49 protein-coding genes, 1 rRNA gene and 2 pseudogenes (1 of these 52 cut by a window edge) are annotated in these 56,596 nt (G+C 74.1%); 13 read left to right on the top strand and 39 right to left on the bottom strand.

What is annotated here, in order from left to right:
* The 3 genes and pseudogenes from ACFY0O_RS33470 to ACFY0O_RS33460 form a co-directional block, all read right to left on the bottom strand.
* Nucleotides 1-194, bottom strand: the 5' end (the start) of a protein-coding gene (locus ACFY0O_RS33470) for a S1 family peptidase (protein ID WP_388953845.1). The gene continues 691 nt to the left of window position 1, outside the view; only the first 194 of its 885 coding nucleotides appear in the window; the start codon lies at nt 192-194; the stop codon falls past the left edge of the window.
* Nucleotides 195-356: 162 nt separating this feature from the next.
* Nucleotides 357-1,048 (bottom strand): annotated as a pseudogene (locus tag ACFY0O_RS33465) (DUF1684 domain-containing protein).
* A gap of 121 nt (nt 1,049-1,169) precedes the next feature.
* The gene (locus ACFY0O_RS33460; protein WP_388953843.1) at nt 1,170-2,522 is read right to left on the bottom strand and encodes a DUF5685 family protein; all 1,353 of its coding nucleotides are present in this window, start codon (nt 2,520-2,522) and stop codon (nt 1,170-1,172) included.
* Nucleotides 2,523-2,807: 285 nt separating this feature from the next.
* On the opposite strand from ACFY0O_RS33460, the gene ACFY0O_RS33455 reads away from it, so the two are divergent.
* A complete protein-coding gene (locus tag ACFY0O_RS33455) occupies nt 2,808-3,266 on the top strand; it encodes a cell division protein SepF (protein ID WP_358895075.1) in 459 nt (152 codons plus the stop codon).
* Nucleotides 3,267-3,289: 23 nt separating this feature from the next.
* Here ACFY0O_RS33455 and ACFY0O_RS33450 read toward each other — a convergent pair whose 3' ends face one another.
* Both ACFY0O_RS33450 and ACFY0O_RS33445 read right to left on the bottom strand, forming a co-directional pair.
* Nucleotides 3,290-4,483, bottom strand: coding sequence for an acyl-CoA dehydrogenase family protein (locus ACFY0O_RS33450; protein ID WP_388953840.1), 1,194 nt, complete (start codon nt 4,481-4,483; stop codon nt 3,290-3,292).
* A 100-nt stretch (nt 4,484-4,583) separates the two neighbouring features.
* A complete protein-coding gene (locus ACFY0O_RS33445) occupies nt 4,584-6,299 on the bottom strand; it encodes an MFS transporter (protein WP_388953837.1) in 1,716 nt (571 codons plus the stop codon).
* A 296-nt stretch (nt 6,300-6,595) separates the two neighbouring features.
* On the opposite strand from ACFY0O_RS33445, the gene ACFY0O_RS33440 reads away from it, so the two are divergent.
* Together ACFY0O_RS33440 and ACFY0O_RS33435 are read left to right on the top strand one after the other, a co-directional pair.
* On the top strand, nt 6,596-7,732 hold the full coding sequence (locus tag ACFY0O_RS33440; protein ID WP_388954013.1) for a hypothetical protein: 1,137 nt from the start codon (nt 6,596-6,598) through the stop codon (nt 7,730-7,732).
* 263 nt (nt 7,733-7,995) lie between these two features.
* A complete protein-coding gene (locus ACFY0O_RS33435) occupies nt 7,996-9,036 on the top strand; it encodes a phosphatase PAP2 family protein (protein WP_388953834.1) in 1,041 nt (346 codons plus the stop codon).
* 137 nt (nt 9,037-9,173) lie between these two features.
* Here ACFY0O_RS33435 and ACFY0O_RS33430 read toward each other — a convergent pair whose 3' ends face one another.
* Entirely contained in the window at nt 9,174-10,223 is a 1,050-nt protein-coding gene (locus ACFY0O_RS33430; RefSeq protein ID WP_388953831.1) for a helix-turn-helix transcriptional regulator, read from the bottom strand.
* A gap of 232 nt (nt 10,224-10,455) precedes the next feature.
* Nucleotides 10,456-11,268, bottom strand: coding sequence for a transglycosylase family protein (locus ACFY0O_RS33425; RefSeq protein ID WP_388953829.1), 813 nt, complete (start codon nt 11,266-11,268; stop codon nt 10,456-10,458).
* Between the two features lie 293 nt (nt 11,269-11,561).
* On the opposite strand from ACFY0O_RS33425, the gene ACFY0O_RS33420 reads away from it, so the two are divergent.
* The gene (locus ACFY0O_RS33420) at nt 11,562-12,374 is read left to right on the top strand and encodes a hypothetical protein (RefSeq protein ID WP_358895081.1); all 813 of its coding nucleotides are present in this window, start codon (nt 11,562-11,564) and stop codon (nt 12,372-12,374) included.
* A 170-nt stretch (nt 12,375-12,544) separates the two neighbouring features.
* A complete protein-coding gene (locus tag ACFY0O_RS33415) occupies nt 12,545-13,012 on the top strand; it encodes a hypothetical protein (protein ID WP_388953826.1) in 468 nt (155 codons plus the stop codon).
* Between the two features lie 22 nt (nt 13,013-13,034).
* Here ACFY0O_RS33415 and der read toward each other — a convergent pair whose 3' ends face one another.
* The 5 genes from der to ACFY0O_RS33390 form a co-directional block, all read right to left on the bottom strand.
* The gene (gene der, locus ACFY0O_RS33410; protein ID WP_388953825.1) at nt 13,035-14,498 is read right to left on the bottom strand and encodes a ribosome biogenesis GTPase Der; all 1,464 of its coding nucleotides are present in this window, start codon (nt 14,496-14,498) and stop codon (nt 13,035-13,037) included.
* 78 nt (nt 14,499-14,576) lie between these two features.
* Entirely contained in the window at nt 14,577-15,260 is a 684-nt protein-coding gene (locus ACFY0O_RS33405; protein ID WP_388953822.1) for a lysophospholipid acyltransferase family protein, read from the bottom strand.
* Entirely contained in the window at nt 15,221-15,922 is a 702-nt protein-coding gene (cmk, locus tag ACFY0O_RS33400) for a (d)CMP kinase (protein WP_388953820.1), read from the bottom strand. The genes ACFY0O_RS33405 and cmk overlap by 40 nt, the downstream gene beginning before the upstream one ends.
* A 160-nt stretch (nt 15,923-16,082) precedes the next feature.
* On the bottom strand, nt 16,083-17,171 hold the full coding sequence (locus ACFY0O_RS33395; protein WP_388953818.1) for a prephenate dehydrogenase: 1,089 nt from the start codon (nt 17,169-17,171) through the stop codon (nt 16,083-16,085).
* Nucleotides 17,172-17,300: 129 nt separating this feature from the next.
* The gene (locus tag ACFY0O_RS33390) at nt 17,301-17,759 is read right to left on the bottom strand and encodes a YidB family protein (RefSeq protein ID WP_388953816.1); all 459 of its coding nucleotides are present in this window, start codon (nt 17,757-17,759) and stop codon (nt 17,301-17,303) included.
* A gap of 109 nt (nt 17,760-17,868) precedes the next feature.
* On the opposite strand from ACFY0O_RS33390, the gene ACFY0O_RS33385 reads away from it, so the two are divergent.
* The 3 genes from ACFY0O_RS33385 (at nt 17,869) to ACFY0O_RS33375 (ending at nt 19,486) form a co-directional block, all read left to right on the top strand.
* The gene (locus tag ACFY0O_RS33385) at nt 17,869-18,210 is read left to right on the top strand and encodes a DUF952 domain-containing protein (RefSeq protein WP_358895087.1); all 342 of its coding nucleotides are present in this window, start codon (nt 17,869-17,871) and stop codon (nt 18,208-18,210) included.
* Nucleotides 18,211-18,296: 86 nt separating this feature from the next.
* Entirely contained in the window at nt 18,297-18,776 is a 480-nt protein-coding gene (locus tag ACFY0O_RS33380) for a Rieske (2Fe-2S) protein (RefSeq protein ID WP_388953813.1), read from the top strand.
* A 29-nt stretch (nt 18,777-18,805) separates the two neighbouring features.
* Complete coding sequence (locus tag ACFY0O_RS33375; protein ID WP_388953811.1) at nt 18,806-19,486, top strand: DNA polymerase beta superfamily protein; 681 nt, start codon at nt 18,806-18,808, stop codon at nt 19,484-19,486.
* 5 nt (nt 19,487-19,491) lie between these two features.
* Here ACFY0O_RS33375 and ACFY0O_RS33370 read toward each other — a convergent pair whose 3' ends face one another.
* From ACFY0O_RS33370 to ACFY0O_RS33310, 13 genes are all read right to left on the bottom strand, one after another.
* Nucleotides 19,492-20,508: an ADP-ribosylglycohydrolase family protein gene (locus ACFY0O_RS33370; RefSeq protein WP_388953810.1), complete on the bottom strand. Its 1,017-nt coding sequence runs from the start codon at nt 20,506-20,508 to the stop codon at nt 19,492-19,494.
* Nucleotides 20,505-21,377: an NUDIX domain-containing protein gene (locus tag ACFY0O_RS33365; RefSeq protein ID WP_388953808.1), complete on the bottom strand. Its 873-nt coding sequence runs from the start codon at nt 21,375-21,377 to the stop codon at nt 20,505-20,507. The genes ACFY0O_RS33370 and ACFY0O_RS33365 overlap by 4 nt, the downstream gene beginning before the upstream one ends.
* The gene (locus ACFY0O_RS33360) at nt 21,374-22,462 is read right to left on the bottom strand and encodes an AAA family ATPase (RefSeq protein WP_388953805.1); all 1,089 of its coding nucleotides are present in this window, start codon (nt 22,460-22,462) and stop codon (nt 21,374-21,376) included. The genes ACFY0O_RS33365 and ACFY0O_RS33360 overlap by 4 nt, the downstream gene beginning before the upstream one ends.
* Nucleotides 22,459-23,073, bottom strand: a complete 615-nt coding sequence (gene pnuC, locus ACFY0O_RS33355) for a nicotinamide riboside transporter PnuC (protein WP_388953803.1) — start codon at nt 23,071-23,073, stop codon at nt 22,459-22,461. The genes ACFY0O_RS33360 and pnuC overlap by 4 nt, the downstream gene beginning before the upstream one ends.
* A gap of 136 nt (nt 23,074-23,209) precedes the next feature.
* Nucleotides 23,210-24,499, bottom strand: a complete 1,290-nt coding sequence (locus ACFY0O_RS33350; RefSeq protein WP_388953800.1) for a pseudouridine synthase — start codon at nt 24,497-24,499, stop codon at nt 23,210-23,212.
* Nucleotides 24,499-25,122 (bottom strand): SMC-Scp complex subunit ScpB, encoded by a 624-nt coding sequence (gene scpB / locus ACFY0O_RS33345; RefSeq protein WP_388953798.1) that lies wholly within the window; start codon nt 25,120-25,122, stop codon nt 24,499-24,501. Before scpB ends, ACFY0O_RS33350 begins: the two co-directional genes overlap by 1 nt.
* Complete coding sequence (locus ACFY0O_RS33340) at nt 25,122-26,081, bottom strand: segregation and condensation protein A (RefSeq protein WP_388953796.1); 960 nt, start codon at nt 26,079-26,081, stop codon at nt 25,122-25,124. The genes scpB and ACFY0O_RS33340 overlap by 1 nt, the downstream gene beginning before the upstream one ends.
* Before the next feature lie 191 nt (nt 26,082-26,272).
* Nucleotides 26,273-26,764 carry a hypothetical protein gene (locus ACFY0O_RS33335; protein ID WP_388953794.1) on the bottom strand — a complete coding sequence of 164 codons (492 nt, stop codon included), beginning with the start codon at nt 26,762-26,764 and terminating at the stop codon, nt 26,273-26,275.
* A complete protein-coding gene (locus tag ACFY0O_RS33330) occupies nt 26,749-27,786 on the bottom strand; it encodes a ParA family protein (RefSeq protein WP_237292736.1) in 1,038 nt (345 codons plus the stop codon). Before ACFY0O_RS33330 ends, ACFY0O_RS33335 begins: the two co-directional genes overlap by 16 nt.
* 449 nt (nt 27,787-28,235) lie before the next feature.
* Complete coding sequence (gene ald, locus ACFY0O_RS33325; RefSeq protein WP_358895098.1) at nt 28,236-29,351, bottom strand: alanine dehydrogenase; 1,116 nt, start codon at nt 29,349-29,351, stop codon at nt 28,236-28,238.
* A gap of 152 nt (nt 29,352-29,503) precedes the next feature.
* Entirely contained in the window at nt 29,504-31,555 is a 2,052-nt protein-coding gene (locus ACFY0O_RS33320; RefSeq protein ID WP_388953791.1) for a tetratricopeptide repeat protein, read from the bottom strand.
* Between the two features lie 106 nt (nt 31,556-31,661).
* Entirely contained in the window at nt 31,662-32,309 is a 648-nt protein-coding gene (locus ACFY0O_RS33315) for an NUDIX domain-containing protein (protein WP_388953789.1), read from the bottom strand.
* Nucleotides 32,310-32,382: 73 nt separating this feature from the next.
* Complete coding sequence (locus ACFY0O_RS33310) at nt 32,383-34,017, bottom strand: CTP synthase (protein WP_358895100.1); 1,635 nt, start codon at nt 34,015-34,017, stop codon at nt 32,383-32,385.
* Between the two features lie 427 nt (nt 34,018-34,444).
* On the opposite strand from ACFY0O_RS33310, the gene ACFY0O_RS33305 reads away from it, so the two are divergent.
* Together ACFY0O_RS33305 and ACFY0O_RS33300 are read left to right on the top strand one after the other, a co-directional pair.
* Nucleotides 34,445-36,298, top strand: a complete 1,854-nt coding sequence (locus ACFY0O_RS33305) for a glycoside hydrolase family 15 protein (RefSeq protein ID WP_358895101.1) — start codon at nt 34,445-34,447, stop codon at nt 36,296-36,298.
* Between the two features lie 73 nt (nt 36,299-36,371).
* Nucleotides 36,372-37,754 carry an FAD-binding protein gene (locus tag ACFY0O_RS33300; protein ID WP_388953786.1) on the top strand — a complete coding sequence of 461 codons (1,383 nt, stop codon included), beginning with the start codon at nt 36,372-36,374 and terminating at the stop codon, nt 37,752-37,754.
* 14 nt (nt 37,755-37,768) lie between these two features.
* Here the strand turns inward: ACFY0O_RS33300 and ACFY0O_RS33295 are convergent, their stop codons facing one another.
* Both ACFY0O_RS33295 and ACFY0O_RS33290 read right to left on the bottom strand, forming a co-directional pair.
* Complete coding sequence (locus ACFY0O_RS33295) at nt 37,769-39,394, bottom strand: flavin monoamine oxidase family protein (RefSeq protein ID WP_388953785.1); 1,626 nt, start codon at nt 39,392-39,394, stop codon at nt 37,769-37,771.
* An 11-nt stretch (nt 39,395-39,405) separates the two neighbouring features.
* On the bottom strand, nt 39,406-40,965 hold the full coding sequence (locus ACFY0O_RS33290) for an APC family permease (RefSeq protein WP_388953783.1): 1,560 nt from the start codon (nt 40,963-40,965) through the stop codon (nt 39,406-39,408).
* A 221-nt stretch (nt 40,966-41,186) separates the two neighbouring features.
* On the opposite strand from ACFY0O_RS33290, the gene ACFY0O_RS33285 reads away from it, so the two are divergent.
* Nucleotides 41,187-42,812 (top strand): PucR family transcriptional regulator, encoded by a 1,626-nt coding sequence (locus ACFY0O_RS33285; protein ID WP_358895105.1) that lies wholly within the window; start codon nt 41,187-41,189, stop codon nt 42,810-42,812.
* A gap of 86 nt (nt 42,813-42,898) precedes the next feature.
* On the opposite strand, the gene ACFY0O_RS33280 is transcribed toward ACFY0O_RS33285, so the two are convergent.
* The 5 genes from ACFY0O_RS33280 to ACFY0O_RS33260 all read right to left on the bottom strand — a co-directional run bounded on the left by ACFY0O_RS33280 (nt 42,899) and on the right by ACFY0O_RS33260 (nt 48,044).
* The gene (locus ACFY0O_RS33280; protein ID WP_388953780.1) at nt 42,899-44,011 is read right to left on the bottom strand and encodes a glycosyltransferase family 4 protein; all 1,113 of its coding nucleotides are present in this window, start codon (nt 44,009-44,011) and stop codon (nt 42,899-42,901) included.
* A 147-nt stretch (nt 44,012-44,158) separates the two neighbouring features.
* Complete coding sequence (gene recN, locus ACFY0O_RS33275) at nt 44,159-45,877, bottom strand: DNA repair protein RecN (protein ID WP_388954011.1); 1,719 nt, start codon at nt 45,875-45,877, stop codon at nt 44,159-44,161.
* Between the two features lie 106 nt (nt 45,878-45,983).
* A complete protein-coding gene (locus ACFY0O_RS33270; protein ID WP_388953777.1) occupies nt 45,984-46,952 on the bottom strand; it encodes an NAD kinase in 969 nt (322 codons plus the stop codon).
* A complete protein-coding gene (locus ACFY0O_RS33265) occupies nt 46,949-47,764 on the bottom strand; it encodes a TlyA family RNA methyltransferase (protein ID WP_388953775.1) in 816 nt (271 codons plus the stop codon). The genes ACFY0O_RS33270 and ACFY0O_RS33265 overlap by 4 nt, the downstream gene beginning before the upstream one ends.
* A 7-nt stretch (nt 47,765-47,771) precedes the next feature.
* Nucleotides 47,772-48,044 carry a hypothetical protein gene (locus ACFY0O_RS33260; RefSeq protein WP_358895109.1) on the bottom strand — a complete coding sequence of 91 codons (273 nt, stop codon included), beginning with the start codon at nt 48,042-48,044 and terminating at the stop codon, nt 47,772-47,774.
* 64 nt (nt 48,045-48,108) lie between these two features.
* On the opposite strand from ACFY0O_RS33260, the gene ACFY0O_RS33255 reads away from it, so the two are divergent.
* A complete protein-coding gene (locus ACFY0O_RS33255; RefSeq protein WP_358895110.1) occupies nt 48,109-48,456 on the top strand; it encodes an SCP2 sterol-binding domain-containing protein in 348 nt (115 codons plus the stop codon).
* A 106-nt stretch (nt 48,457-48,562) separates the two neighbouring features.
* Here ACFY0O_RS33255 and ACFY0O_RS33250 read toward each other — a convergent pair whose 3' ends face one another.
* The 4 genes from ACFY0O_RS33250 to ACFY0O_RS33235 form a co-directional block, all read right to left on the bottom strand.
* A complete protein-coding gene (locus tag ACFY0O_RS33250) occupies nt 48,563-49,450 on the bottom strand; it encodes an ABC transporter ATP-binding protein (RefSeq protein ID WP_388953772.1) in 888 nt (295 codons plus the stop codon).
* Nucleotides 49,447-50,508 carry a FecCD family ABC transporter permease gene (locus ACFY0O_RS33245; RefSeq protein WP_388953770.1) on the bottom strand — a complete coding sequence of 354 codons (1,062 nt, stop codon included), beginning with the start codon at nt 50,506-50,508 and terminating at the stop codon, nt 49,447-49,449. Before ACFY0O_RS33245 ends, ACFY0O_RS33250 begins: the two co-directional genes overlap by 4 nt.
* Nucleotides 50,505-51,464, bottom strand: coding sequence for a FecCD family ABC transporter permease (locus ACFY0O_RS33240; RefSeq protein ID WP_388954008.1), 960 nt, complete (start codon nt 51,462-51,464; stop codon nt 50,505-50,507). Before ACFY0O_RS33240 ends, ACFY0O_RS33245 begins: the two co-directional genes overlap by 4 nt.
* A gap of 160 nt (nt 51,465-51,624) precedes the next feature.
* Nucleotides 51,625-52,668 (bottom strand): HAD hydrolase-like protein, encoded by a 1,044-nt coding sequence (locus ACFY0O_RS33235; RefSeq protein WP_388953768.1) that lies wholly within the window; start codon nt 52,666-52,668, stop codon nt 51,625-51,627.
* 143 nt (nt 52,669-52,811) lie between these two features.
* Here ACFY0O_RS33235 and ACFY0O_RS33230 point away from each other — a divergent pair, with 143 nt between their 5' ends.
* The gene (locus ACFY0O_RS33230; protein WP_388953766.1) at nt 52,812-54,083 is read left to right on the top strand and encodes a DUF1015 family protein; all 1,272 of its coding nucleotides are present in this window, start codon (nt 52,812-52,814) and stop codon (nt 54,081-54,083) included.
* 55 nt (nt 54,084-54,138) lie between these two features.
* Here ACFY0O_RS33230 and ACFY0O_RS33225 read toward each other — a convergent pair whose 3' ends face one another.
* The 3 genes and pseudogenes from ACFY0O_RS33225 to rrf all read right to left on the bottom strand — a co-directional run.
* A complete protein-coding gene (locus tag ACFY0O_RS33225) occupies nt 54,139-54,993 on the bottom strand; it encodes a hypothetical protein (RefSeq protein WP_388954006.1) in 855 nt (284 codons plus the stop codon).
* Nucleotides 54,994-55,503: 510 nt separating this feature from the next.
* Nucleotides 55,504-56,349 (bottom strand): annotated as a pseudogene (locus tag ACFY0O_RS33220) (tetratricopeptide repeat protein); the annotation flags it as partial.
* Between the two features lie 156 nt (nt 56,350-56,505).
* Nucleotides 56,506-56,596, bottom strand: a 5S ribosomal RNA gene (rrf, locus tag ACFY0O_RS33215); the annotation flags it as partial.

Raw genomic sequence — 56,596 nt, 5'->3', positions numbered from 1 at the left:
GGGTCGGTGTGCCAGGCGGTGCCGGCGACGTCGGCGCGCAGCACGGAGGCTCCGGCGGCGGCGAGCCGGGCGGCGCTGAAGCCGGAGTCGGCGGGGTCGGCGCTGGCGGCGGTGGGGGCGGCGATCGCGGCGGCGGCGGCGAGACCGGTGGCCACGGCGAGCAGCCGGAGTCGGGCGGTGCTGTTGGTCCTCACTTCACGTCCTCCCGGAGGGGGTCTGGGGCCCGGCGGGTCGTGGGGGTGCCTGAGCCCTTGAGCGGCGGGGGGAGGGCGCGGCGGGCGCGCGGCCGTCGGCCGAACGTTTCGCCGTGCCCCTGACAAGTCCGCCGGATGACGCTGAACGGGAGTGTCCTGGCGTCAGTTACCGGCGGCAAGGGCGCCTTTCAGCCGTCGCTCTCCTGCGGCGACCGCGAACGGCAGGGGGTTCCCGGGGGGCGGGAACGGGCAGACGAAGTGGTCGGCGAAGGCGCAGGGCGGCAGCAGGGCCCGGTTGAGGTCGACGGTGACGCCCCCGTCCGGATCCGGGGTGCCGGGCCGCAGGAAGCGGAACCGGTAGCTGGTGGCGTCGGCGAAGACGGCCCAGAGGCTGCCGTCGTCCCCGTCGGCGGCCGCCTGGAGGCGATGCGCGGCGCCGGCGTGCTCGAAGACCAGCTCGCCGCCGAGGCCGAGCCCGCGGGCGCGCCCGTCGGTATCACCACCAGGCGGAGGCCGCCCGCGGCCAGGCGGGAGGCGGCCGGCCGGCCCGCGTCGGCGGTGAGCGGCGCCTCGCCTTCGAGGGGCCGGCCGTCGGGCTCCAGGCCGTCCTCGGGGACGGCGCTCACCACCACGGCGCCGGCGGTGGCGCGCCGGCGTCCCGGAACGGCCGGAATTCGACCTTCCAGGTCCTCCGGCACCGACTCGGAGAGCCTGGGGGTCGCCCCGGACGAAGCCTGGGGGAGGGTGCCGGTCAGTGCGCGGGGGCCGTCGGAGACGGAAACGGTGGCCTCGCGCTGCTCGTGCCACCGCCGCCAGGCCGCCGCCGCCTCGTCGCTCGCGTCGTCGTCGCTCATGCCGCTCATGCCGCTCAGCCCTTCCCGGCGGACCGGGGCGGGAATCCCCCCGTACGCCGTACGGGCCTGCGCGAAGCGGGAACTGACGCACGCTCAGCTGGCCCCCGGGCTCCTCGGGACCTCAGCTGCAGCCGCAGTCGCAGCCGTCGCAGCAGCAGCCGTCACAGTTGCAGCAGTCACAGCCGTCGCAGCCGCACCCGTCACAGTTGCAGCAGTCGCAGTCGCAGTCGTCGCACCAGGCGTCCCGCTTCTTGCGGGACCAGGGGCCCTCGTAGTCCGTGCAGCAGATCTGGCAGGTGCAGAACAGCCCGATGGCCACCGCGCAGCCGTGCAGCAGTCCCCGGCGCGGCTTCTGCGGAGGCAGCCCGCCGCCGTGGCCGCCACCGCCGCCGGGACCGCCCGGGCCCATCGGGGGCGGCAGGCCCGGCCCGCCGGGGGCGTGCTGCGGCGCGCCGCCGCCGTAGGGGTTCTGGCCGTACGGGACGCCGCCCTGGCCGTACGGGTTCTGCCCGTACCCGCCCTGGCCGTACGGGTCGTGGCCCTGCGGCGGGTAGCCCTGCGGGGGCTGCCCGTAGCCCTGCCCGGCGGAGTTCGCCGCGGCGCGGCCGTGCCCGCAGGAGGTGGTGCCGAAGGCCCGGTCCACCGAGGTGCGCAGCTCGTGCACCAGCAGCCGGTGGGCGAGCCCCGCGTCGGCGAACTCCACCTCGCGCAGGGCCAGCTTGATCCCGTGCAGCGCGTCGTCGCACAGCCGGCGGGCCTCGGCGCGGGAGGTCCCGGTCGCGGTGAGCGGGTTCCAGGCGCCCGCGGCGGCGTCGGCGCCCTGGTCCTCTACGGCGTCCAGCAGGTGCGCGAGCCGCCCGAAGTAGCGGCCCGCCTCGGCCAGCGGCGCGGCGTTGCCTGGCCGTCCCGCCAGGACCGCGGTATGCGCGAACGCCGCCGCGGTGGCGGTCTCCGTCGGCTCGGTGACCACCAGCACGGGCGTGCCGGGGCCGGCCAGGGCCTCGATACCGCCCTGCCGGTCCACGGCGTCGACGAGCACGGCCGTGTCGAAGCCGAGCGCGGCCCCGGTCCGGGCGCCGGCCCGGTCCCAGCCCCGGGCCACCCGGCGGGCGGCGGCGGCCATCGGGGCGCGGGCCAACAGGCCGTCCCGGTCGGCCACGTGGTCGCGCACCTTCGCGGAGGCGAGCACCAGCGACACGGCGGCCGCGAGCCGGGCCCCCTCCCCGTTGGCGACCGGGGCGGTGCGCATGCCGCGCAGCGGGCAGGGACCCGCGGTGCGCCGCGCGCCGGGCAGCGGACCGGACTGAGCCTCCGTCAGAACGGAGACCAGCAGCCCGTCGTAGTTCGTGACGATCCGGGCGAACTGGCCGTGGTCACCCCGAAGTGCCAGGCACAGCCCGCAGAGATGGGCCATCCACTCCGTCTTGAACCGCTCGCCGAGCCGGTGCGTACAAGGTCTGACGATGCCGAACAAACCGCTTCCCCCGTGTGTCATCCGCGTGCTTCCGGGGCATCGTATCCAGCCAACTCGTTCACCCGTACGCCCCAGCGCCTCACCCGGACGGCAGGGGCGGTCGTATTTTCACTCAGTCAGCAGCGGCAGTGGCGCGGAACCTCGCCGGTGCAACGGATGTTCTGCACCAGTCCCGTCACGAAACCCCTGCGCGGCGGCTATCCGCTTGGCGCGTTGTCAGCATGATGGACGACCATAGGGGCAGCGGAGCAGAAGACAGACTGGCCACGGTGAAAGGAGGCGTCCATGGGTTCGGTACGCAAGGCGAGCGCCTGGTTGGGTCTCGTGGAGGACAACGACGACGAGCGGTACTACGACGACGACTACGCGGAGGCGGTGGACGGCCGCCAGGGCTCGGTCTCCGGGCCCGGCGACCAGTGGGTCACCGACCCCCGGGTGCGCGTGGCCTCGGAGTCCGCGGTCGAGCAGGGCCGGCGGATCGCGACGGTGACCCCGGACGGGTTCCGCGACGCGCGCGGCATCGGCGAGCTCTTCCGCGAGGGCGTCCCGGTGATCGTCAACCTCTCCTCCATGGACCCGACCGACGCCAAGCGCGTCGTCGACTTCGCGGCGGGCCTGACGTTCGGGCTGCGCGGCTCGATCGAGCGGGTGGCGACCAGGGTCTTCCTCCTGACCCCGGCCGACACCCAGATCGTCAGCGGTGAGGCGGGCGGCCGCTCCCGCGACTTCTTCAACCAGAGCTGAGCAAGGCCGCCGCCGGCACCGGCCTACCGGAAGGCGTCGAGCCCGGTGAGCGCCTTGCCCAGCACCAACTGGTGCATCTCCACGGTGCCCTCGTAGGTGAGCACCGACTCCAGGTTGGTGGCGTGCCGCATGACGGGGTACTCCAGGGAGATCCCGTTGGCCCCGAGGACCGTCCGCGCGGTACGGCAGATGTCGATGGCCTCGCGGACGTTGTTGAGCTTGCCGAAGCTGATCTGCTCCGGCAGCAGGGTCCCCGCGTCCATGCGCCGGCCCAGGTGGTGGGCGAGCAGGATGCCCTTGTGGAGTTCCAGCGCCATGTCGGCCAGCTTGGCCTGGGTGAGCTGGAAGCCGCCGATCGGCCGGCCGAACTGCTCCCGCGTCCGCGCGTAGTCGAGCGCGGCCTCGAAACTGGCGCGCGCCGCGCCCATGGACCCCCAGACGATCCCGTACCGCGCGTGGCTGAGGCAGCCCAGCGGCCCCTTGAGCCCGGCCACCCCCGGCAGCACCGCGTCCGCGGGCAGCCGTACGTCGTCCATCACCAGCTCGCTGGTCACCGAGGCGCGCAGCGACCACTTGTGCTTGATCTCCGGGGCGGAGAAGCCCGGCGTGTCGGTGGGGACGGCGAAGCCGCGGATCCCCTCGTCCGTCTGCGCCCAGACGACGGCGACCGCGGCCACCGAGCCGTTGGTGATCCACATCTTGCGCCCGTTGAGGATCCAGTCGGAGCCCTCCCGCTTGGCGTGGGTGCGCATCGCCGCCGGGTCGGAGCCGACGTCGGGCTCGGTCAGCCCGAAGCAGCCGATCAGCTCGCCGGCCGCCATGCCCGGGAGCCAGCGCTGCTTCTGCTCCTCGGAGCCGTACTTCCAGATCGCGTACATGGCGAGGGAGCCCTGGACGGACACCAGGGAGCGGATCCCGGAGTCGGCGGCCTCCAGCTCCAGGCAGGCCAGGCCGTACTGCACGGCGCTCGCGCCCGCGCAGCCGTAGCCGGTCAGGGACATGCCGAGGGCGCCGATGGAGCCGAGCTCGCGGGCCAGCTCGCGGATGCCGGGCAGTTCCCCGTCCTCGTACCACTGGGCGATGTGCGGCAGGACCCGGTCGGCGGCCCAGGTGCGGACGGTGTCGCGGACGGCGAGGTCCTCGGGGCTGAGGAGTTCGTCGAGCCCGAGCGGATCGGTGGGGACGAACGGGTTCTTCGGCGCGGACGACGCGGACAAGAGGGGCCTCCCGGCAGGCGCGTGGAGCGAAACCTAGCGGTGCAAGTTTGTCGCCGCTCCCGCCCCGGGTCCACCCCCGGGCCGGGTCAGGGTGGGCTGGTCAGGCGGGGTGGCGGCCCACCGCCGGGTCACGGTCGGGCTTCGCCGGCCCGGGGATGCGGGGTCCCGGGGCCGCGGCGGCCTCGGCCTTGGGCTGCGCGGGCAGCCGGGCTCCGGCGTCGGCCCCGCCCCCGGCAGGGGCCCCGCAGCCGGCCGGATCGGCGTTGTCCATGGTGCGCGGCAGCTTGAGCGCCATCACCGCGCCCACCAGCAGCAGGCCCGCGCTGACCACCAGGGTCACGTGCAGCCCGTGCACGAAGGAGTGCCGGGCGGCCTCCGCCAGGGAGCGCCCCGCCGGACCGCCGAGGTGGGCGGCGATCTGGTAGGCCTCGCCGAGGGAGTTCGCGGCCCCCGCCGCATCCCGGGCCGGCACCCCGGGCACGCCGAGCAGGCCGGGCCGGTAGGCGGCGTTCATCACGCTGCCGAGCAGGGCGATGCCCATGCCCGCGCCGAGCTGGTAGGAGGTCTCGCCTATGGAGGCGGCGCCCCCGGCGGCCTCCACCGGGGCCTCGCTCAGCATGGACTCGTACGCCGCGAAAAGGGTGGTCTGCAGGCCGAAGCCCAGCAGGACGAACCCCGCGGTCAGCAGGGCGGGCCGGTCGTGCTGGCCCATCAGCGTCAGCAGCAGCACGGCGCCGGCGGTCAGCACGAAGCCCAGCGAGACCATCGCGCGCGGGCCGACCCGCTGGAGGGTGTACGAGCCTGTGGCCCCCGCGGCCATGGCGGCGAACGTCAGCGGCAGCAGCCGCAGGCCGGTCTCCAGCGGGCTCAGGTCCAGCACCAGCTGGAGGTACTGGACGGCGATCAGCTCCAGGCCGACCAGGGCCAGCATGGCGAGCACGATGCAGCCCACCGAGGTGGAGAAGGCGGCCCGGGAGAACATCCGCATGTCGATCAGCGGGTGCTCGCGCCGCTTCTGGCGGCGTACGAAGAGGACGAGCAGCACCGCGCCGAGGACCAGCGGCACCAGTGCCTTCAGGTCGGTGAGGTGGCGCTCGGCGCCGATCCGCTTGACCCCGAGGACCACGCCGAGCACACCGCCGGCGGCCGTCAGCGCGCCCAGCACGTCCCAGGGTCCGTCGGCCGCCCCCCGGGACTCGGGCAGCAGCCAGCGGCCCAGCGGCAGGATCAGCGCCATGAGCGGGATGTTGATGAGGAAGACGGAGCCCCACCAGAAGTGCTGGACGAGGAACCCGCCGAGGACCGGTCCGCTGGCGGCGCCGATCGCGGCGACGGCGGTCCAGATGCCGATGGCCAGGGCCCGCTCGCGCCGGTCGGGGAAGACCTGGCGCAGGATCGACAGCGTGGCGGGCATGATCATCGCCCCGCCGACGCCGAGCAGGGCGCGGGCGGCGATCAGCACCTGGGCGTCACCGGCGAGGGCGGCGATGGCGGAGGCCGCGCCGAAGAGGGTGTAGCCGAGGAGCAGGATCCGGCGGCGGCCGACCCGGTCGCCGAGGGTGCCGAAGAGGATCAGCAGCGCGGCGCACACCAGCGGATAGGCGTCGACGATCCACAGCAGCTCCTGGGAGCCGGGGCGCAGGTCCTCGGTGACGGCGGGGACGGCGACGTGCAGGATCGTCGCGTCGAGCGCGACGAGCACCAGGCTGACGCAGAGGACCGCGAGGACGACCCAGCGGTTGGCGCCGCCGGAGGCCTCGGTGATCCGCTGCCGCAGGGAGGGCTTCCTGTCGCCGGCCGTGTTCGTCCCCGACATCCATGTACCTCCCAGGTGATCCCCTCGCACTCGGCGGACCAGCGTCGTGTGGCGCCGCGGGGTGGTGTCCTGCGCGGCGTCCTACGGGGTCCGGCATCGACACGCGAGTGAAGGGTCAGCGTACGCGAGTTCGTGTGACCGGCACGTGGTCAAGCTCTCATCCCGGCGGCGGCCCCGTTGTGGTGTGCACCACTCACGCCGCCCCTCCTCCCCGCTGCGTACCCGCCCGGTCACGGGCCGTGGTTCTGGTTCCGGGCCCGGCGGCCGGTCCGTCGATACTCGTGTCCGTGACAACTGTGCCCGCCTCCGACGCTCCCCCCAAGGACCCCGGCCCCGGCCCGCGCCGGGCCGCGCCCGCGCTCGCCGCGTTCGCCGCGGTCCGGCTGCTCGCGCTGGCCGTGCTCGCGGTGTGGTCCGCCGCGGCCGGCAGCAGCCCGCACACGCTGCTGTCGGCGCGCTGGGACTCCCTCTGGTACGCGCGGATCGCCGCCCAGGGGTACGGGTACGAGGTGGTCCTGCCGAACGGGGCCGTCCATTCCAACCTGGCGTTCTTCCCGCTGCTGCCCTGGCTGGAGCGGCTGGTGGCGACGCCCACCGGGCTCTCGTACGGGTCGGCGGGGCTGGTGGTCTCGGCGGTGGCGGGGCTCGCCGCGGCCTGGGGGATCTTCGCCGTCGCCGATCTGCTCCACGGGCGGCGGGCCGGTGTGCTGGCGGTGGCGCTGTGGGCGGCGCTGCCGGTGGGGATCGTCCAGTCGATGGCGTACAGCGAGTCGCTGTTCACCGCCCTGGCCGCCTGGGCCCTGTACGCGGCGCTGCGCGGGCGCTGGCTCGCGGCGGGCCTGCTCGCGGCGGGGGCGGGGCTGACCCGCCCGGTCGGGGCGGCGGTGGCCGCGGCGGTGTGGGTGGCGGTCTTCCTGGCGTGCCGGCGCGGGGAGCGCTCGTGGCGGATGGCGGCCGGGGTGCTGCTGGCCCCGGCGGGGGCGGCGGCGTACGCGCTGTGGGTGGGGGCCCGGACCGGCGGGGGGCTGACGGGCTACCTGGACGTCCAGGCGGGCTGGGGCAACGGCTTCGACGGGGGCTGGGCCTTCGCCCGGTTCATCGGGGCACGGCTGGCCTCGTCCGCATTCCTCGCCGGGGTGGGCCTGATCGCGGGGGTGCTGCTGGTGCTGTGGCTGTACGGGCTGTGCGTGCGCCGCCGGCTGCCGGCCGCGCTGCTCGTCTACTGCGGGATCGTGGTGGCGCTGGCGCTGTGCGCCTCGGGCTACTTCGGCTCCAAGCCCCGGCTGCTGCTGCCGGCGTTCCCGCTGGTGCTGCCGCCGGCGCTGGCGCTGGCCCGCCGGTCCGGCCGTCGGGCGGCGGTGGTCGTCGGGGGGCTGGCCCTGGTCTCGGCGGTCTACGGGGCGTTCTGGCTGAACGGCTCGGGCCCGCCGTGAGCCCGGCCCGCGGCCGCCCATGATCACGGAATGGGTCATTCCAATCCATGATTCCGCAAAGGAATTGAGCTGCGGCGATAAACCCCCCGTAAGCGCGCGGACAATTGGCGGGGCGGCACTCCGGGAGTGGAATCCGGGGAGTTCCAACCGGGGGCGGAATAACGGCAATTAAGTCCCGCGTGAGACGCACTCCACATCACATGGTCATCACAAAGCGCGCGATTCGCGCGGGCCGCGCTTCGACGCGCGGTAACGTCGATTGAGTGCGTACCGACCAATTGCTGTCCCGTCTGGAGCCGGTGTTCGCCCGGCTGGACAGGGAACCAGAGCGACCGGCTCATCTGCAGACCCCGCAGATGAGCCGGCACCGCGTCGTGCTCCTCTGCGCGACCCTCGCCTTCTACCTGGCGACCGTCGTGGCCGTGCTCACGACCTCCTGGCTCGTCCGCCTGGACTGGCAGATCATGTTCTTCCGGCCGTACGAGCAGTGGCCGCAGATCCACGCCTTCCTCGACTACCTGGTCGTCCTCGGCCAGCGCGGACCCACGGCGGTGATGGTCGCGGCCTGGCTCGGCTGGCGCTCCTGGCGCCAGCACACCCTCCGCCCGCTGATCGCCCTCGGCGTGGCCCTGCTGCTGCTGAACATCACCGTGGGCTCCGTGAAGCTGGGCCTCGGCCGGCTCGGCCCGCACTACGCCACCCAGATCGGCTCCGCCGAGCTCTTCGCGGGCGGCGATATATTCCCTTCCGGCCACACCGCCAACGCCGTCGTGACCTGGGGGATCCTGGCCTACCTGGCCTCCACCACGGTCACCCGCCGGGTGCTGTCCATCCTCTCCGGCGTCCTGTCGCTCAGCGTCGGCGCCACCACGGTCTACCTCGGCACCCACTGGGTGAGCGACGTTCTGCTCGGCTGGACCGCGGGCCTGCTGATCATGCTGGCGCTGCCCTGGTTCGAGCCGCTCATCGCCCGTTCGGAGGCCTACGTCTTCGAGGTGCGCGAGCAGTGGCGCCGCCGGCTGGAGGAGGGCCGGCTCTCCGAGCCCGTCGCCGCCGCGCTCACCCCGCTGCTGTCGGCGGGCGGCAAGTGGCGGCCCCGGCCGCCCGAGGCCGCGCCCGTCCCCGCCGCGCAGGCGCCCGCCGGGCACTCCCCCGCGCTGCGGCCCGGCGCGCACGCCCACCCGGTGTCCCGGCCGCACCTGATCCGCTCCGAGCGCACCCCGGTCACCCCGGCCGGAAGCCGCCGCCCGGCGCACACCGAGCGGGCCGCCGCCCGCAGCGCCCGCCCCGCCACCGGCGGCTGACGCACCCCGCGGGACGGTACGCACACCCCCACCCCGCACCCCGACGGCGGGCCGGTTCCACGAACCGGCCCGCCGTTCATATGTCCGGCTCGTCAGCCGCGCGCCCGGAGGTTCCTCCGTACCGGGTCACGCTTGTGTCACGGGTTGTCGACGGCGGCGGCCGCCCCCTCGGCGAATCCGCCGACGGAATTCAAATCCCCGCGGCCGGAATTCCCGTGCTCTCCCGCGCCTTCCAGCGCCCGGGTGAGAAGGTCCCGCAGAGCGGCGATCCGGCCGGTCAGCTCGGGGGGCTCCACGACCTCGAACTCGCAGCCGAGCATCATGACGTGAATCACCAGAACGTCGAGGTTCACCGCTCCCGTCCGCAGCAGACAGCTCTCCGCGTCGAGCGGCTCCAGCACCCCGTCGGCGGGCCCCACGACCCCCGCCGCCGCCTCGGCCGGCACCCGCAGCCGCACCACCGCCCGGACGGCGTACGCCCGTTGGGAGACCCCCTCGGAGACGTACGCCGCGAGGTCCTCGGCGGGGGCCGGGCGCGGGGTGAACCGCGGGCCGTGCGGGGGGCGGGGCTCGATCCGGTCGGCGCGGAAGGTCCGCCAGTCCTCGCGGTCGAGGTCCCAGGCGACGAGGTACCAGCGCCGCTCGGTGCACACGAGCCGGTGCGGCTCGACGCTGCGGCGGCTCACGGTCCCGGCGTGGTCCCGGTACCCGAAGCGCAGCCGCTCGCCGTCCCGGCAGACGGCGGCGAGCTCGGTGAGGACCGCGGGGTCCACGGTGTCGCGGCCGGGCCCGCGGAGCATCGGGACGGTGAACTCGTTGAGCGCGGAGACCCGTCCGCGCAGCCGGCCCGGCAACACCTGCTCCAGCTTGGCGAGGGCCCGCACCGAGGCCTCCCCGATCCCCTCGACCCCGTTCCCCGCGGCCGTCCGCAGGCCGACGGCGACCGCGACGGCCTCGTCGTCGTCGAGCAGCAGCGGGGGCAACTGCGCCCCCGCCCCCAGCTGGTACCCGCCGCCGGTGCCGGGGCTGGCGTTCACGGGGTACCCGAGCTCCCGCAACCGGTCGACGTCACGCCGCACGGTGCGGGGCGTGACCCCGAGCCGCTCGGCGAGGTCGGCGCCGGTCCACTCGCGGTGGGCCTGGAGGAGGGAGAGCAGCCGGAGCAGCCGCGCGGAGGTCTCTAGCACCGCCCCAGTGTGCCTGGGGTTCCTCACGGCCCGGACGTCGGCTGCGGACCGTCGCCGCTGCGCCCCTGGGGCTCCGCCCCAGACCCCGCGCCTCAAACGCCGGCGAGGCTGAAATCAGCCCCGCCGGCGCTTGAGGCGAGAACGGTTGAAGTGGGGGTCCCCCCGGACGGAGTCCGGGGGAGGGTGGGGGACGGCCCCGCGCAGCGGCCGCCCGCCACAGCCGGCCCAGGCGTCACGGCACCCGAACCGGCGCCGCCGAGGGCGACACCGCCAGGCCCGCCGGGGCGGCCTGAGTCGCCGGGGCGGCAGGGGCCGAGGCCCCCGGAGCCGGCGGGGTCGGGCCCGCGGGGGCCGGGGTCGGGACGACCGGAGCCGGGGCCGGGACGGTCGGGGCCGGGGTCGGGGCCGGGACGGGCGGGGTCGGGGGCGGGGTCGGGGGTGGGAGGGTGAGGAGGAGGCCGGGTTTCAGGGTGGCGGGGTTCGGGCCGATCAGCGGGCGGTTCGCCTCGTAGAGGGCCCGCCAGCCCCCCGCCACCCGCCACCGCCGCGCGACCCCGTCCAACGTGTCCCCGCCCCGCACCACATGCATCCGCCCCGCCAACCCGTACCGCTTCGCGCACACCGGCCACGCGTCCCACCCCTGCGTCCCCAGCACCTCCTCCGCGACCCGGATCTGCTGCTCCCGCGTCGCCAGGTCCGCCCGCGCCGCGTACACCAGCCCCCCGTACTCCACCCACGTCGGATGCCAGAACTGCAGCCCCCCGTAGAAGCCGTTGCCCGTGTTCACCGCCCAGCGCCCGCTGCTCTCGCAGTCCGCGACGCAGTCCCACGGCCACTCCCCGCCCGGCCCGCAGTCCCCCGGCCCGCTCCCGATCACCCCCGGCGAACCGGGGTGCGCGGCCCCCGCCGGCCCGGGAGCCGGCGGGGGCGGCGCCGCGACCGCCCCGGCACCCCACGGGAGTACGAGCACCAGCGCGGCGCAGACCGCGAGCGCGGCCCGCCGGGAACGGACCCGGGAACGGGCCCGGAGGCAGACGTCGGGCATCGCGCCACGCTACGCAGCCCCCCGCTCCCGTCCGCCCCGCCACGCGGCGCGCCCCCGCGCCCCACCCGGACGGCCGACCGCCGACCCACCCCCCAAACGACCAGCCCCGGCCACCAACTGCGCACAAGCAGGCAACAGTTGCAAGGAAAACGAAGCCGCCCCCCGCCGCTTCACTCCTTCGGGTGGCCGGTTCGATTCCGTTCCCTCAAACGGCGTGACCCCCACCGAGCCTCGGCCGTTGTGCCCGGCGAGCCGGGAACCCCCCGGCCCCCGCACGAATGAGGAGCCCCCCCGTGCCGCGCATGCTCGACGTCAGTCTTGAGGTACGTGCCGAGATCGGTGACGAAGAAGCCGACAGGCTGCTCACGGGCGACGACGCCCCGGGCAGTTACGACTGCACCTCCTGCCGCACCCCCGGCGACCCCGAGACCGACCCGACGAGCACCGTGCTGTTCGTGGGCGAGGAGACGGCCGTCCTCGCCTTCGCCCACGCCGGCTGCATCCCCTCCCAGGTCGTCACGGTCTCCGAGGCCGAGCTCCAGGGCGCGGTCCGCAGCATCACCGGCGACAGCCCCGCCCCCGAGGCGGCCCCCGCCGGCGAGGTCCCGCAGAGCGTCCCCGGCGGCCAGGCCGTCCTCGGCATCACCAGCGGCCTGATCCTGATCAACGGCGAGCTGCACCCCGCGCTCGTCGTCGAGCCGACCGCCCCGATCGCGCGCCCCGGCACCACCGGCCCCGGCGACGACTTCCTGCCGCTCCTCATCGAGCAGGGCTTCATCCCCGTCACCGACACCAACCAGGTGCCCTCCGCCCTCGAAGGCTGGTCCGTCCTCCTCGCCGGCGGCCAGCTGCACGCCGTGCTCCAGCCCGGCGCGGGCGGCGGCCCCCAGGCCTCCTGGTGGCAGGCGCACCAGGCGCTGTCCGTCACCGACGGCTGGCGGGCCGCGGTCAACAAGACCCAGCGGGTCCTGGTGTACGCCGCCCCCGTCGGCTCCATCGGCCAGCAGCCGCGCGAGGACCTGCTCCGCGACGCCCTGGACAAGGCCGCGAGCAACGGCAAGCTCGTCGCGGCCTCCATGCCCCTCGCGGGCGCCGCGGGCGCCTGAGCCCGGAGCGAAGCCTTCCCTCCCCGCCGGAACGGCCGTCCGTCCTCCCCACGAAGGAGGCCGGGCGGCATGCGCCGGGGGTGTGCGGTCCGTCCCGCGCACCCCCGGCGATCTGCGTTTTACGCCCCGTCACCCCGCATCCGCAGCGCCCCGGTTTCGTTGGCTGATACGTGCACGCATACGACCCCTCCCGCGCCCCGTCCCATCCGAGCAGCGTCCCCCCGATGCGCCCCGCCCTGGACCGGGACCCCGCTCCGGCCGACTCGCACACCCCGATCTTCGACGCCCTGTACTCCGAGTACCGGAGGTCCTTCCGGGCCCTGCCGGGTGACCGGACCGGCGAGGAGGACCTCGGCTTCACCGCGTTCTCGTACGGGTCCTCGTACGGCTCGTACGGATCGTCCTCCTACGGCTCGTCCTCGTACGGCGGCTCCTACGCCGCCGGGTGGAACGGTTCCGCATGGCAGCGCTCCGACCCCTGGCAGCCCGCGTACCCGCCCGCGCCGGTCGTCCCGCAGCCCCTGTACGCCCACGCCGGGGCCGCACCGGGCTCCGGATACGGCGACGGGCGGCAGCACCACACCGGGATGCAGCACATCCCGGCGGCCCTGCCGCCCGCTCCGCGCCGGGGCTACTGACCCCGGCGCGCCACCGCGACCGCTACTTCTTCTTCTTGTACTGGGCGCCGCGCTTCTCGCGCACCCGCACCGAGATGTGGATCGGCGTCCCCTCGAAGCCGAACTCCTCGCGCAGACGGCGCTCGATGAAGCGCCGGTAGCCGTGCTCCAGGAAGCCGGAGGCGAAGAGGACGAACCGCGGCGGCTTGCTCCCCGCCTGGGTGCCGAACAGGATGCGGGGCTGCTTGCCGCCGCGGATCGGGTGCGGGTGGGCCGCGACGACCTCGCCGAGGAAGGCGTTCAGCCGGCCGGTCGGGACGCGCGTCTCCCAGCCCGCGAGGGCCGTCTCGATCGCCGGGACCAGCTTCTCCATGTGACGGCCGGTCAGCGCGGAGACGTTGACGCGCGGGGCCCAGGAGACCTGCTGCATCTCGGTCTCGATCTCGCGCTCGAGGTAGTAGCGGCGCTCCTCGTCCAGCTCGTCCCACTTGTTGTAGGCGATCACGATCGCGCGGCCGGCCTCGACGGCCATGGTGATGATGCGCTGGTCCTGGACGCTGATGGACTCGGTGGTGTCGATCAGGATGACCGCCACCTCCGCCTTCTCGACGGCGGCGGCCGTGCGCAGCGAGGCGTAGTAGTCGGCGCCCTGCTGGAGGTGGACCTTCTTGCGGATGCCGGCCGTGTCGACGAACTTCCAGGTGACCCCGCCGAGCTCGATCAGCTCGTCGACCGGGTCGCGGGTGGTGCCGGCCAGCTCGTTGACGACGACGCGGTCCTCGCGGGCCACCTTGTTCAGCAGCGAGGACTTGCCGACGTTCGGGCGGCCGATCAGGGCGATGCGGCGCGGGCCGCCGATCGGGGCGCCGCCGAAGGTCTGCTCGGGGGCCTCCGGCAGGACCTCCAGGACGGCGTCGAGCATGTCGCCCGTGCCGCGGCCGTGCAGCGAGGAGACCGGGTAGGGCTGGCCCAGGCCCAGGGACCACAGGTAGGCCGCGTCGGCCTCGCCGCTCTGGCCGTCGACCTTGTTGGCGCACAGCACGACGGGCTTGCCGGCCCGGCGCAGCAGCTTGACGACGGCCTCGTCGCTGTCGGTGGCGCCGACCTTGGCGTCCACGACGAAGACGACCGCGTCGGCGGTCTCGATGGCGTACTCGGCCTGGGCGGCGACGGAGGCGTCGATGCCGAGGACGTCCTGCTCCCAGCCGCCGGTGTCGACCACCTTGAAGCGGCGGCCCGCCCACTCGGCCTCGTAGGTCACGCGGTCGCGGGTGACGCCCGGCTTGTCCTCGACGACCGCCTCGCGGCGGCCGATGATGCGGTTGACCAGGGTCGACTTGCCGACGTTCGGGCGGCCGACGACGGCGAGGACCGGGAGCGGGCCGTGTCCGGCCTCCCCGATCGCGTCCTCGACGTCCTCAAGGTCGAAACCTTCCTCCGCGGCGAGCTCCATGAACTCCGCGTACTCGGCGTCGCCAAGTGCTCCGTGGTCGTGCTGGTCGTTCATGAAGTCCGTTCCTCGTCGTTCGTGGTGGTCGGTGGTGTCGTCCGCGCGGCGGGCACCACTACTGGGTTCAAGTCTCGCTCAGCGCCCGGTGAGGCGCTTGGCGTCGGCCAGGTGGGCGGTCAGCCGGTCCTGGATGCGCACGGTGGCCGCGTCCAGCGCGGTCCGCGTACGGCGGCCCGCGCCGTCCCCGGCCTCGAAGGCGGAGCCGAAGACGATGTCGACACGGCTGCGCAGCGGCGGCAGGCCCTTGACGAGCCGGCCCTCGGCGTCGGTGCTGCCGAGGACGGCGACCGGCACGATCGGGGCGCCGCTGCGGACCGCGAAGTAGGTGAGGCCGGCGCGCAGGGACGCGAAGTCCCCGTCGCCGCGGGTGCCCTCGGGGAATATCCCCAGGGCGCCGCCGTTGCCGAGGACCTCCAGGGCGCGGGTGACCGCGGTCCGGTCGGTGCCGGAGCGGTCCACCTTCACCTGCCCGATCCCTTCCAGGAAGGGACCGAGGGGCCCGACGAACGCCTCCTTCTTGATCAGGAAGTGCAGCGGCCGGGGGGCGGTCCCCATGACCAGGGGTCCGTCGATGTTGTGGGAGTGGTTCACGGCCAGGATCACGGGGCCGGTGGCGGGTACCTTCCAGGCACCCAGCACACGCGGCTTCCAGAGCCCGTACATGAGCCCGATTCCGATGCGTCTGCCGACCGCCGCACCCTTGGGGGAGGGCGTATCGCTCACGTGCCCCGCCGCTCTTCCACCAGGGTCACGACGCACTCGATGACCTGGTCGAGGGTGAGCTCGGTGGTGTCGACCTCGACGGCGTCGCCGGCCTTGGCCAGCGGGGAGGTCTTGCGGCCGGAGTCGGCGGCGTCCCGCTTGATCAGGGCTTCCTTGGTGGCGGCCAGGTCGGTGGCCTCCTTGCCGCGCAGTTCGCCGCTGCGGCGGGCGGCGCGGGCCTCGGCGGAGGCGGTCAGGAAGACCTTGAGGTCGGCGTCGGGCAGGACGGTGGTGCCGATGTCCCGGCCCTCGACCACGATCCCGTCGGCCTCCGCCGCCGCCTCGGCGGCGATGGAGCGCTGGAGCTCGGTGATCAGGGTGCGCACCTCGGGGACGGCGCTGACGGCGCTGACCTTGGAGGTGACCTCCTGGGTGCGGATGGGGCCGGAGGCGTCCTGGCCGTCCACGGTGATGGTGGGCGCGGAGGGGTCCGTGCCGGAGACGATGGCCGGCTTGCCGGCCGCGAGGGCGATCGCCTGCGGGTCGTCGGTGTCGACGCCGTTGGTGATCATCCACCAGGTGATGGCCCGGTACTGGGCACCGGTGTCCAGGTAGCGCAGCCCGAGCTTGGCGGCCACGGCCTTGGAGGTGCTGGACTTGCCCGTGCCGGAGGGACCGTCGATGGCGACGATCACGGCGGACGGAGCTGCGGATTCCACGGGGCGGGCACCTTCCTGGTTGCGCGTACGTGTCCGGGCGCGCCAAGAGCGCCCCTCACCAGGTTACCGGGCCCCGGAACCCCCCTGTCCCGGCCCCACGGCCGGGCCGGCCCGCGACGGCCCCGCCCCCGGCCCCGCCGGCAGCGGGCCCGCGCCGGGACTACTGCTGCCGCAGCGCCCAGCCCCGTTCCCGCAGCTCGGCGGTCAGGGCCCCGACGGCCCGCGGTTCCACCATGAGCTGGACCAGACCGGCCTGCTGGCCCGTGGCGTGCTCGATCCGCACGTCCTCGATGTTGACCCCGGCCCGGCCGGCGTCGGCGAAGATCCGGGCCAGCTCGCCGGGCTTGTCGCTGATGAACACCCCGACCGTCTCGTAGGCCATGGGGGCCGCGCCGTGCTTGCCGGGGACGCGGACGCGGCCGGCGTTGCCGCGCTTGAGGACGTCCTCGATGCCGGCGGCCCCGCCCCGGCGCTTGGCCTCGTCGGCGGACTGCAGGCCGCGCAGCGCCTCCACCGTCTCCTCCAGGTCGGCGGCGATGCCGGCCAGGACGTCGGCTACGGGGCCGGGGTTGGCGGAGAGGATCTCCACCCACATCCGGGGGTCGGAGGCGGCGATCCGGGTCACGTCGCGGATGCCCTGCCCGCACAGCCGCACCGCCGTCTCGTCCGCCTCCTCCAGGCGGGCGGCGACCATGCTGGAGACCAGCTGCGGGGTGTGCGAGACCAGGGCGACCGCCCGGTCGTGGGCGTCGGCGTCCATCACGACGGGCACGGCCCGGCACAGGGCGACGAGCTCCAGCGCGAGGTTCAGCACCTCGTGGTCGGTGTCCCGGGTCGGGGTCAGCACCCAGGGGCGGCCCTCGAACAGGTCGGCGGTCGCGGCCAGCGGGCCGGAGCGCTCCTTGCCGGCCATGGGGTGGGTGCCGATGTAGGCGGAGGTGTCGGTGCCCAGGGCGGCGAGCTCGCGGCGCGGCCCGCCCTTGACGCTGGCCACGTCCACGTAGGCGCGGGCCAGTCCGCGTCCGATGGCGTCGGCCAGGGCCGCGGCCACGTGGGCGGGCGGCACGGCGACGATGGCGAGGTCGACCTGGCCCTCGGGGGCGTCGTCGGTGCCGGCGCCCAGGGCGGCGGCGGTACGGGCCTGCGCGGGGTCGTGGTCGACGAGGTGGACGGAGATCCCGCGGGCCGTCAGGGCGAGCGCCGCCGAGGTGCCGATCAGTCCGGTTCCGATGACGACGGCGGTTCTCACGGGGCGCTCCAAGGGGATCACGTAACGACGGGCCGGGCCTGACTCAGGGTAGCCACTCGGTACCCCGGAAGGGCCCGGCGGTCCGCCCTGTGGACGGGGCCGGGCCCTGGTGGCCGCTCTCGACGCGGGTCAGAGGTTCTGCTGCCGGATGATGTCCTCCAGCGATCCCGAGGGCACCTGCCCGTTCGGGGTCAGCTGGTCGACCACCTGGGGGAGCTGCTGGGCGATCTGGTCGGCCGCCTCCTCGGGGCTGACCCCCGCCTGCTGGGCCACCTCCCGGAGGGCGTCGTCCGGGAGGGCCCTGGCGACCTGCTCCCCGCTGACGGGCTGGTTGTCGCCGGTGCCGATCCAGGACCGGGCCTGGTCGGCGAGGCCGGCCTTGCCGAGCATGTCCAGCAGGCCGCCGAGGGGGTTGTCCGCGCCGCCCGCCCGGCCGCCGCCGGCTCCGCCGCCGCCCAGGAGCGCTCCCATCAGGGAGCCGAGGATGTTGCCGCCTCCGCCTCCGCCGGCGCCCGCCGCGCCGCCGCTGCCGCCCTGGCCGCCGCCGAGGAGTCCGCCGAGCAGGGAGCCGAGGTCGTTACCCGCCATGGTCCTGTGCCTTTCGAGGGGGTTTCGGGACACGGACAATGTCACCCGGATCATCCCGTACCGCCACCTGGCGCACGGGTGTCGGCGCCGGTGCGGTAGAACCACCGGCATGATCTTCCACATCGTCCCGCTCGCCGACTGGAGCGCCGCTCCGGAGCTCCCGTACGCCCCCGCCTCGCTCGCCGCCGAGGGGTTCGTCCACTGTTCGGCGGACCGGCCGACCGTCCTCGCCATCGCGGGGTCCCACTACCGGGAGGTGCCGGGCCCGCTGCTCGCCGTGGAGCTCGACGAGGCGGCCCTGGCGGCGGAGGTCCGCCGGACCGGCCCCGAGGACCCGTATCCGCACGTCCACGGGCCGTTGAACCGGGAGGCCGTGGTGCGCGTGTGGGAGGTCGTACGCACGCCCGGCGGCGGTGCGGCGGAGCTGGCCCCCTGGCACCCGGGCGGGTGAACCGGAGTGGCGGGCTTCAATCGGAGCCCGGCACGCGCCAGGATGCTCCTCGCCAACCCCTGCCACCGACGAATCACGGAGCTCCCATGACCGAGTCACAGACCGCCCGGCGCACGGTACTCGCGGCCGGGGCGGCTGCCCTGGCGGGCGGCACGCTCGCCGCCTGCGGCGGCGGCGACAAGAAGCCCGCCACCGAGCCGGCGGGCCCGTCGGCCCCGTCCGCCGCCGCCTCCGCACCGGCCTCGTCCCCGATGGCGTCCGCCCCGCCCCAGGCGGCGAAGCCCCTCGGGGACTCCTCGAAGGTGCCGGTGGGCGGCGGCACGGTCCTCAAGGAGGCGAAGCTGGTGGTGACCCAGCCGACGGCCGGGTCCTTCCGGTGCTTCTCGGCGGTCTGCACCCACCAGGGCTGCCTGGTGGACAAGGTCGCGGACGGCACCATCGACTGCCCCTGCCACGGCAGCAAGTTCCAGATCGCGGACGGTGCGGTGGCCCACGGCCCGGCGACCCGCCCGCTGGCGGAGCAGCAGATCAAGGTGGCCCCCAACGGCGAAATCTCGCTCGCCTAGCCCCGCTCCGCCCGCCTACCCTCCCCCGCATGGACGACCTCACCCTGGTCCGGGACCACACGATCTACGCCTGCGTGACGGGCTCCCGCGCCTTCGGGCTGGCCACGGAGGCGAGCGACACCGACCGGCGCGGTGTCTTCCTCGCCCCCACGCCCCTCTACTGGCGGTTCGACAAGCCCCCCACGCACGTGGAGGGGCCGCGGGAGGAGGAGTTCTCCTGGGAACTGGAGCGCTTCTGCGAGCTCGCGCTGCGCGCCAACCCGAACGTCCTGGAGTGCCTGCACTCGCCCCTGGTGGACCGGATCACCCCGGTGGGAGAGGAACTCGTCTCCCTGCGGGACGCCTTCCTCTCCCGCCGGGCCCACGCCACCTTCACCCGCTACGCGGCCGGCCAGCACCGCAAACTCGTCGCGGACGTCCGCCTCCACGGCGCCCCCCGCTGGAAGCACGCCATGCACCTGCTGCGCCTGCTCCTGTCCTGCCGCGACCTGCTGCGCACGGGCCGCCTGGACGTCGACGCCACCCCGTACCGCGACCGCCTCCTGGCGGTGAAGCGGGGCGAGCTGACCTGGGAGGAGGTCGACACCTGGATGACCCACCTGACCCAGGAGGCCGAAACCGCCCTCACCACCACCCCCCTCCCACCCGACCCGGACCTCCCCCGCGTCGCGGACTTCCTCCACCGCACCCGCCGTGCGTCGGCCCTTTAGGCCGTTCACGCGTCCCAGAGGGTGCCGAAGGTCAGGAGTTCCTCGCGGTACTCGATGCCGCCCTCCCAGTCGCGGGGCCAGGCGGCCGCGCCGAGGTGGGCGCCCGCGAAGGCGCCGGCCAGGCAGGCGAGGGAGTCGGAGTCGCCCGCCGTGCAGGCCGCGCGGCGCAGGGCCAGGAGGGGTTCGTCCGGGAAGAGCAGGAAGCAGTGCAGGGCCGTGGCCAGGGCCTCCTCGGCGATCCAGCCCTCACCGGTGGCCAGGCAGGGGTCGGTCTCCGGGGAGGGAGTGCGCAGGGCCGCCGTGAGCCGGTCGAGGGCGGCCAGGCACTCGTCCCAGCCGCGGGCGATGAAGGACTCCGGGGAGGCGTCGGAGGCGGTGCGCATCCAGAGGTCGCCGAGCCAGCGCTCGTGGTAGCGGGTGCGGTTCTCCAGGGCGTACGAGCGCAGCCGCCCGACCAGGCCCGTCACCTCGGTGCCCTGTGCCAGGAGGTACACGGCGCGGGCGGTCAGGTCGGAGGCGGCCAGCGCGGTGGGGTGGCCGTGGGTGAGGGCCGACTGGAGCTGGGCGGCGCCGGCGCGCTCCTCGTCCGTCCAGCCGGGGACCAGGCCGACGGGTGCCACGCGCATGTTGGCACCGCAGCCCTTGGAGCCGGTCTGGGAGGCGTCGCGCCAGTCCCGCGCCGGGTCGTCCAGCAGGCGGCAGGCCACCATGCAGGTGCGGCCGGGGGCGCGGTTGTTCTCCGGGGAGTGGTACCAGTCGACGAACTCCTCGCGGACCGGCCGGGCCAGCCGCAGTGGGCCGACGCGGCCGCGCTCGGCGGCCGTCCGTATCCCGCGGGCCAGGGCCAGGGTCATCTGGGTGTCGTCGGTGACGATCGCCGGGCGGGGCAGCGGCATCCGCCGCCACGGGCCGGTCTTGGCCAGGATGGACGGGACGTCGTTGAACTCGGTCGGGAAGCCGAGGGCGTCGCCCAGGGCCAGGCCGATGAGGGCGCCGGTCGCGGCGCGCTTGGGGGCGGTCACGGGGTCGGTCCTTCCGTGGGTCGCAGCAGGGGCGGGTGGAGGGTGGTCGCCGGTCCGGCCCGGTAGAGGGCGGCCGGTTTGCCGCGGCCGCCGGTGAGCCGGGCGGCCCCGGGCACGGCTTGGACGAAGCCGGGGGTGGCCAGGACCTTGCGGCGGAAGTTGGGGCGGTCCAGGGCGGTGCCCCAGACGGTCTCGTAGACGGCCTGGAGTTCCCCGAGGGTGAACTCGGGCGGGCAGAAGGCGGTCGCGAGGCAGGTGTACTCCAGCTTCGCGCCCACCCGCCGGCGGGCGTCCCCGAGGATCCGGGCGTGGTCGAAGGCGAGCCCGGCGGCCTCCCCGACCGGCACCCAGCGCGCCCGGTCGGCGTCGCCGCCGCCCTCCTCTGCCGGTTCGGGCATGTCGGGGACGAGCGCGGTGAAGGCGACGGACACCACCCGCATCCGGGGGTCGCGGTCCGGTTCGCTGTAGGTGCGCAGCTGCTCCAGGTGCAGCGCGCCGACCAGCTCGGGCGGCAGGCCGGTCTCCTCGGCGAGCTCGCGCAGCGCCGCCGTCTCCGCGGACTCCCGGGGCAGCACGAAGCCGCCGGGCAGCGCCCAGGCCCCGGCGTACGGCTCCTGCCCGCGCCGGATCAGCAGCACGTGCAGGGCGCCGCCGCGCACGGTGAGCACCGCCAGGTCGACGGTCACCGCGAACGGCTCGAACGCGCGCGGGTCGTAGGGCGCGGGGGCGGGGGCGGCGTCCGGTCCGGGCACGCCCCCGGCCGGGCCGGGGTGCGCCGCGCCGCCGCCGCCGGCTCCGGCGCCCGGTCCGGCGCCCGCCGCCCGGCCCCGGTCGCCATGGTCCGCCGCCCCCGCCGCCCGGCCGGTCATCGGCGCTCCGGGAGCGGCGCGGTGAAGTGCCGGCCCTCGGCCAGCAGGCCGTCGACGGCGGCGACGGCCTGCTCCAGCCGCGCGCGCCGGTCGCCGCCCACGACCAGGAAACGCCTGCCCGTGCGGGCGAGTTCCCGCCGGAAGCGGGCGGTCATCCAGGGTCTGAGCTCCGGCCCCTCGCGCAGCCCGTCGTCCTCGAAGGGGACCCCTTCGTGGTCCGTCAGCAGGTACAGGTCCCGTCGGGTCCGCGCGGCGATCGCCTCGACCTCGCGGTTGCGGCCGCCGGCGTAGCGCTCGTGCCAGATGCCCGTCGCGAAGGAGTCGGTGTCGCAGAACAGCACCGGCGAGCCGAGCCGGGCGGCCCGGTCCTCGTTCTCGTCCTGCCGGCGGGCGATCACCGGGAACTCCCGCGAGGCGAAGGTCATGTGCTCCCAGGAGGCCGCCGGGTCCACGGCGCGGGCCGCGGCCAGCTTCTCCTCGCTGTACTGGCGCCCGTACTCGGCGACCCAGCCGGTCTTCGCCCACACCCCGCCGCGCCGCCGGTAGTGCGCGGCGAGCTCCCGCGAGAGGGTCGTGGTCCCGGTGGACTCGGCGCCGAGCACGACGACCCGCCGGGTCAGCGCCGCCCGCACGGCCGGCCCCAGGAACTCCCAGCAGCCGGCCGGGTCCGCCCGTACGGCCGTCCCGGAGACGGGGAACAGGCTGCGCGCCGGGTCCACGAGGACCTCCTCGGCGCCGAAGCGCCGGGCGAGCTCGGTCCCGTACTCCTCGGAGGTGAAGACGGCGTCCACGGGCCGGCCCACCGCCGCCCGGAAGATCGCCATGTGCGCCTCCCAGACCGCCGGGTCGTGCAGGTCGACGGGGACGTCGTCGACCGCGCCGACGACGTCCGCGCGGGGGTGCTCCTCGCGCATCCAGGCGACCCGGTCGGCGAGCGGCACGGACTCCACCGAGGCGGCGCACACCAGCACGGTCAGCCGCTCGCACTGGTCCTGGGCGGTGCGCACGAGGTGGTGGTGGCCGGCGTGCGGCGGGTAGAACTTGCCGAGCACCAGCCCGTGCCCGTACCGCCCGCGGGCGCTCACGCGGCCGCTCCCGCGGCCGCCGCCGTACGGACCGCGCGCGCCGGCAGCGCCCGCCGCCAGCCGACGTACCCGGCCACGCACAGGGCGAGGAAGCCCACGTAGAGGACCGAGGTCAGGTAGAGCCCCTTGTAGGCGTACAGCGGGACGTAGACGAGGTCGGCGGCGATCCACAGCCACCAGGACTCCAGCAGCTTGCGGCACTGCCCGTAGGTGGCCATGAGGGACAGGGCGGTGGTGAGCGCGTCCCAGAAGGGGACGGTGGAGTCGCTGACCCGGCCGAGGAGCAGGGTCAGCGCGGCGGTCCCCACCGCCCCCGCCGCGAGCAGCCAGAGCCATTCGGCGCGCGTGGTGCGGCGCACCGGCAGGGCCCCGGCGGTTCCTGGTCCACCCCCGTGGGTCCAGGACCACCAGCCGTACGCGGCGAGGGCGATGAAGACGATCTGCAACCCGGCGTCGGCGTAGAGGCCGGCCTGGGCGAACAGGACGATGAAGAACACGTTGTTGGCGATGCCGACCGGCCAGTTGGCGACGTGCTGCCGCGCCACCAGCCAGACGCACAGGGCTCCCGTGGCGAAGCCGAGGATCTCGGTCCAGCTCATGTACCAGCCCATGGGGCCACCCGCTCCCTTTAATAGTCAGGTTGACTATAAACAGGCCGGGTGCGCTCCGGCAAGAACCCGTCCGGGAACGCGGAAGCCCGCGGTGCCGAGGGCACCGCGGGCTTCCGTACGGGGGTGTCGGGGACGGCTAGAGGCCGACCTCGCGCATGAGCATGCCGACCTCGGTGTTGGTCAGGCGGCGCAGCCAGCCGGACTTCTGGTCGCCGAGCTCGATCGGGCCGAAGGCCGTCCGGACGAGCTTGTCGACCGGGAAGCCGGCCTCGGACAGCATGCGGCGGACGATGTGCTTGCGGCCCTCGTGGAGGGTCACCTCGACCAGGTAGTTCTTGCCGACCTGGTCGACGACGCGGAAGTTGTCGGCACGGGCGTACCCGTCCTCCAGCTCGATGCCGTCCTTGAGCCGCTTGCCGATGTCGCGCGGCAGGGAGCCGGTGATCGCGGCGACGTAGGTCTTCTGCACGCCGTACTTGGGGTGCGTGAGGCGGTGGGCCAGCTCACCGTGGTTGGTGAGGAGGATGATGCCCTCGGTCTCGGTGTCGAGCCGGCCGACGTGGAACAGGCGGGTCTCGCGGTTGGTGACGTAGTCGCCCAGGCACTGGCGGCCGTCCGGGTCCTCCATGGTGGAGACGACGCCGGCCGGCTTGTTCAGCGCGAAGAACAGGTACGACTGGGTGGCGACGGTCAGGCCGTCCACCTTGATCTCGTCCTTCGGCTGGACGCGCTTGCCCTGCTCGGTGACGATCTCGCCGTTGACCTCGACACGGGCCTGCTCGATGAGCTCCTCGCACGCGCGGCGCGAGCCCATGCCGGCCCGGGCCAGCACCTTCTGCAGCCGCTCGCCCTCCAGCTCGGCGCCGGGGAAGGTCTTCGGGGTCTTGATCACCGGCTTGTCGGCGTACCGGTCGCGCACCCGCTCCTCGATCCGCGCGTCCAGCTCGCGGGGGCGGGACTGCCCGCTGCGGCTGCCCGGACCGCGGCGCGGGCCGCCGGCGCCACCGATGCCGGGGGTCTTGGAGGTCCGGGGACCGCCCTTGGCGCCACCGCGCGCCGCCGCGCCGCGGGCGCCGCCGCTGCTGCGCTCGCCCTCGGGGCCCACGTCGTAGCGGCGCTCCTCGGGGCGCGGGTTGCGGGGGCGCTGGGGCGCCTGGTCGCGGTCACGGTCGCGCGGGCCGCCCTGGCCGCCGCCGGAGGAGGAGCCGCGGTAGCCGCCGCCGCTGCCCGAGCCGCCGCCACGGTAGCCGCCGCCGCTGCCCGAGCCGCCGCCGGAGCCGCCACGGTAGCCACCGCCGCTGCCGCCGCTGCCGCCGCGGTAGCCACCGCCGCCGGAGGAGCCGCCGCCGCGGGCGCCACCGCGCCCACCGCCGCCACCGCCGCCGCTGTTCCTGTTGCCACCGTTGCCGTTGCCGCTGCTTCGCATCAAATGTCCGTCGTCTTGTCGTCGTCTACGTCAGTGTCCGGTGCGTCCGGATCGAACGACGGCACACCTTCTTGCGTCTCGGCTTCGATCGCGTCCGCCTCGGGGAGGAAGGGCGCGAGCTCCGGGAGCTCGTCCAGGCCGCGCAGGCCCATCCGCTCCAGAAAGTAGTTCGTCGTCCTGTACAGGATCGCACCTGTTTCGGGTTCCGTGCCCGCCTCGGCCACCAGACCCCGCTGGAGCAGGGTCCTCATGACCCCGTCGCAGTTCACCCCGCGGACCGCCGAGACCCGCGAACGGCTGACCGGCTGGCGGTACGCGACGACCGCGAGGGTCTCCAGGGCCGCCTGGGTGAGGCGGGCCTGCTGGCCGTCCAGGACGAAGGCCTCGACGGCCTCGGCGTACTCGGGCCGGGTGTAGAACCGCCAGCCCCCGGCGACCTGCCGCAGCTCGAAGCCCCGGCGCTGGACGGTGTACTCGTCGGCGAGGGCGGCGAGGGTGTCGGCGACCTCACGGGGGGTGCGTCCGAGCACCTTGGCGAGGTGCTCGGCGGTCGCGGGCTCGTCCACCACCATCAGGACGGCCTCCAGCGCCCCCTTGAGCTCCCTGGGCTCCACGAGCTCCATCAGTCCCGTACCTCCACGACTCGGTCGAACTCGTCGGTCACCGTCGGCATGCCGTCGCCGTCCCCGCCGCACCAGCGGACGGTCAGGGTGAGCAGGGCCTCCTCCTGGTCGAGGGCGACGGCCTTCTCCCGGTAGAGCTCCAGGAGCGCCAGGAAGCGGGCCACGACGGTGAGGGTGTCCGGGGCGTCCTCGGTCAGCTCCCGGAAGGTCGCCTCGCCGCGCGCCTTGAGCAGGCGTACGACGAGACCCGCCTGCTCGCGGACGCTGACCAGCGGGGCGTGGATGTGGTCGACGTAGACCTCTGGCTTCGCCCGGGGCTGCATGGCCTTGACCGCGAGGCGGGCGAGCCCGTCGGCACCGATGCCCAGGACCACCTCGGGCAGCAGCTCGGCGTGGTGCGGCTCCAGGCCGACGGTCCGGGGGAAGCGGCGGCCCTCGTCGGCGGCGCGGTGCTCGAAGATCTCGGCGATCCGCTTGTAGGCCCGGTACTGGAGCAGCCGGGCGAACAGCAGGTCCCGGGCCTCCAGCAGCGCGAGGTCGGCCTCGTCCTCCACCTCGGCGGCGGGCAGCAGCCGGGCGGCCTTGAGGTCGAGGAGGGTGGCGGCGACCACGAGGAACTCGGTGGTCTGGTCGAGGTCCCCGTCGGGGCCCATGGCGCGGATGTGCGCCATGAACTCGTCGGTGACCTTGGAGAGGGCGACCTCGGTGACGTCGAGCTTGTGCCGGGAGATCAGCTGGAGCAGCAGGTCGAAGGGGCCCTCGAAGTTGTCGAGCCGCAGGGTGAACCGGCCGTCGCCTCCGGCGGGGGGCTGGGAGGAGGCGTCAGCGGCCTCGGAGGCCGCCGGGGCCGCGTCGATGCCGCCCGGGGCCGCCGGGGCCGCAGCGGGCGCCTCAGCGGGTTCCTGCGGGGTGCCGGGGCCGCGCCCCAGGGGCCGGCGGGCGGGGTGGTTGGGGGGCATGCGGATCCAGGGTGGTGCGGGGTCGAACGGCCCAGCCTAGGCCCTGGCCGGGCGTTTCCGGCCCACCGTGGCCCGGGGACGGCGCCGCTGCGCGGCGCCTCCCGGGGGCTCCGCCCCCAGACCTCCCCCAGCTACCGCTGGGGGTGCCCCCAGCGCCTCGAACGCCGGCGGGACCGGACGGCCGGCAGCGGCTAGCGGCCACGCAGGCGGCGGACCAGGATGCTGGCGTCGCCGCGCGACTCCAGGTCCGCCAGGACGACCGCGACCGCCTCGCGGACGATCCGGCCCCGGTCGACCGCGAGCCCGTGCTCCCCGCGGAGCACCAGCCGGGCGTGCTCCAGGTCCATGAGCTCCTCGGCGGAGACGTAGACCGTGATCTTCTCGTCGTGCCGCTCGCGCCCGCTCGGCCGGCGGTTCGCGCCCCGGCCCTGGCCCTTGCCCTGCCGGGGTCCGGCGCCGGCAGAACCTTCCTGCGGCCTGCGCTGCGCACCCACCCCCGGGCCGTCCCCGGTGGTCCTCGCCGTTCCCTCCGCCGGTGCGGCGGCCACCGCGTGCTCCGTACCGCCGCCCGCCGCCGGCGACGCCTCCTCGGCGCCCCGCCTCGGCGAGGACGACTGGAGGGCCATCCCCCCGGTCGTGCGGAACAGTTCGTCGGCTCCGGGCAGACTCACTCGGCGGGACACCGGGCGAGCACCTCCCTGGCCAGCTGGCGGTAGGCGGCGGCGCCGACGGAGTTGGAGGCGTACGTGGTGATCGGCTCGCCGGCGACCGTGGTCTCCGGGAAGCGCACCGTCCGGCCGATGACCGTGTGGTAGACGTGGTCGTCGAAGGCCTCGACGACGCGCGCCAGCACCTCGCGGCTGTGCACCGTGCGGGAGTCGTACATGGTGGCGAGGATGCCGTCGAGCTCCAGCTCCGGGTTGAGCCGCTCCTGGACCTTCTCGATGGTCTCGGTCAGCAGCGCCACGCCGCGCAGGGCGAAGAACTCGCATTCCAGCGGGACGATGACCTTGTGAGCCGCCGTCAGGGCGTTCACCGTCAGCAGGCCCAGCGAGGGCTGACAGTCGATCACGATGTAGTCGTAGTCGTTCATCAGCGGCTTGAGCGCCCGCTGGAGCGTCGACTCGCGCGCGACCTCGCTGACCAACTGCACTTCGGCGGCGGACAGGTCGATGTTGCTCGGCAGCAGGTCCATGTTGGGGACCGCCGTCTTGAGCAGCACCTCGTCGGCCGACATGCCCCGCTCCATGAGCAGGTTGTAGACCGTCAGGTCGAGTTCCATCGGGTTCACGCCGAGGCCCACGGACAGCGCGCCCTGCGGGTCGAAGTCGACGAGCAGCACGCGGCGCCCGTACTCGGCGAGCGCGGCGCCCAGGTTGATGGTCGACGTGGTCTTGCCGACGCCGCCCTTCTGGTTGCACATCGCGATGATCTTCGCCGGACCGTGGTCGGTCAGCGGGCCCGGGATCGGGAAGTACGGCAGCGGACGCCCGGTCGGGCCGATGCGCTCGCGGCGCTGGCGGGCAGCGTCGGGCGCGAGGGTGGCCGCGTACTCGGGGTCGGGCTCGTACTCCGCGTCGGGGTCGTAGAAGTGCCCCTCGGGCACCTGGTCGTAGTCGGCGAAACCAATGGGCGCATCGCCGCTGTGGTCGCCGGCCGTGGAGTTCACGTCTAGGCCGTCCATGCTCTTTTGGGGCGTCGTCATGTGCTGGTGGTTTGCGAAGGTGCGGACCGCGACGGAGCCGACAGCTTCGAGCCCGGCGGAACTCTGGGTCCCCTCGGGCGTCCCTGCTCGACCACCCCCAGGAGCAAATGTCGACTCATTCACAAGTCGTCTTACCTCCTCGGACGTGACCAGGACACTTATCGATAGGTCAGCGTTGCACCATGCCGACGGTTGGCGACTCTATGGCGTGTCACCGCCCAGCGGCAACACAATCCGCCGGACCCGGCACGATGTGTCGGTAACCGAACACCACTCTGTCAAGGGCGTGCGCGCCGCCGCTGTGAAGTTTCACGGGTGCGCGAAAGGGTTAAAGGGTTACGTTCGAGGCGAGTTGAACGGCCTGGGCGGCCGGTCCGCAAACGCGTCCGGCCGGACCTTGCGGGCAAGGTCCGGCCGGAGACGTGAGATTGACGTCAGTCGTTGACGGTTCAGCCGAGGAGCGCGCTGAGCTCGACGGACTCGAGGTTGTGGGCCTCGGCGACGGGGCCGTAAACGACCTTGCCGTCATGGGTGTTGAGGCCCAGGCCGAGCGCCGGGTCACGACGGAGCGCCTCGACCCAGCCGAGGTTCGCGAGCTGCACGATGTAGGGCAGCGTGGCGTTGGTCAGCGCGTAGGTGGAGGTGTTCGGCACCGCGCCCGGCATGTTGGCGACGCAGTAGAAGACCGAGTTGTGGACCTGGAAGGTCGGCTCGGCGTGGGTGGTCGGACGGGAGTCCTCGAAGCAGCCGCCCTGGTCGATGGCAATGTCGACAAGGACACTTCCGGGCTTCATCTTGGCGACGAGCTCGTTGGTGACCAGCTTCGGGGCCTTCGCACCCGGGATCAGTACGGCGCCGATGACGAGGTCGGCCTCGACGACGGCCTTCTCCAGCTCGTAGGCGTTGGAGACGATCGTCTTGATCTTCGTGCCGAAGATCTTGTCGGCCTCGCGGAGCTTGTTGATGTCCTTGTCGAGCAGGGTCACGTGGAAGCCCATGCCGATGGCGATCTGCGCCGCGTTCCAGCCGGAGACGCCGCCGCCGATGACCACGCACTCGCCGGCGTGGGTGCCGGGGACACCGCCCGGGAGGACGCCGCGGCCGCCGGCCGAGCGCATCAGGTGGTAGGCGCCGACCTGCGGGGCCAGACGGCCCGCGACCTCGGACATCGGGGCGAGGAGCGGCAGCGCGCGGTTGGCGAGCTCGACCGTCTCGTACGCGATGGCGGTGGTGCCGGACGCCAGCAGGGCGTCGGTGCACTCGCGGGAGGCCGCCAGGTGCAGGTAGGTGAAGAGGGTCTGGTCCTTGCGGAGGCGGTGGTACTCCTCCGCGATCGGCTCCTTGACCTTCAGCAGCAGGTCAGCGGTCGCCCAGACCTCGTCCGCGGTGCCGAGGATCTCGGCTCCGGCGGAGACGTACTCGGCGTCCGTGATCGAGGAGCCGACACCGGCGTTCTGCTCGATGAAGACCTGGTGGCCGTTGCGGACCAGCTCATGCACACCGGCGGGCGTGATGGCGACCCGGAACTCGTTGTTCTTGACCTCGCGGGGGATGCCGACCTTCATCGTCGATCACGGTCCTTGACTCAGGGGATGTTACCGGGCACTTCCATACATACCCGCCCACAAGAACGCGCAACGGGATGCACCACTGGATGTCGTGGTGAAGCCAGTCTAATGAAGGATGAGTCGCTGTCTAGCCTTGCAAACCAATAATTTCAGTCCGAGACACTGCGGATTTCGCAGGCTGCGGGGTCGTCTCCCAGCAATCTGTCGGCCGCCGACCGGTGCAGTCGGGCCGCCGCCGGGTCGCCGAGCCGGTCCAGCGTGTCGGCCAGCCGGACCTGCAGCGCGGCCTGCAGCCGCACGTCCCCGCCGCGGCGCGCGAGCTCGATCGCCTCGCGGCAGGTGTGCAGCGATTCCTCGGGCCGTCCGGCGTACTCCTGAATGCGCGCCATCTCGCTCAACGCCTTTGCCTGCCCCGGGACATCGGCCAGCCGGCGGTAGCCCGCGGCGGCCGCGCGCCAGCTGCGCAGCGCCTCCCCGTAGCGGCCCGCGTAGGTGTGCACGTTGCCGAGCCGCCCGTACAGCCGGGCCTCGTCGGAGCGCTCGCCGCGGGCGAGGGCGTGGGCCAGGGCTCGGCCGAACCAGTCGGAGGCCCGCGGCCAGTCCCCCAGCTCCTGGTACGCGCCGCCTACGGATTCCATCGCGCGGCCCGTCGCGTACGGGTCTTTCGCCGCCTTTCCGGCGGCCAGCGCGGCCCGATAGCGCTCCAGGGCCTCGGTGGTGCGGCCGGTCGCGGCGTCCAGGTCGGCCAGGTTCAGCAGGGCCGCGGCCTGCTCCCGGTGCAGGTGGCGGCGTTCGGCCACGCCGAGGACCAGCCGGTGCAGCCCGTACAGCTCGGGGGCGGCGGCCTCGGTGCCCCGGTGCGCGGCCAGGGCCCGGACCAGCGCGGAGACCAGTCGGCGGGCCAGGGTGTCCAGGCCGCCGTCGGCCACGGCCAGGGTCGCGGCGGCGGTCAGCGCGGGCAGCCGGGTGTCCAGCCAGGTGGCGGCGGCCCGCCGGTCGGGGAAGCGGAGGGCGCGCGGGAGCCCGTCCAGGGCCGCCCGCGCCTCGGCGGCCTCCTCCTCGGGCAGCTCGGCCACGGCCTGGCAGGAGGTCAGCAGGCGCACGGTCCGTTCCAGCATCCGGGCCCGGGCCAGCTGCACCTCGGCGGGCCGCTCCTTGGACTCCAGCAGGGACCGCAGGAGGGGCGCCAGGCAGCCGGGGAGCCGGAAGAGGCCGTCGCGGTCGTGCCGGACGAGGCCCAGCCGGGCGAAGTCCTCCAGGGTGGACTGGGCCGCGGCCACGGAGCAGCCCGCGAGGGCGGAGGCGGTGTGCGAGTCGAGGATCCCGGCGGGGGCGAGCGGCAGCAGGCGCACGGTGCGCTGGGCGGGCTGCGGGAGGGACTCGTAGACGATCCGGAACGCGCGGCCGAGCGGGCCGGAGGTGCCCGGGGGCATCTCGTGGAGCTGCTTGGCGAGGTCGGCGACGGCGGCCTTGGGGTGGGTGGCGAGCCAGCCGCCCGCCAGGGTCAGCACGGCGGGCAGGGCCCCGCACTCCTCGGCGAGGTCCTCGGCGGCGGTCGGGTCGACGGTGATCCGGGTGTCCCCGATGATCCGGCCGAGCAGGGCGACGGCGGAGCCGGTGTCCAGGCCGCCGAGGGTGCAGGGGCGCACGTCCGGGATGCCGGTGAGGGGGCCCTCGGCGGTGACGACGACCAGGCACTCGGGGGTGTCGGGGAGCAGTGCGTCGACCTGGTGGGGGTCGGCGGCGTCGTCGAGCAGCAGGATCGCCCGCCGGTTCCTGAGGGTCTCGCGCAGGGCGGCGCTGAGGTCGTCCTCGCCGGCGCCGGGCGGGGTGCGCTCCCCCAGGCCCTCCAGCAGGGTGCGGACGGCCCGCTCGGTCTCCAGGGTCTCGCCGCCGGGGGCGGTGAGCCGGACGCGGACCAGGCCGTCGGGGTAGTCGTCGGCCACCTCGCGCACGAAGGCCTCGGCGAGGGCGGTCCGGCCGGAGCCGGGGCGTCCGGCGACGAGCAGCACCCGCGCGCGGGGCGACTTGGCCTTGCGGCCGGAGAGGGTGTCGAGCCCGGTCCGCGCGATGTCCTCGCGCAGCTCCTTCAGCTCACGCCGCCGCCCGACGAAATCCGCCACGGATCCGCTCCTCTCCCTGCCTTCGGGTTGCTGAGCGTAGTTCACGCAGAGCGACGGGCCGTGTGGAGCGTGGCCCATAGATCGCCCGATCGGATCAGCGGATACCCCTATTTTCGGATGTCCCCCGGCTGTGGAGCGGAACACCGCGGCCGGGGCGGCGGGCGGGCGCGCCTCCCAGCAGCGGCTATGCCTCGTACGGGCGGGCCGGCCAGGGGGCGTCGGCCGGGCGGAGGGCGTCCAGGCCGTCGCCCGCGAGGGCCGCGGTCAGGGCGAGGACGCCCGTGACCAGGGCCGCGTTGCCGAACTCACCGGCGAGGACGCCCCGTACCAGCTCCTCGCGCTCCACCCAGGCCAGCTGCATGTCGGCCTCCTCGGAGTCGGTCTCGGCGTACCGCTCCCCGTCCGCCTCGGCCACCTCGCGGGCCAGGAAGATACGGACGGCCTCGTCGGAGCCGCCCGGGGAGGGGAAGAAGTCGGCGAGCACCCGCCACTGGGCCGCCTTGACGTGCGCCTCCTCGGCCAGCTCCCGCTGCGCCGCCCGCAGCGGGTTCTCCCCGGGGACGTCGAGCAGCCCGGCCGGCAGCTCCCACAGCCGGCGCCGCACCGGGTGGCGGTACTGGCTGAGCACCAGCACCCGCCCCTCCCCGTCCAGGGCGAGGACGCACACCGAGCCGGGGTGCGCCTGGTAGTCCCGGCGGGCCACCGAACCGTCGGGCATCCGCACCTCGTCGGAGTCCACCGCCGTCTTGGCGCCCTGGAAGGGCCGCCTGGACGACACCGTCTCCCAGCTCTCCGCGGTGTCCTTGATGCCGGTCCCGATGCCGATGCCCATGCCGATGTCCTCCACAACGCGCGACAGCCGGGGTACGGAAGATCCGTACCCCGGCTGCCTACGTTACCGAGCGTCAGCCCTGCTGCTGGCGCTCCACCGCGGCCTTGACCAGGCCCGCGAAGAGCGGGTGCGGGCGGGTCGGGCGGGAGCGGAGCTCCGGGTGGGCCTGGGTGGCCACCAGGTAGGGGTGCACCTCGCGCGGGTACTCGACGTACTCGACGAGCTTGTTGTCCGGGGAGGTGCCGGAGAAGACCAGGCCGGCCTTCTTCTCCAGCTCGCCGCGGTATGCGTTGTTGACCTCGTAGCGGTGGCGGTGGCGCTCGTCCACGTACGCCTGGTCGCCGTAGACCTCGCGCACGATGGAGCCCTCGGCCAGCTTGGCCGGGTACATGCCCAGGCGCATCGTTCCGCCCAGGTCGCCGGCGCCCTCGACGAAGGCCAGCTGCTCCTCCATGGTCGAGATGACCGGGTGCGGGGTGGAGGGCTCGAACTCGGTGGAGTTCGCCTCCTCGATGCCCGCCAGGTTGCGCGCGGCCTCGATGACCACGCACTGCAGGCCCAGGCACAGGCCGAGCAGCGGGATCTTGTTCTCGCGGGCGTAGGTGATCGCGCCGACCTTGCCGTTCACACCGCGGTCGCCGAAGCCGCCGGGCACGCAGATCGCGTCCACGTCGGACAGCTGCGCGGCGGCGCCGGCCGGGGTCTTGCAGTCGTCGGAGGTGACCCACTTGATCTGGACGCGGGCCCGGTTGGCGAAGCCGCCGGCGCGCAGCGCCTCGGTCACCGACAGGTAGGCGTCCGGCAGGTCGATGTACTTGCCGACGAGCGCGACCTTGACCTCGTGGTCGGGGTTGTGGACCCGGTCCAGCAGGTCCTCCCACACCGTCCAGTCGACGTCGCGGAAGGGCAGGTCGAGCTTGCGCACGACGTAGGCGTCGAGGCCCTCGGTGTGCAGCACCTTCGGGATGTCGTAGATCGACTTGGCGTCGATCGCCGCGACCACGGCCGCCTCGTCCACGTCGCACATCAGCGAGATCTTGCGCTTGATGGAGGTGGGGACGTCACGGTCGGCGCGCAGCACGATCGCGTCGGGCTGGATGCCGATGTTGCGCAGCGCGGCGACGGAGTGCTGGGTCGGCTTGGTCTTCAGCTCGCCGGAGGGGCCGATGTAGGGCAGCAGCGAGATGTGCACGACGAAGACGTTGTCGCGGCCGACCTCGTGGCGGACCTGGCGGACGGTCTCCAGGAACGGCAGCGACTCGATGTCGCCGACCGTGCCGCCGACCTCCGTGATGACCACGTCGACGTCGTCGGTGGCCATGCGGCGGATGCGGTGCTTGATCTCGTTGGTGATGTGCGGGATGACCTGCACGGTGTCGCCGAGGTACTCGCCGCGCCGCTCCTTGGCGATGACCTGGGAGTAGACCTGGCCGGTGGTGACGTTGGCCGAGCCGTCGAGGTCGACGTCGAGGAAGCGCTCGTAGTGGCCGATGTCCAGGTCGGTCTCGGCGCCGTCGTTGGTGACGAACACCTCACCGTGCTGGAACGGGTTCATCGTGCCGGGGTCGACGTTGAGGTACGGGTCGAGCTTCTGCATCGTGACCCGCAGGCCGCGCGCCTTGAGCAGCGCACCCAGGCTGGAGGCCGTCAGGCCCTTGCCGAGGGACGAAGCGACACCCCCGGTGACGAAGATGTGCTTGGTCGTCATGGATTTGGGCGGCATCGCCAAGAGGGGGCTCCCGTGGTCGCGAGGTGAGGTGCGTCCGGCGACTTCTCCCGTTTCCGGGGGCGCCGAAGCTGCGGTTTCGGGGTTCCTGATTCGCACAGGCAGACCACCGGTCCACGGGGTACCAGCCTATCAGCGCCCGGGACGGTCCGCCTCCGGGCGCGCTGCGCGGCGGCCCGGCCCGCGGCCCCGCGGCGCCGCCCGGCGGCAACGTTCCCCCAGGTCACCCGTTCGGCCGAGTGACATTGTCCCAATACTTAAGGAGATCACTAGGGTGCGCTCATACCTTGCTCGGATACCGCTGCACATCGCCGCCGAGCAGTCCGGCGAACGGCGTAACAACGCCGGTTCCGGCAATGTAGGACTCGACGCGGGGATCCCTGCGCACAGGAGACCGCGCGACAGCGCAATGCAAGCGCCCTTCGGGGCGGACGTGGCCGTTCGACTGGAGAGCAACGTGTCCGGGCGCATCGAGGATTACGCACTGATCGGGGACATGCAGACCGCGGCGCTGGTCTGCCGGGACGGGGCGGTGGACTGGCTCTGCCTGCCCCGCTTCGACTCCCATGCCGTCTTCGCGAGCCTTCTGGGCACCGATGAACACGGGTTCTGGCGGATCGGCCCGTCGTTCCCGCCGGGGACGGAGCCGCCCAAGGCGACCCGCCGCCGCTACCGGGGCGACTCGCTGGTGCTGGAGTCGGAGTGGGACACCCCGCGCGGGACCGTCCGCGTCATCGACTTCATGCCACCCCGCGAGGGGCACGCGCCGCAGCTCATCCGCATCGTCGAGGGGGTCAGCGGCCGCGTCCCGATGCGTTCGGCGCTGCGGATGCGCTTCAGCTACGGGCGGGTCGTGCCCTGGGTGCACAAGGTGGAGGGCCGGACGGTGGCCGTCGCGGGCCCCGACTCCGTGTGGCTCGACGCCGACGCCGACACCTACGGCAAGGACCTGACGACCTACTCGGACTTCACCGTCGCCCCCGGCGACCGGGTGGCCTTCGCCATCAGCTGGCAGCCCTCCCACCTGGGGGCCCCGCAGGCCCCCGAGGCCGAGGCGGCGCTGGAGGCCACGAGCGAGTTCTGGCGCGAGTGGGTCGACCTGTGCACGTACCACGGGCCCTACCGGGAGGCGGTGATCCGCTCCCTGATCACCCTCAAGGCCCTGACGTACGCCCCCACGGGCGGGATCGTCGCCGCGCCGACCACCTCCCTGCCGGAGGAGATCGGCGGGGTCCGCAACTGGGACTACCGCTACACGTGGCTGCGCGACGCCGCCATCACCCTCTCCTCCCTCCTGCGCACCGGCTACCGGGGCGAGGCCGCCGCCTGGCGGGACTGGCTGCTGCGCGCGGTCGCCGGGGACCCGGAGAACCTCCAGATCATGTACGGGATCGCGGGCGAGCGGGAGCTCGGCGAGACGGAGCTCGACTGGCTGCCCGGCTACGAGAACTCGGCCCCCGTGCGCGTCGGCAACGGCGCCGCCCACCAGCTCCAGCTCGACGTGTACGGCGAGGTCACCGAGGCCCTGCACCTGGGCCACATGACCGGCCTGGCCCGCAACGACTACGCCTCGGTGCTCCAGCTCAAGCTGATCCGCTACCTGGAGATCCACTGGAACGAGCCGGACGAGGGCATCTGGGAGGTGCGCGGCCCGCGCCGGCACTTCGTGCACTCGAAGGTGATGGCGTGGGTGGCCGTGGACCGCACGATCAAGCTGATCGAGAGCGGGGACGCGGACGGCCCGCTGGACCGCTGGCGGGCGCTGCGCGACGAGATCCACGCGGACGTGTGCGAGAAGGGCTACGACCCGGAGCGCAACACCTTCACCCAGTCCTACGGCTCGCAGGAGCTGGACGCCTCGCTGCTGCTGATCCCGCAGATGGGCTTCCTGCCGCCGGACGACAAGCGGGTCATCGGCACCATCGAGGCGATCCAGCGCGAGCTGTCCACCCCGGACGGGTTCATCCTGCGCTACCCGACGGCGGGCGAGGAGGCCGGCGTGGACGGCCTGGAGGGGGACGAGGGCGCCTTCCTGGCCTGTTCCTTCTGGATGGCCGACGACCTCGCGATGATCGGCCGGGTCGACGAGGCCCGCCGCCTCTTCGAGAAGCTCCTGTCGCTCCGCAACGACCTGGGGCTGCTGGCGGAGGAGTGGGACCCCAAGCTCCAGCGCCAGGTCGGGAACTTCCCGCAGGCCTTCAGCCACGTTCCGCTGATCGACACCGCGCTGCGGCTGACGGCGAGCGGGGCGTACGGGGGCTGACGTCGCGCGACGGCGCGGGTGCCCGCCTAACCTGGAGGGGTCCCATGCCCTTCTGGGGAAAGGAGGGGTGGCGATGGCGCCCCTCTCTAAGGCGGGCACGGCACTTGCCGCGCTCCGCGAGGACCTGGCCGGCGAGGTCTTCGCCCCCGACGACCCCGGGTACGACGAGGCCCGGACGGTCTTCAACGCGATGGTCGACCGCAGGCCCGCGGTGATCGCCCAGTGCGAGAGCGCGGCCGACGTGGTCACGGCGGTGCGCTTCGCCCGGAGCCTGGACCTGCCGGTGGCCGTGCGGGGCGGCGGGCACAGCGTGGCCGGGATGTCCGTGAACGACGGCGGCGTGGTCGTGGACCTGCGCCGGATGCACGAGGTCACCGTCCATCCGGCGGCGAAGGCCGCCCGGGTCGGGGGCGGGGCGGTGATGAGCCACCTGGACCGGGCCTGCGAGCCGTACGGGCTGGCGACCACCGGGGGCCGGGCCTCCACCACGGGCGTCGGCGGCTTCGTCCTCGGCGGGGGCACGGGCTGGCTGGACCGGAAGTTCGGCCTGGCGGTGGACAACCTGCTGGGCGTGGAGCTGGTCACGGCGGACGGCCGGCTGCTGGACGTCACGGCCGAGGAGCATCCGGAGCTGTTCTGGGGGCTGCACGGCGGCGGCGGGAACTTCGGCATCGCCACCTCGCTGACGCTGCGGCTGCACGAGCTGCCGGCCCTGTCCATCGCCATGGTCTTCTACCTGCCGGAGCGGGGGCCCGAGGTGGTCCGCACGTACCGGGACGTCATCGAGTCCGGTCCGGACGAGGCCGGCGGCGGCGCCCTGTACCTGACGGGGCCGCCCGCGCCGTTCGTCCCCCCGCACCTGGTCGGGCAGCTGCTGGCCGGTGCGCTGGTGACCTACGCGGGGCCCGAGGAGGAGCTGCGGCGGCTCGCCGGCCCGCTGCTGGCGATCCCGCACGAGGCGGAGGTCGTCACGGCGATCCCGTACGCGGAGCTGCAGTGCATGCTCGACGATCCGCCGGGGCTGCGGAACTACTGGTCGGCGGAGTACCTGACCGGGGCGCCCGACGCGTTCGTGGACGTGTTCTGCGCCCGGGCGGCGTCGATGCCGGTGCCGACCGGCACCCAGCACGTGGTGTGGCCGCAGGGCGGGGCGATCGCGGCGGCGGAGGAGGACTACCCGGTGCCGTACCGGGACGCGCCGTGGGCGGTGCACCCGTTCGGGATGTGGGAGGACCCCGCCGACGACGAACGGGTGGTCCAGTGGGTCAGGGACGTCCGCGCCGACGTCCAGCGGTGGTCGACCGGCGCGGTGTACCTGAACTTCACCGGGGACGAGGGCGCGGACCGGGTGGTGGCCGGGCTGGGCGCCGACAACATGCGGCGGCTGGCGCGGCTGAAGCGGGAGTACGACCCGGACAACGTCTTCCGCTTCAACCACAACATCCCGCCGGTCTGAGCCCTGCCCAGGTCTCAGGTGAGGGCGGCTATCACCTCGCGGGCGGCTCGTTCGCCCTCGGTGGCGCCGCCCTCCATGAAGCCCTGGAAGTCGTAGCTGCAGTGCTCGCCGCCGATGTGGACGTTGCCCTGCGCGGTGCCCTCGTACTTGGCGTAGCGGTGGAGGTAGCCGGTGGGCCAGTACGAGTAGGCGCCCAGGGAGTAGGGGTTGCGGTGCCAGGCGGAGAGCTGTGCGCGGCCCGTCCACACCGCCTTGGTGCCGGGGAAGAAGGAGTCGATCCCGGTCAGGACCCGGCCGGCGAGGTCGCGGACGTAGGGGTCGGCCTCGGTGGCGAAGGGGCTGCCCGGGGTGAGCGCCCCGGCGAGGGAGCCGCCGCCGTACTGGAGCAGGATGCCGCCGGTGCCCGGCTGGACCTTGGTGGTGTCCCAGGTCTGCTGGACGGTGGAGTCGGTGAAGCACTCGCCGGCGGAGACCCCCGGCCAGGGGCCGGTGCCGCGCCAGGGGCGGGCGGTGAACTGCATGTTGAGCTTGGTGCAGTAGCCCATCCGGGCGTCGCGCAGCAGGTTGCGCATGAGGGGGTCGAAGCCCGCCTGGGAGGTGTCGAGGCGCTGGAGGACCGGCAGGGGGAGGCAGAGGACGGTGTGGTCGGCGGTGGCGGTGCGCACGGCGCCGGAGTCGTCGAAGGTGAGGGTCTGGGTGCCGTCGGCGTTGGCGCGCACGGCGGTCAGGGCGCGGCCCATGACCAGGGTGCCGGGGTTGAGGGCGGCGGCGATGGCGTGCGGGAGCCGGTCGTTGCCGCCGGTGATGTGGTAGCGCTCGTTGGACAGGCCCCAGACGTTGAAGTTGCCCGGGTTGGGCTGGTAGCCCATCAGCAGGACCAGGGCGAGGGCGGACTGCTGCTGGGTGTCGGCGCCGTACTCGACGTTGTAGGCGACGTCGATGAACCGGCCCAGCTGCGACTGGTGGCCGCCGGGGATCCGGGTCTCGATCCACTCGTACAGGCTCATGTCGTCGAGGGCCGTGCCGGCGGGGGTGGAGGAGTTCCAGGAGACCTCGCCGGCTTCCTGGAGGTCGCGGCGCAGGGCTTGGTAGACGGCCTTGAAGTCCTCGTCGGCCTGGGTGCGGGAGTAGTACGTCCCGTTGAACCAGAGGACTTCCTCCGCCCCGTTGGGTCCGCCGCCGAGGAAGTCCTCCAGGGGCAGGTCGAAGCGGCGGCACAGCTCCTGGATCTTCTTGTGGCTGGTGTCGACGAGCTCGCCGCCGATCTCGGAGGTCTGCCCGTACGCCCAGTGGTCGCGCTGGGTCCACATGCGGCCGCCGACGCGGGCCGGGTTGGCCTCGTAGAGGGTGCAGGGGATGCCGGCGTCCTGGAGGGTGAGGGCGGCGGTGAGGCCGGAGATGCCGGCGCCGACGACGGCGACGCGGACGGGGCCCGAGGGTCTCTTGGCCGGGGCGGGGGTGGCGGCGTGGGCGAGGGTGGCGGGGGCCAGTGCGGCGGTGAGGCCGAGGGCGGCGGCCCGGGCGAGGAGTTCACGGCGGGAGGAGCCGCGCACCTCGGCCACGGGCATGTCGAGCCGGCGGGCGGCGGCGTGGTCGGCGGCGATCCGGCGCAGGGCGTGCATGAGCGGGGTACGGGCCATGGCGGGGCTCCTCAGACGGTCGCGGCGGTCGGGTCGGACGGGGTGGACGGGGCGCTCTCGTCGGTCCGTTCGGCGGCGTCCTCCAGGACGATCCGGCCGATGATCTCGTAGCGTTCGGGGGCCTTCCGCTTGAGCCACAGGCCCAGGCCGAGGCCGCCGAAGAAGACCGCGCCGACGATCCAGGGGATGAGCTTGAAGAAGAGGGAGTCGGCGGCGGCTCCGGCCGCGGTCTGCATGTTGAGGACGAGCAGGACCACGACGGCGGTCATCCCGATCCCGCCGAGCAGCGGGGCGGTGAAGGTCTTGAACCAGTGCCGGTCCTCGGGGTGGTTCTTGCGGAAGTAGCCGATGACGGCGAAGGAGCACAGGGTCTGCACGATCAGGATGGCCATCGTGCCGAGGATCGCGAGCAGGGTGTAGAGGTGCAGGTAGGGGTCCTGGCCGGTGAGCCAGAAGCCGGCGACGAGGACGGTGGCGACGACGGTCTGGACGACGGAGGAGAGGTACGGGGAGCCGTGGCGGGGGTGGGTGCGGCCGAGGGCGGGGTGCAGGAAGCCCTCGCGGCCGATGGCGTAGAGGTAGCGGGCGGCGCACTGGTGGAAGGCCATCCCGCAGGCGAAGGAGCCGGTGAGCAGCAGCCACTGGAACGTGTCCACGGCCCAGGCCCCGATGAAGTGCTGTGCGGGGGCGAAGAACAGGTCGAGGGGGCTGGCGGAGGCGGACAGCTCGACGGACTTCGCCAGGCCGTTGCCGGCGATGGTCATCCAGGAGACGTAGATGTAGAAGAGGCCGACGCCGACGACGGAGACGAGCGTGGCCCGGGGGATGACCCGCTTGGGGTCGCGGGACTCCTCCCCGTACATGGCGGTGGACTCGAAGCCGACCCAGGACCAGAAGGCGAAGAAGAGGCCGAGGCCGGCGGAGGTGCCGGTGAAGGCGTTCTTCGGGTTGACCGGCTCGACGGGGATCCCGTCGGGGCCGCCGCCGGCGACCAGCACGGCCGTGGCCACCGCGAAGAGGACGGCGATCTCCGCGACGAGCATCACCCCGAGGGCCTTGGCGGTGAGGTTGATGTCGAAGTGGGCGAGGACGGCCGTGACGGCGAGCATCGCGGCCGCGTAGAGGATCCAGGGCAGGTCGACGCCGAGCTGGTCGTGGACGGTGGTCTTGGCGAAGTAGGAGAAGACGCCGACGATGGAGGCCTCGAAGACCACGTAGGCGAGGACGGCGAGCATCCCGGAGGCCATGCCGGCGATCCGGCCGAGGCCGTGCGAGATGTACCCGTAGAAGGCGCCCGCGGCGGTGATCCGCTTGGCCATCGCGACGTAGCCGACGGCGAAGACGGTCAGGACGAGGGTGGCGAAGAGGTAGCCCGCGGGGGCGCCGGTGCCGTTGCCGAAGCCGACGGCGATGGGGAGGTTGCCGGTCATCGCGGTGATCGGCGCCGCGGTCGCGACGGCCATGAAGACCACTCCGACGAGGCCTACGGAGTTGGCCTTGAGGCGTTGGACCGGGGGTGCTCCGGGGGCGGACGGAGGAGTGGGCGGGGGCGTGGCGCCGGGTCTGCTCATGGGTCGTCCTCGTTCCTGTGGGGAGGCCGTTCGCGGGGCCGTTCACGGGGCCGGTCGCGAGGCCGTCACTCTCCACCCGGGTGACGTACACCACAATCGGCAAGCGGTCGGATAATCACCTTGTGGGAACGACGAGTTGTCGGCCCGACAGGGGGACATGCCGGACTCGGCGACCACCCGGTGATGTCCGCGGCAGGGGGCGGCCGGTAGCGTCCCGCGATATGGACAACCAGGGCGGGATCACCGTTCAGCGGGCGCTGGAGCTGCCGGGACTGCGCAGCGGACTGCCGGAGGTGGTGGCCTGCGCCGACCGTCTCGGGCGGACCGTGCGCTGGGTGCACGCGGGCGAGGTGCCGAACATCGCCTCGCTGCTCAAGGGCGGCGAGCTGCTGCTGACCACCGGGCTGGGGCTGGGCACCCGGCCCGCCGAGCAGCGCGCCTTCGTCCGGCGCCTCGCGGACCGGGGCATCGCCGCGCTGGTCGTGGAGCTCGGGCCGCGCTTCACCCGGCTCCCGGCGACCCTGGTGGAGACCGCGCGGACGGCCGGGCTGCCGCTGGTCCAGCTGCACCGGGAAGTCCCCTTCGTCGCCGTGACGGAGGAGATCCACACCGAGATCGTCAACCACCACTACGCGCTCCTCCAGCGGGCCGAGGAGGTCCACCGGCGGTGCACCGAGGCCCTGTTGGGCGGCGGCGGGATCCCGCAGGTGCTGCGCATCCTGGCCGACTTCACCGCCAACCCGGTCTTCCTGGAGACCCCGGACGGCCAACTGCTGTACGCGGCCGGGCCGGTGGCCGGGGAGGCCGCCGCGGACCCGCTCCAGGTGTGGGAGGGGCTGCGGGGGCAGCGCGCGGCCGAGCCGCCGGCGAACGCGGTGGTGGTCGACGTGCCGGGCGGCGGCCACGGGACGGGATCGGTGCGGGCGCGGGTCGTGCTGGTGGGGGTCTCGGCGCCGCTGCTGCCGGTCCACCGGATGGCGGCCGAGCGGACGGCGGGGGTGCTGGCGGTGGTCCTGATGCAGGCCCGGCAGGAGGAGGAGCTGGCCGCGCGCGGCCGGGGCGACTTCCTGACGGACCTGGCGGAGGGACGGATCTCGGCGGAGGACGCCCCGGCGCAGGCCCGCGTCCTGGGCTTCCGGCCCGGGGCCGGGCCGCTGCTCCCCCTGGTCATGCGGCTGTCCTCGGAGCTGGTCCCGTCCGGGAACTGGTCGGTGCTGGCCCGGGCGGTGCAGGAGGAGCTGTCCTCGGTCGGGGTGCCGGTGCTGCTGGGCGTCCGCCCGGTGGAGGGCCGGGTGCCGCTGCTGGTGTCACTGCGGGCGGAGTCGGAGCGCACGACGGTCGCCGACCGGGTAGCCGCCGCGCTGCGGGCCGGGGTGGAACGGGCCGGCCTCGACCGGGCCGGGGCCCCGCCGGTGGTGGTGGTCGGCGTCTCCGGCAGCTGGGCGGCGGCCTCGGCGGGCCTGCGGCACGCCGCGGAGACGGCCACCGCCGCGCACGGCCTGCCGGCCCGGCCCTGGTACGACGCCCGCCGCCTGGACATCGACCTGCTGCTGTGGCGGCTGCGGGAGCACCCGGACCTGGCGGCGTTCGTGGACCGGGCGATCGGGGCCCTGCGCACCCACGACGCCACGTCCCGTCCGCCGCTGCTGCCCACGCTGGAGACGTACCTGGCCCACGCGGGCCGCAAGGCGGAGACGGCCCGGGAGCTCCACCTGAACCGCCAGACCCTGTACAACCGCCTGGCCCGCATCTCGGAACTCCTGGGCACGGACCTGGACGACCCGGAATCGGTCCTGTCCCTGAGCCTGGCCCTCCGAGCCCGGAGGCACGCGACTCCGCCGTCGTGAGGCGGGGGCGGGGTGGGGGCGGGATCCGGCGGTGGTCGGGGCCCGAGCCGACCCCGTCGAGCCTCCGGCGCCGGCCCCCGCCGGGATCAAGCGCGTCGGCGTTCCGTCAGTTCGTCGTAGACCGAGAGGATCTGGGCCACCGTGTCGTCCTCCGACGGCCAGGTCGCCGCCTGGGCGCGGCCGGCGAGGGCGAGGGCGGCCCGGCGGTCCGGGTCGTGGAGGAGGGTGGCCACCGCGGCCGCCAGGGCGTGCGCGTCGCCGTACGGGACCAGGACCGCCGCGTCGCCGACCAGTTCCGGGACCCCGCCGACCTCCGTCGCCACCAGGGCGACCCCGGCCCGCAGGGCCTCCTGCGCCAGCAGGGAGCGGCCCTCCCAGCGGCTGGGGAGGACGGCCACGTCGGCCGCCGCCAGCAGGCGGTCGGCGTCGGAGCGGCGGCCCAGCAGGCGCACCGGGAGGTTCTCCGTCTCGATGCGGCGGGCCAGCTCCGGGCGCAGCGGGCCCTCCCCCGCGATCAGCAGCAGCGGGGCGGGCTCCAGGTCCCGCCAGGCCCGTGCCGCGTCCAGCAGGAACGAGTAGCCGCGGCGGGCCACCAGGCTGCCGACCGCGATGACCAGGGGGCGTTCCACGACGCCCAGTTCGGCCCGGGTCTTGTCCGTGTCGGGCGGGGCCGGGGCGGCGGGGACGGCGACCGCCGCGAGGCGGGCGTCGCGCGCGCCGCGGCGGCGGGCGAGGTCGACCTGGTCGGAGGAGGCGCCGAGGACCACCGCCGCGGCCCGGGCCACGTGGCGTTCCAGCAGGCGGCCGAGGCGGCCCAGCGGCCCCGCGTCGGGGGCGGTGCCGTGCCAGGTGACCACCAGCGGGGCGCGGCGGCCGCGGCCCCGCAGGGCGAGGGCGGCCCGCATCCCGGCGCGGACGCCGTGGGCGTGCACCACGTCCGCCCCGGCGCAGGCGGCCCTCAGGGCGCTTCCCGCGTCGGGGGTGAACTCCGCGCCGGCGCCGGTGAAGTCGTACTCCCCCTCGGCGGCGACGGGGGCGCACACGGTGACCCGTACGCCGCGCGCCGCGAGCCCCGTGGTGAGGGAGCGCACGTGGGCGCTGCTGCCCGCACCCGCGCCGCCGAGGACCTGGACGGCGCGCAGCGGGGGCCGCCCGTACGGCAGTACGGGCGGCGGTACCGGTGCCGGGGAGCTGCTCACGGGCCGAAGCTCCAGGGTGAGGAGTCAGAGTCGACGCCCAGGATGCCAGTCCGTACGCGCGTTCCGGGACCATACGGGTGCGTATCCCGTGCGGGATACCGCAGTGCGCCCCCCAGCCTCACCCACACGGGCTAACGTCCCGGTTCCTCAGCCGTCCGCGCGGGCCGCCGCGAGGAGTTCCTCGGCGTGGGCGCGGGCCGTCTGGGAGTCCTCCTGGCCGGCGAGCATCCGGGAGAGCTCGCGGATCCGGTCCTCGCCCTCCAGGACCGTGACCCCGGAACGGGTCACCGATCCGTCGACGGTCTTCTCGACCAGCAGCTGCCGGTCGGCGAAGGCCGCCACCTGGGGCAGGTGGGTGACGACGACGACCTGGGCGGTCTTGGCGAGCTTGGCCAGCCGCCGGCCGATCTCGACGGCCGCCTTGCCGCCGACGCCCGCGTCGACCTCGTCGAAGAGGTAGGTGGGCACGGGGGTGGTGCCGGCGAAGACGACCTCGACGGCCAGCATGACCCGGGAGAGCTCGCCGCCGGAGGCGCCCTTGGCGATCGGCCGGGGCTGGGCGCCGGGGTGCGGGGCGAGCAGCAGCTCGACCTCGTCGGCGCCGGCGGGCCCGTACGCGACCGGCCGGCCGCCGACCTCGACGCCGTCGGGGTCCTCGGTCTGGCGGATGTCGATGGTCACGCGGGCGTGCGGCATCGCCAGCGAGGCCAGTTCGGCGGTGACGGCGGAGGCGAAGCGTTCGGCGGCCTCCACGCGGGCGTCGGTCAGGGCCTGGGCCAGCTGCGACAGTTCGGCGCGCAGCGCGTCCCGTTCGGCGGTGAGCTCCTCGATCCGCTCGTCGTCCCCGTCGAGTTCCAGCAGCCGCGCGGAGCCCTTCTGGGCCCATTCGAGGACGGCGTCGACGGAGTCGCCGTACTTGCGGGTCAGCTGGGTCAGCGCCGCCCGCCGTTCCTCCACGGCGGCCAGCCGCAGGGGGTCGGCGTCCAGGTCGTCGGCGTACCCGGCGAGCTCGCCGGCCACGTCGCCGAGCAGGATGCCGAGCTCGGCGATCCGGTCGGCGAGGCCGCCGAGCACCGGGTCGTGGGAGCGCACGGCCTCCAGGGCGCGGTGCGCGCCGGCGACGAGGGTGTTGGCGTCGACGCCCTCGGGGTCCTCGACGTCGCCGGCGAGGGCCGCGTGGGCGGCCTGCGCGGCGGAGGCGAGGGATTCGGCGTGGCCGAGCCGTTCGGCCTCGGCCGCCAGTTCGGCGTCCTCGCCGGGCAGCGGCGCGACGGCGGCGACCTCCTCCAGGCCGAAGCGCAGCAGGTCGGCCTCCTGCGCCCGTTCGCGGGCGCGGGTGGTGATGGTGTCCAGTTCGGCGGAGACGGCGCGCAGCCGCCGGTACGCGCCGGCGTACTTCTCCAGGGGGACGGCGACGGCGTCGCCGGCGTACCGGTCGAGGGCCTGGCGCTGGCGGGCGGGCCTCAGCAGGCCCTGCTGGTCGGTCTGCCCGTGGACGGCGACCAGGTCGTCGGCGAGCTCGGAGAGCAGGCCGACGGGTACGGAGCGGCCGCCGACGTGGGCGCGCGAGCGTCCCTCGGCGGACACGGTCCGGCTGATCAGCAGGGCGCCCTCGTCGAGCTCGGCCCCGGCCTCTTCGGCGCGCACGGCGGCGGCCGCGTCCGGGCGCAGCACGACGCGGCCCTCGACCACGGCCGCCTTGGCGCCGATCCGCACCAGGGCCGGGTCGGCGCGGCCGCCGAGCAGCAGCCCGAGGCTGGTGACGACCATCGTCTTGCCCGCGCCGGTCTCGCCGGTCACCGCGGTGAAACCGGGCGACAGCTCGACCACCGCGTCGTCGATGACCCCGAGTGACCGTATCCGCATCTCCTCAAGCACGGGACGACCATACCGAGGTTTCGCGGGTGCCATGTGACCTCACCCGCCCGGAGATTTCCGAACGGGTGTGCTAATAGCGGGTCCGCGGAGGCCGTCAGTGCGGTGCGCCGCGCCAACCCGACACCGGGAGCGCGAACTTGGCCACGAGCCGGTCCGTGAAGGACGCGTGGTGCAGCCGGGCGAGCCGCACCGGCACCGTCCCGCGCCGCACCTCCACCCGAGCCCCCGCGGGCAGCTCCAGGGTCCGCCGGCCGTCGCACCACAGCACCCCGTGCGGCGTCCCGGTCTGCACCTCCACCGCCAGCACCGAGTTCGGCGAGGTGACCAGCGGCTTCGCGAACAGCGCGTGCGCGCTGATCGGCACCATCAGCAGCGCCTCCACCTCCGGCCACACCACCGGGCCGCCCGCCGAGAAGGCGTACGCCGTCGAGCCGGTCGGCGTCGCGCAGACGATGCCGTCGCACCCGAAGCCGGTCACCGGCCGCCCGTCGATCTCCAGGACCACCTCCAGCATCCGCTCGGCGGACACCTTCTGGACGGCGGCCTCGTTCAGCGCCCAGTCCCGGTGGACCAGGTCACCGTTGGTCCGTACGAGGACGTCGAGGGTCATCCGCTCCTCGACCTCGTACGCCCGCCGCACCACCCGGTCCACGACCCGGTCCAGGTCGTCGCGCTCCGCCTCGGCGAGGAAGCCGACCCGGCCCAGGTTGACGCCCAGCATCGGCACCCCCGACCCGCGCGCGAACTCCGCCCCGCGCAGCAGGGTGCCGTCCCCGCCCAGCACGATCAGCAGCTCGCACCCGGCCAGCACCTCGGGCGTGCACTCCCCCACCAGCTCCACCTCGGGCGGCAGCGGCATGTCCCGCGCCTCGTGCGCGAGCACCCGCACCCCGATCCCCGACTTCAGCAGCCCCAGCACCACCAGCTCGGCGCTGCGTATGGCCGCCGGCCGCCCCGTGTGGGCGACCAGGAAGACGGTGCGCGGCCCCTGCGGCTCCCCCGGACCCGCTTCCGCCCCACCCGCTGACTCTGACGATGACTCTGACGACGACGAATCTGTCACTGAGGCCCCTCCGCCACTGCACGGTCGACATCCCCCGGGTCGAGTGCCGGTGCCCCCGCCCGAAGCCACAGAAAGTACTCGACGTTCCCCGACGGCCCGGGCAGCGGACTCGCCGTGACCCCCAGCACGCCCAGCCCCAGCTTCCAGGCCTGGGCGGCGACCTCCCGCACGGCCTCGGCCCGCAGCTCGGGGCTGCGCACCACACCGCCGCTGCCGAGCCGCTCCTTGCCCACCTCGAACTGCGGCTTGACCATCAGCACCAGGTCGGCGCCCGGCGCCGTGCACCGCACCAGGGCGGGCAGCACCAAGCCGATCGAGATGAAGGACAGGTCGCCGACGACCAGGTCCACGGGGACGTCGTCGATCAGGTCGAGCGTCAGCTCGCGCACGTTCGTCCGGTCCTTGACGGTCACCCGCTCGTCGCTCTGCAGCGACCAGGCCAGCTGCCCGTAGCCGACGTCCACGGCGACGACGTGGGCCACGCCCGCGCGCAGCAGCACGTCGGTGAAGCCCCCGGTCGAGGCGCCCGCGTCCAGCGCCCGGCGGCCCTCGACGGCGAGCCCCTGCGGCCGGAAGGCCGCGAGGGCGCCGGCCAGCTTGTGGCCGCCCCGGGAGACGTAGTCGGGGTCGCTGTCGTCCTTGAGGACGACGAGGGCGGCGCTGGTCTCGACCTGGGTGGCCGGCTTGGTCGCGGTGGTGCCGCCCACGGTCACCCGGCCCGCGGCGATCAGCTGGGCCGCGTGCTCCCGCGAGCGGGCCATGCTGCGGCGTACCAGTTCGGCGTCCAGGCGGCGGCGTGCCACTCCTGCCACGTTCGGTTCAGCTCCTGTTTTCGTACGGTCCGGGGACGGGCTGCGCGTCCAGCGCGGCGAGCGCCTCGCGCAGTCCCCTGTGCACATCCTCGTACACCTCGACGTGTCCGTCCGCCGCCAGGTGGTCCGCGTCCGCGAGCCGCTCCAGGTGCGCGTCGACCCCGGGGTGCCCGGTGGGGGTGCGCACGAGGCCCAGCGGCGCGGGCCCGGCGGGCTCGGCGGGCTCCGCCGGGGGCTCCTGGGGGACGTCCGGAACGCTCCCGGACACTTCGTCGGTCATGCCCCGACGCTACCCCGAAGCACCCCCGGTGCCGCGCGCGGCTCTGCGGTACGGTCGGGACACCATGGCTACGATCCAGGAGTGCCGCGCGGCACTCGACCGACTCTCCGACAACCTCTCGGGGGCCGACGGCGACGTGCGCGGCGCGGCCGCCCTCGACCGCTCCCTGAGCTGCCACATCACCGACCTCGACGTGACCTTCGCCGGCCGCCTCGAGGGCGGCCGGATCCGGGTGGACGCCCTCACCCCCGGCCCGCCCCGCGGCAAGGCCGAGATCCGCCTCGCGATGTCGGGGGACGACCTGCTCGCCCTGGTCGACGGGGAGCTGAAGTTCGCCAAGGCCTGGGCCTCGGGCCGGGTCCGCCTGGAGGCCGGCTTCCGCGACCTCCTGCGCCTCAAGAGCCTCCTCTGACCCTTCTTGACGCGCCACTCGCACGGCTCGGCCCTGGCGGGCCTCCCCGGCTTCGTGCCGCTGCGGCGGACTCCGTCCGCCGACCGGCCGGGCGGGCTCGGAGCATCTAGACCGCCGTCCTCGCCCGGGCCCGCCGGGCGGAGGGGACCACCAGCGGGGTGCCGGTCTCCGGGTCGTCGATGACCCGGCAGGCCACCCCGAACACCTCCTCCACCAGTCCGGCCGTGACCACCTCGGCCGGCGGCCCCTCGGCGACGACCACCCCGCCGCGCAGGGCGATCAGGTGGGTGGCGTAGCGGGCCGCCTGGTTGAGGTCGTGCAGCACCGCCACCAGGGTCCGGCCCTGCTCCTCGTGCAGCTGGGCGCACAGGTCGAGGACCTCCAGCTGGTGCTGGATGTCCAGGTAGGTGGTCGGCTCGTCCAGGAGCAGCAGCGGGGTCTGCTGGGCCAGCGCCATCGCGATCCACACCCGCTGGCGCTGCCCGCCCGACAGCTCGTCCACGGCCCGGTCGGCGAGTTCGGCGACCCCGGTGGAGGCCATCGACTCCAGGACGATCCGCTCGTCCTCCGCCGACCACTGCCGCAGCAGCCCCTGGTGCGGGTACCGGCCGCGGGCGACCAGGTCGGCGACGGTGATCCCGTCGGGCGCCACCGAGGACTGCGGGAGCAGCCCCAGGGTCCGTGCCACCTGCTTGGCGGGCGTGGAGGTGATCGCCCGCCCGTCGAGCAGCACCCGGCCGGCGGTGGGCTTGAGCATCCGCGACAGGGCGCGCAGCAGCGTGGACTTGCCGCAGGCGTTGGGGCCGACGATGACCGTGAACGAGTGGTCGGGGATCTCCACCGAGAGGTTCTCGGCGATGACCCGCTGGTCGTAGCCGAGGGTGACGTTCTCCGCGGTCAGCCTCTGCACCTGCGTACTCCTCGTGTCGGCCGGGCCGTGCCCGTGGGTGTGCGGCTCGTCCACCGCGTGCGTCGTGTAGGTCGTGCCGGTCATACCCGTCCCGCCTTGCGCTCCATGACGAGCAGCCACAGCAGGTAGACGCCGCCGACCAGGCCGGTGACCACGCCCACCGGCAGCTGGTCCGCGCCGAAGGCTCGCTGCGAGGCCAGGTCGGACGCCAGCAGCAGGACGGTGCCCATCAGGGCGCCGGTCAGCAGGTTCGACCCGGGCGAGCGGGTCAGCCGCCGGGCCAGCTGCGGCGCGGCCAGCGCCACGAAGCTGATCGGCCCGGCCGCCGCCGCGGCCGCCGTGGTCAGCAGGACCGCGGCCAGCATCAGCAGCATCCGGGTCCGTTCCACCGGCACGCCCAGGGCGTACGCGGCGTCGTCGCCCATCTCGATCACCCGCAGGGCCCGGCTCTGCCCGAGGACCAGCGGAAAGAGGACCGCGCAGGTGGCCAGCAGCGGCCACACCTGCGCCCAGTCCCGGCCGGCCAGCGAACCGGTCAGCCAGACCATCGCCCGGGTCGCCTCGATCAGCTGGGCCTTGGCGATCAGGTACTGGATGACGGCGACGAGGACGGCCGAGGCGCCGATGCCGACCAGCACCAGCCGGTACCCGTGGATGCCCTTCTTGTACGCGAGGAGGTACACCACGGCGCCGGTGAGCACGCCGCCGGCGACCGCGCCCAGCGCGACCTCGGTGGCCCCGCCCTTGAACACGGTGATGACGACGAGCGCGCCGACCGCCGAGCCGTACCCGAAGCCGAGCAGGTCGGGCGAGCCGAGCGGATTGCGCGTGACGGACTGGAAGACCGCCCCGGACATGCCGAGGGCCGCGCCGACCAGGATCGCGACGAGGACCCGCGGCAGCCGCAGGTCGTTGACGATGAAGTCGTCGGCGGGGCTGCCGTTGCCCAGCAGGGTGGCCACGACGTCCCCGGGCGCGATCTCGAAGTCGCCGGTGCCGATCAGGACCACGGCGAGGACCAGCGCCGCCGCGACCAGCAGCAGCCCGGCCAGCAGGGCGCGCGGCTCGACGCGCAGCGAGGTGGCCGCGGGGCCGCGCAGGGTGCGCGGCCGGGCGGCCTTGCGGAGGCGGGTGTCGCTCACAGCTGGGCCATCCTCTTGCGCCGGACCAGGTGGATGAAGACGGGGCCGCCGACGAGCGCGGTGACGATGCCGACCTGGAGCTCACCGGGCCGGGTGACGACCCGTCCGACCACGTCGGCGCCGAGCAGCAGCACGGGCGAGAGGACGGCCGAGTAGGCGAGCACCCAGCGCATGTCGGGCCCGGTGATCAGCCGTGCGAGGTGCGGGATCATCAGCCCGACGAAGACGATCGGCCCGCAGGCGGCGGTCGCGGCCCCGCACAGCAGGGTGATGGCCGCCATCGCCGCGATCCGGGTCCGCGTCAGGTGCGCGCCCAGCGCCCGGGCGGTGTCGTCGCCCATGGCCATCGCGTTGAGCGGCCGGCCCAGCAGCAGGGCGAGCAGGGCGCCGGCCAGCAGGAAGGGGGCCACCTGGCGGACGGTGTCCGTGGTGGCCGAGGCCAGCGAGCCCACCGTCCAGAAGCGGAGCTTGTCCAGGGCCTTGCTGTCCATCAGCTGGACGGCGTTGATGTAGCCGACGAGCGCGGCACTGGCCGCCGTGCCGGCGAGCGCGAGGCGCACCGGGGTGGCGCTGCGGCTGCCCCCGAGGACGTAGACGGCGGTGGAGACGACGGCGGCGCCGAGGAAGGCCCACCAGACGAACTCGGTCAGCGTGCTCGCCCCGAGGAAGCTGATCGCGGAGACCACGGCGGCCGCGGCGCCGGCGTTGACGCCGAGGATGCCGGGCTCGGCCAGCGGGTTGCGCGTCAGGGCCTGCATCACCGCGCCGGAGAGGCCGAGTCCGAGCCCGACCATCACCCCCAGGACGGTGCGCGGGACCCTCAGGTCCCGCACGACCACGTCGTTGGTGGTGCCGCTGTAGTGGAACAGGCCGTGCCAGACGTCGCCGAGCGGCATGGCCTTGGCGCCGACGGCGATGCTCGCCACCGCGACGAGGGCCAGTACGGCGAGGGCGATCAGCAGACCGGCGGTGCGCCTGCCGTGGCCCGGACGGGCGACGGCGGGCGCGGGCGCGGGTGAACCGGGCTCGGTTTCGGGGGGACTCTCAGCCAACACGAAGGTTAGGTTAGCCTACCCTGCGCCGGGAAGATCCCCCGTACGGCCGAGCGCCCCCCGCTCACCACCCGAGCGCCCCCAGCGCCTTCTCCACGTCGCCGCGGTAGACCCCGTCCCCGGCCGCCGACCAGGCCGCCGCGCACGCCGCCCGCAGCCCGTCCACCGGATCGGCCTCCCCGTCGCCGGCGCGGGACAGCTCCAGGTGCCCGCCCGCGTCGACCGCGCTCCAGCCGCCGCACCGCCAGGCCCCGTCCCGCCCGGCCACCTCCGGCTGCCCGGTCAGCAGCCCGCGCAGGTCCCGGTCCACGTACGTGGGCCGGTGCCGGGGCTCGGCCCGCAGCAGCTGCTCGGCGTCCGTGACCCCGGTCAGCACCAGCAGGGAGTCCACGTCCCCGTTGAACGCGCCCTCGATGTCGGTGTCCAGCCGGTCCCCGACCACCAGCGGCCGCTCCGCACCCGTCCGCAGCACGGTCTCCCGGTGCATCGGCGGCAGCGGCTTGCCCGCCACCTGCGGTTCCGCGCCCGTGGCGATCCGCACGACCTCCACGGCGGCCCCGTTGCCCGGCCCGATCCCCCGCGCCCCCGGGATCGTCAGGTCCGTGTTCGACGCGAACCAGGGCACCCCGCGGTTGACCGCGTACGCGGCCTCCGCGAAACGCCCCCACTCCAGCCCGGGCCCGCCGTAGCCCTGGACCACCGCCGCGAGCCCCTCCTCGTCGGCGGACTCCACCGGCACCAGCCCGCGCTCGCGCAGCGCGACCCGCAGCCCCTCCCCGCCGATCACCAGCACCTTCGCGCCCGGCTCCACCTGCTCGGCGATCAGCCGGGCCACCGCCTGCGCCGAGGTGATCACCTCGCCCGCCTCGGTCGGGATCCCCAGCTCGCACAGGTGCTCCGCGACCGCCTCCGGCGTCCGCAGCGCGTTGTTGGTGACGTACGCCAGGTGCATCCCGTCGGCCCGGGCCACGGCCAGGGACTCCACCGCGTGCGCGATGGCGTGCCCGCCCGCGTACACCACCCCGTCCAGGTCCAGCAGGGCCGTGTCGTACGCCTGGTGCAGACTCCGCTCGCTGCCCGCGGGACTGGTCCTGCTCTGCCGGGTCATCTGGCCGCTCCTCAATAACCGTTATCGAAACGCTCGGGACACTTGCGGTGCTTCATTTCGCACGATCGATCTTGTCCGAGTTTGCACTACCCCGTCACTCCCCCGGCCATCCCGTATCGCGAGACGGGTCTTACCATGCACCAATGACCACACCTGGCAACGCGGAGCACGGGCTGCGCCTGACCCCCTTCCACGGACTGCGTTACGTCCCGGAGCGCGTCGGCAGTCTCGCCGCGGTGACCTCGCCGCCGTACGACGTGGTCGTACGCCCCGACGGAGTCGACTACCTCGAGTCCGCCGACCCGCACAACATCGTCCGGCTCATCCTGCCCCAGGCCGGCACCCCGGCCGCCCGCAACGAGCAGGCCGCCCGCACCCTGAGCGACTGGCTCGCCGAGGGCGTCCTCAGCGCCGACGCGCAGCCCGCGCTGTACGTCTACGAGCAGCGCCGGGCCGGTCTGCTCCAGCGCGGCGTCATCGGCGCCCTGGCCCTGTCCGCCGCCGAGGACGGCATCGTCCTGCCGCACGAGGACGTGATGCCGGACGTGGTCACCGACCGCGCGGGCCTGATGCGCGCGACTTCGGCCAATCTCGAACCCCTCCTCCTCACCTACCGCGGCGACGGCCCGGGCGCCGGCACCGACGCGGTCGTGGAGGCCACCGCGGCCCGCGAGCCCCTCCTGTCGACGGTCACCGAGGACGGGTTCCGCCACAGCCTGTGGGCCGTCACCGACCCCGCCGAGCTCGCCGTCGTCACCGCCGACCTGGCCCACCGCCAGGCCCTCATCGCCGACGGCCACCACCGCTGGGCGACGTACCTGCGCCTCCAGGAGGAACACGGCTCGCCGACCCCCTGGGACTTCGGCCTGGTCCTCCTCGTGGACACCGCCCGCTATCCGCTCCAGGTCCGCGCCATCCACCGGATGCTGCGCCGCCTGCCCCTCTCCGAAGCCCTGGCGAAGGCGGAAGGCTCCTTCCGGATCCGCCCGGTCGACGGCCCGCTCCCGCTGGCCCTGGAGGCCCTCGCGGACGCCTCGGAACGCGGCAACGCCTTCCTCCTCACCGGCGACGGCACCTTCCACCTGGTCACCGACCCGGATCCGGCCCTGATCGAGCGCACGGTCCGCCGCGACCGCCCGGAGGCCTGGCGCCGGCTGGACGCGACGGTGCTGCACGCCTCCCTGCTGGACACGCTGTGGCAGGTCCCGGACGCCCCGGACCACATCGCGTACATCCACGACGCGGCCGCTACGGTCGCGATGGCCGAACGCCACGGCGGCACGGCCGTGCTGCTGCACCCGGTGCGCGAGGAGGTCGTCCGCGACCTGGCCCGCCAGGGCGTGACGATGCCCCGCAAGTCGACCTCTTTCGGCCCCAAGCCGGCCACCGGCCTGGTCCTGCGCAGCCTGGGCTGACCGGACATGCGAAAGGGCGGCACCCCCGAGGGGGTGCCGCCCTTCCTCGTCGGCATCAGGCCTTGTCGCGGGCCTCGCGCTCGTCGTCCTCGACGACCACGACCTCGTCGGTGAGGTCCACGTCGGCCTCCGAGCCGGCGACGGGCTCGTACTCCTCGTCGTCCTCGTCGTAGTACTCGGTCTGGTCGGCGGCGCGCTCGGCGGCGGCCACCTCGGCGTCGTCCTCGTCCTCGTCGTCCTCGTCACCGAGGTCGTCGAGGTCCGCGTCCTCCTCCGGCGTGGCGGCGTCCACGAACTCCACGCCGTCGATCTCGGCCAGGCGGTCGGAGGCGTCCGTCGCCCCGTCCTTGTCGGCCTCGAGGGTCTTGGCGAACCACTCGCGCGCCTCGTCCTCACGGCCGGCGGCCAGGAGGGCGTCGGCGTACGCGTACCGCAGGCGCGCGGTCCACGACTGGACCGTGTTGGACGCCAGCTCCGGGCTCTGCAGGGTCACGATGGCGGCGTCGAGCTCGCCCATGTCCCGGCGGGCACCCGCGGCGACGAGACGCATCTCGACCTGGCCGGCCTTGTCCAGCTTCTGCACCTCGGGCTCACCGGCCATGGCCAGCGCCCGCTCGGGACGGCCGAGGCCGCGCTCGCAGTCGGCCATGACGGGCCACAGCTCGACGGAGCCGGTCATCCGCTTGGCGGCACGGAACTCGGCGAGGGCCTCGCTGTACTTCTGCGTGGCGTACGCGGCGAAGCCGGCGGCCTCGCGCACGGCGGCGACACGGGAGGCCAGCCGCAGGGCGATGCGGGAGTACGCGTACGCCTGCTCCGGGTCCTCGTCGATCAGCCGGGCGACCATGACGAGGTTGCGCGAGACCTCCTCGGCCAGGCCCTTGGGCAGGCTCAGAAGCTCCTGGCGCACATCGGCGTCGATCTCGTGGCCGGTGACGTCGTCGTCGATCGGAAGCCGCTTGACCGGGTCGCGGTCACGGTCGGCACGGAACTCACGACCGCCGCGGTCATCGCGGCCGCCACGGAAGCCACCGCGGTCACCACGGTCATCGCGGCCGCCACGGTAGCCACCACGCTCCCCACCCCGGTCGTCACGACGCGGGTAGGAGGGACGGTCGCCCCCACGGTCGTCACGGCGGCCGTACGAGGGACGGTCCCCACCCCGGTCGTCACGACGCGGGTAGGAGGGACGGTCGCCCCCACGGTCGTCACGACCGCCACGGAACCCACCGCGGTCGTCATCACGGCGGCCGTACGAGGGACGGTCCCCACCACGGTCGTCACGACGCGGGTACGAGGGACGGTCGCCCCCACGGTCGTCACGACCGCCGCGGAAGCCGCCACGGTCGTCATCACGGCGCGGGTAGGAGGGACGGTCGCCCCGGTCGTCACGGCGCGGGTACGACGGACGGTCGCCACCACGGTCGTCACGGCGCGGGTAGGACGGACGGTCCCCACGGTCGTCACGACGGAAGGACGGACGGTCGCCGCCACGGTCGTCACGGCCGCCACGGAAACCACCGCGGTCGTCATCACGACGCGGGGAGAACGGACGGTCCCCACCACGGTCGTCACGACGCGGGTAGGAGGGACGGTCGCCCCCACGGTCGTCGCGACCGCCGCGGAAGCCGCCACGGTCGTCATCACGGCGCGGGTAGGAGGGACGGTCACCCCGGTCGTCACGACGCGGGTACGACGGACGGTCGCCACCACGGTCGTCACGGCGGCCGTACGAGGGACGGTCCCCGCCACGGTCATCGCGACGCGGGTACGAGGGACGGTCGCCCCCACGGTCGTCACGGCCACCGCGGAAACCGCCACGGTCGTCATCACGACGCGGGGAGAACGGACGGTCGCCGCCACGGTCGTCACGGCGGAAGGCCGGACGGTCGCCGCCGCGGAAGCCACCGCGCTCGTCGTCACGGCGCGGGTAGGACGGACGGTCCCCACCACGGTCGTCACGACGCGGGTAGGAGGGACGGTCGCCCCCACGGTCGTCGCGACCGCCACGGAAGCCGCCACGGTCGTCATCACGACGCGGGTACGACGGACGGTCGCCACCACGGTCGTCACGGCCACGGAAGCCACCGCCGGCGGGGCGTCCGCCACGGTCGTCACGGCGGAAGCCGCCACCGGCGGGGCGACCACCACGGTCGTCACGGCGGAAGCCACCGCGGTCACCGCCACGGTCGTCACGGCCCCCGCGGTAGCCGCCCCTGTCACCGCCGTCGTTGCGACGAGGCTCGCGCTCCGGACGATCGTCGGGAGAGTTGGACATGGGTGTGACTCCTGTCTTCGGGGTACCGCTAGTCATTCTCGCGCAACCAGCCCATGGCCGCGCTTCGGCGTAAAGAGGTGCAAAACAAAAAGGACCCTTGGTCCTCAGCGTGAACGCTGAGGACCAAGGGTCCTTTGAAAGATTGTTCGGCGGCGTCCTACTCTCCCACAGGGTCCCCCCTGCAGTACCATCGGCGCTGAAAGGCTTAGCTTCCGGGTTCGGAATGTAACCGGGC

The organism is Streptomyces sp. NPDC001594 (assembly GCF_042893675.1).
Taxonomy (GTDB): domain Bacteria; phylum Actinomycetota; class Actinomycetes; order Streptomycetales; family Streptomycetaceae; genus Streptomyces.
This window is presented reverse-complemented; position numbering and strand designations above follow the sequence as displayed.

Excerpts from the sequence above, each read along its gene's own strand:
- ACFY0O_RS33340 (WP_388953796.1), bottom strand. The coding sequence starts at position 26,081 with ATGCCCCCCAACCACCCCGCCCGCCGGCCCCTGGGGCGCGGCCCCGGC.
- ACFY0O_RS33375 (WP_388953811.1), top strand. The coding sequence starts at position 18,806 with ATGGACGACCTCACCCTGGTCCGGGACCACACGATCTACGCCTGCGTG.
- ACFY0O_RS33315 (WP_388953789.1), bottom strand. The coding sequence starts at position 32,309 with ATGGGCATCGGCATCGGGACCGGCATCAAGGACACCGCGGAGAGCTGG.
- ACFY0O_RS33255 (WP_358895110.1), top strand. The coding sequence starts at position 48,109 with ATGGCTACGATCCAGGAGTGCCGCGCGGCACTCGACCGACTCTCCGAC.
- der (WP_388953825.1), bottom strand. The coding sequence starts at position 14,498 with ATGAACGACCAGCACGACCACGGAGCACTTGGCGACGCCGAGTACGCG.
- ACFY0O_RS33295 (WP_388953785.1), bottom strand. The coding sequence starts at position 39,394 with ATGGCCCGTACCCCGCTCATGCACGCCCTGCGCCGGATCGCCGCCGAC.
- ACFY0O_RS33305 (WP_358895101.1), top strand. The coding sequence starts at position 34,445 with ATGCAAGCGCCCTTCGGGGCGGACGTGGCCGTTCGACTGGAGAGCAAC.
- ACFY0O_RS33455 (WP_358895075.1), top strand. The coding sequence starts at position 2,808 with ATGGGTTCGGTACGCAAGGCGAGCGCCTGGTTGGGTCTCGTGGAGGAC.
- ald (WP_358895098.1), bottom strand. The coding sequence starts at position 29,351 with ATGAAGGTCGGCATCCCCCGCGAGGTCAAGAACAACGAGTTCCGGGTC.
- ACFY0O_RS33365 (WP_388953808.1), bottom strand. The coding sequence starts at position 21,377 with ATGACCGGCCGGGCGGCGGGGGCGGCGGACCATGGCGACCGGGGCCGG.
- ACFY0O_RS33390 (WP_388953816.1), bottom strand. The coding sequence starts at position 17,759 with ATGGCGGGTAACGACCTCGGCTCCCTGCTCGGCGGACTCCTCGGCGGC.
- ACFY0O_RS33230 (WP_388953766.1), top strand. The coding sequence starts at position 52,812 with ATGACCACACCTGGCAACGCGGAGCACGGGCTGCGCCTGACCCCCTTC.
- ACFY0O_RS33380 (WP_388953813.1), top strand. The coding sequence starts at position 18,297 with ATGACCGAGTCACAGACCGCCCGGCGCACGGTACTCGCGGCCGGGGCG.
- pnuC (WP_388953803.1), bottom strand. The coding sequence starts at position 23,073 with ATGGGCTGGTACATGAGCTGGACCGAGATCCTCGGCTTCGCCACGGGA.
- ACFY0O_RS33385 (WP_358895087.1), top strand. The coding sequence starts at position 17,869 with ATGATCTTCCACATCGTCCCGCTCGCCGACTGGAGCGCCGCTCCGGAG.
- ACFY0O_RS33445 (WP_388953837.1), bottom strand. The coding sequence starts at position 6,299 with ATGTCGGGGACGAACACGGCCGGCGACAGGAAGCCCTCCCTGCGGCAG.
- ACFY0O_RS33300 (WP_388953786.1), top strand. The coding sequence starts at position 36,372 with ATGGCGCCCCTCTCTAAGGCGGGCACGGCACTTGCCGCGCTCCGCGAG.
- ACFY0O_RS33235 (WP_388953768.1), bottom strand. The coding sequence starts at position 52,668 with ATGACCCGGCAGAGCAGGACCAGTCCCGCGGGCAGCGAGCGGAGTCTG.
- recN (WP_388954011.1), bottom strand. The coding sequence starts at position 45,877 with ATGCGGATACGGTCACTCGGGGTCATCGACGACGCGGTGGTCGAGCTG.
- ACFY0O_RS33350 (WP_388953800.1), bottom strand. The coding sequence starts at position 24,499 with ATGCGAAGCAGCGGCAACGGCAACGGTGGCAACAGGAACAGCGGCGGC.
- ACFY0O_RS33260 (WP_358895109.1), bottom strand. The coding sequence starts at position 48,044 with ATGACCGACGAAGTGTCCGGGAGCGTTCCGGACGTCCCCCAGGAGCCC.
- ACFY0O_RS33250 (WP_388953772.1), bottom strand. The coding sequence starts at position 49,450 with ATGACCGGCACGACCTACACGACGCACGCGGTGGACGAGCCGCACACC.
- ACFY0O_RS33290 (WP_388953783.1), bottom strand. The coding sequence starts at position 40,965 with ATGAGCAGACCCGGCGCCACGCCCCCGCCCACTCCTCCGTCCGCCCCC.
- ACFY0O_RS33285 (WP_358895105.1), top strand. The coding sequence starts at position 41,187 with ATGGACAACCAGGGCGGGATCACCGTTCAGCGGGCGCTGGAGCTGCCG.
- scpB (WP_388953798.1), bottom strand. The coding sequence starts at position 25,122 with ATGGAGCTCGTGGAGCCCAGGGAGCTCAAGGGGGCGCTGGAGGCCGTC.
- ACFY0O_RS33320 (WP_388953791.1), bottom strand. The coding sequence starts at position 31,555 with ATGGGCCACGCTCCACACGGCCCGTCGCTCTGCGTGAACTACGCTCAG.
- ACFY0O_RS33310 (WP_358895100.1), bottom strand. The coding sequence starts at position 34,017 with ATGACGACCAAGCACATCTTCGTCACCGGGGGTGTCGCTTCGTCCCTC.
- ACFY0O_RS33330 (WP_237292736.1), bottom strand. The coding sequence starts at position 27,786 with ATGACGACGCCCCAAAAGAGCATGGACGGCCTAGACGTGAACTCCACG.
- ACFY0O_RS33425 (WP_388953829.1), bottom strand. The coding sequence starts at position 11,268 with ATGCCCGACGTCTGCCTCCGGGCCCGTTCCCGGGTCCGTTCCCGGCGG.